Source organism: Citrobacter sp. MNAZ 1397, from assembly GCF_023613995.1.
GTDB classification, from domain to species: domain Bacteria; phylum Pseudomonadota; class Gammaproteobacteria; order Enterobacterales; family Enterobacteriaceae; genus Phytobacter; species Phytobacter ursingii.
In genome coordinates this window covers 57,672-99,084 of sequence record NZ_JAKIVH010000008.1, presented here as the reverse complement: position 1 = coordinate 99,084, position 41,413 = coordinate 57,672, and the positions used below count along the sequence as shown (strand labels likewise).

Sequence of the window (41,413 nt, the reverse complement as noted above, 5' to 3'; positions counted from 1 at the left end):
TCCGGGACACTCCCCGGCGGCGCGGCGCTTGCCGGGGCTACCAGAACGTAGCCCGAATCAGGCGTTTACGCCGCCATCCGGGACACTCCCCGGCGGCGCGGCGCTTGCCGGGGCTACCAGAACGTAGCCCGAATCAGGCGTTTACGCCGCCATCCGGGACACTCCCCGGCGGCGCGGCGCTTGCCGGAGCTACCAGAACGTAGCCCGGATCAGGCGTTTACGCCGCCATCCGGGACACTCCCCGGCGGCGCGATACTTGCCGGGGCTACCAGACCGTAGCCCGGATCAGGCGTTTACGCCGCCATCCGGGTATTCCCCTCTACGTCAAAGAAGAGCAGCTGTCCCGTTTTATGAGTTATCCCTCCCCTCACCCTTTCATCATCCATTCCCGGATGTCAAACTGAGCGATTTACAACCGCCAACCGTTTGCTTATAAGTACGCCACGCAAACGACTTGCAAGGCAGACAATAATGAAAAAAACACATAATGAAGTCAGTAAATTTCTGAGCTACGTTCTGCGCCATCAACCAGAAGCCATTGGTCTGGAACTGGATAGCGAAGGGTGGGCGAACATTGATGCACTGATCGCGGGCGCGGCAGGCCAGGGGCAATCACTGGACAAACAACTCATTGAAGCCGTCGTGGAAGGCAGTGATAAAAAGCGCTTCGCCCTCTCCGAAGACGGACTGCGTATTCGTGCCGTTCAGGGGCACTCGACGGCGAAAGTCGATATTGCCTTTACAGAAAAAAAACCGCCGGACATCTTGTACCACGGCACCGCCAGCCGTTTTCTCACCGCCATTCTTGCCGAAGGATTAACCGCGCAGTCGCGACAATATGTTCATCTCTCTGCCGATCGGGAGGTGGCTATTCAGGTCGGGCAGCGCTACGGCGCACCCGTGGTGCTGGAAATTAACGCATTAGCCATGTTCGAGCAGGGTTATCCGTTCTATCAGGCGGAGAATGGCGTCTGGCTGACCCGGCAGGTTGCGGTGGAATTTATCAGCCAGTGATCGCGGCGTAAAAAAGCCTCCGGGCGGAGGCTGGCTTTAACCGTTAGCGCTTGATCATTTCAGGAATAATTAAATCCCCGCGCACCACACAAGAACCGAGTACGCTCTGGGTTTTTTCGTTGAGCCACGCGACAATCCGCGCCGCCATCGCGTCCATGGAGTACTCAATCGCCGGGATTTTTGGCACCCCCGGCAGGTGCAACGAACCCGCCAGGCTAAAGACCATGATGTCCCCCGGTACGGATTTATTGAACGCCTGCAACTGCGGGATCACTCGCTGGGCTTCTTGTTCATCCGCCACCAAAAGCGCATTGAAATTCAAGGTCGTGGCATTGTTGAGCAATACCTGTAGCGCCACGGATGACGAGGTGTCATCCATAAACACCAGGTTGCGATTAAACGGCAGGAAATTGTTTTCCAGCGCATGCTTATAACCGAGCAACACCTGGTCGGTGTTACCGCGGGCATCCGGATGAATCAGTGCAATCTGACGTCTTCCCTGGCTTATCAGGAAGTTGCAGGCCGTTTCTGCCGCGAACGCATGATCAAACTGGATGCTGTTTAGCGTATCCGACTCCGCGCAATCCACCAGAATGACATTCTCGTCGTTAATATTCAGCGGGAAGCGGGCGCCGATAATTAATACATCATCGCACAATCCACAGGTGAGTTCTTCCAGCGCGCTCATCACTCCCGCTTTGGTATTCGCAAAGCGCAGCAACAGGTGTTTCTGACTCTGGCTGAGGTGTTTTTCCAGCGCATAAAGATACGCGGTGGTCTGGTTGATATTGTCCTGGGCGCAGATCACGCCGATGCAGCCTGTCGACTGGCTGAGTAAGGACTGTGCGATAACATTGGGCCGATAATTCAGCTCTTCGACCGCTTTCAGTACTGCGAGGCGACTGGCTTCCTTAACGCCGCGCGAACCACTCAACACCCGTGAGACTGTGGCTTTGGACACCCCAGCTAAACGTGATACATCGTTGATTGTAGACATCTTTTTCCCCTGACAGACGAATAAATTGCGCCTGAAAATTCAAAGTACAGCAATGGTTCATAATATAACCACTTGCAGTATATCCTTTTCTTTTTTTCATGGAAACCGATTTTCCATTTGGACTCACTTGCTATCAGAATCCATCCAAATTCCGTGACCTGAATCCAGAAAAAAGCGCTTATCTCACCGAGACTTTGATACCCATCACACTTCTTTTGCGCTGTGATGGAAACCGGTTTCCGTATGATATCCAATCATCCCCGCAATAACTTTTTACATTCGAGGATGGTCAAGATGTTCAGGATTATGTTGTGTTGCTCCGCCGGTATGTCCACCAGCCTGCTGGTCAGGAAAATGGTTGAGGAGGCAGAGCAGCGGAATTTGCCGGTCGAGATCGATGCGTACGGTGTGGCTGAATTTGATGTGCAGTTCCCGCGATACCAGGTCGTGCTTCTCGGACCACAAGTAAAATATATGTTAAACACGCTGTCAGAAAAGGCCGCCGCCGTCGGCATCCCCGTACAGCCCATCAATCCGATGGACTACGGGATGCAGCGTGGCGATAAAGTACTGGACTATGCACTGTCGCTGATTGAAGCGGCGCACTAAAAGGTGAACCCATGAGTTCGTTATATCAGTCTATGATTGGCGTCATTGAGCAGTCCATTACCCCGCTGGCGGGCAAACTCGGACAGCAGAAATACGTTATCGCTATCCGCGATGGCTTTACCGCCGCGCTGCCGTTCATGATCATCGGCTCGTTTATGCTGGTGTTTATTTTCCCGCCGTTCTCACCCGAAACGACCAACGGCTTTGCCCGCGCCTGGCTGGATTTTTCTACCGAATACCGCGCGCAGCTGATGTTGCCTTTCAACCTGAGCATGGGGGTCATGACCTTCTTCATCTCTGTCGGTATCGGCGCGAGCCTGGGCCGTCAGTTTAATCTTGACCCGGTGATGACCGGCCTGCTGGCGTTTATGGCCTTCCTGCTGGTAGCCGCGCCTTATCATGAAGGGCAGATTTCCACCCAGTACCTCTCCGGCCAGGGCATCTTTACCGCGCTACTGACAGCGATTTATTCCGCGCGCGTTTATGCCTGGCTCAAGCAGCACAACATCACCATTCGCCTGCCGAAAGAGGTGCCGACCGGTGTTGCCCGCTCGTTTGAAATCCTGATCCCGGTTCTGGTGATTATCGGTACGCTGCACCCGCTGAACCTGTTTATCGAAGCGCAAACCGGCATGATCCTGCCGCAGGCGATTATGCACCTGCTGGAACCGCTGGTCTCCGCATCGGATTCGCTGCCTGCGATCCTGCTTTCTGTACTGCTGTGCCAAATCTTCTGGTTTGCCGGTATCCACGGCTCGCTGATTGTCACCGGTATCATGAACCCGTTCTGGATGGCCAACCTCTCCGCCAACCAGGCTGCACTGGCCGCAGGCGCTGCATTGCCGCACGTTTATCTGCAAGGTTTCTGGGACCACTACCTCCTTATTGGCGGCGTAGGTTCAACCTTACCGCTGGCCTTCTTGCTGCTGCGTAGCCGCGTTACGCATTTGCGGACTATCGGCAAAATGGGCGTGGTGCCAAGCTTCTTCAACATCAATGAACCGATTCTGTTCGGTGCGCCGATCATCATGAACCCGATGCTGTTTATCCCGTTCGTCTGTGTGCCGTTGGTGAACGCCGTTCTGGCGTATGCCGCGACCCGCATGGGCTTACTGGCGCAAGTTGTGTCACTGACACCGTGGACAACGCCGGCACCGATTGGCGCATCCTGGGCGGCTAACTGGGCATTCAGCCCGGTGGTGATGTGCGTCATTTGTATGGTGATGTCCGCACTGATGTACCTGCCGTTCCTGCGTGCTTACGAGCGTTCATTGATGAAAACCGAAGAGCAAAAAGCGCAGAACAGCGCACCGATGGCGGAAACCGTCGGCAGTAACTGAACAAGGAGAGAAAAATGAAATACGCATTTCCCGAAAACTTCTGGTGGGGCAGCGCCAGTTCCGCGCAACAAACCGAAGGGGAAAGCTTAAAGGGCGGGAAGAGCGCCACAACATGGGATGCCTGGTACGCCAGTCAACCCTGGCGCTTTCACCAGCAGGTGGGCCCCCAGGATACGTCCACCTTTTACCAGCACTGGCGCGAAGATATCGCCCTGTTAAAAGCGCTGAACCATAACAGTTTTCGCACCTCAATAAGCTGGAGCCGCCTGATTCCTGATGGCATCGGCGAGGTGAACAGAGAAGCTGTTGCGTTTTACAGCACCATGCTCAGTGAGCTGGCAGAACAGGGTATCGAACCGTTTATCACCCTGTTCCACTTCGACATGCCGATGGTGATGCAGGAGAAAGGCGGCTGGGAAAATCGCGAAGTGGTTGAGGCGTTCTCCCGCTACGCGCAGATCTGTTTCGACCTGTTTGGTCATCAGGTGAAGCACTGGTTTACTTTCAACGAACCGATTGTGCCGGTAGAAGGGGGCTATCTGTATGACTTCCATTACCCAAACGTAGTGGATTTCAAACGGGCAGCCACAGTGGCATACAACACGGTACTGGCCCATGCCAGCGCAGTGCGGGTATTTCGCGCCGGACATCACTCCGGTGAGATCGGTATAGTGCTCAACCTGACGCCGTCGTATCCGCGTTCGCAGCATCCGGCAGATCTGAAAGCCGCGCATCATGCAGATCTGTTGTTTAACCGCAGCTTCCTCGATCCGGTACTGCGGGGCGAGTATCCGGCGGACCTGGTAGCATTACTGAAAGAGTATGATCAGCTTCCCGCTTGCCATCTGGGCGATAAAGAGCTGATTGCGGCCGGGAAAGTCGACTTACTGGGCATTAACTATTACCAGCCGCGGCGAGTGAAATGCCGGGACAGCGCCGTTAACCCTGAGTCGCCGTTTATGCCGGAATGGCTGTTTGATTACTACGAGATGCCAGGGCGTAAAATGAACCCCTGGCGCGGCTGGGAAATTTATGAGCCGGGTATTTACGATATTTTGGTTAATCTTCGTGATAATTATGGCAACCCACGCTGCTTTATTTCTGAAAATGGTATGGGTGTCGAAAATGAACAGCGTTTTATTGAAAACGGGCAAATAAACGATCAGTACCGCATTACCTTTATTACCGACCATCTAAAATGGCTACATAAAGGAATTAGCGAAGGCTGTAATTGCCTTGGCTATCATATGTGGACCTTTATTGATAATTGGTCATGGTGTAACGCGTATAAAAACCGCTACGGTTTTGTTCAGCTAGATTTAGAAACCCAGAAACGTACCATTAAGAAAAGCGGAGAATGGTTTGCCGCCACCGCGAAGAATAATGGTTTTGATTAAGAGTAAATAAATATGGTCGCATTAGAAGAAGCGGTAATGGAGATTATCGTTAACGCGGGTCAGTCGCGCAGCCTGTGCTTTGAAGCACTGCGTGCCGCCAGAGCGGGCAATTTTGAGGAAGCCCAAAAACTGCTGCGTGAAGCCGATGGCTATTCGCGCCAGGCCCATCAAATGCAAACCAAATTAATTGAACAGGATGCCGGCGAAGCCCGGCAACCCATGACATTAATTATGGTGCATGCCCAGGATCATTTAATGACGTCGTTACTGGCGCGTGAATTATCAGAGGAGATTATTCAGCTTTATCAGCGTTAAAAACTTATTGATTACGGAAAATATAACTCTGTACCTGAATTATAAAATATAAATCAACTTGTTTTGATACTGGCATGTTGTTCTGTCAAATCAGGACGGGATGGTTATTGTTTAAAAACAACCAACTACACCCTAAATATTTTGAGCTTCACGAAGGCGACAAACAAATGAATCCCGATGCGCTTACTTATATAAGTGATTCGGGTGAAGGAGTGCAGCCAACGAACATGCAGCCAGAAATATCAAGGGTATAAATTGAGATAATTATGAAATTAAACAATAAACTTCCAGTGGCACTGGCAGTTGCGGCTGCGCTTTGCTCTGGTTCGGTGATAGCTCAAGAATTTACCCAAGAACAAATTGACGCCATCGTGGCAAAAGCGGTGGATAAAGCATTAGCTGAGCGGCAGGCAAAAATGGATGCCGCTATTGATAAAAAAGCGGATGTCATTACCGAGCCGCAAAGTACCGCGCAAACGCCTGATTTAGCCATTCCTTATGGCGTGAAATTTAGCGGTTACGCCCGTTATGGCGCCCACTATCAGAGCGGCGATCAGAAATACGTTGGCGTAGACGGTTCGTATAACGGCTCGTCTGCGATTGGCCGTCTGGGTAACGAAGGCAACGGCGGCGAGTTCCAGCTTTCCAAAGCGTTTAAGAGTTCGCACGGGGCTATCTGGGACGTCAACGTGATGTTCGATCACTGGGGCGACGAAGTTAACCTGAAAAAAGCCTACGCGGGGGTGACCAACCTGCTGGAATCCAACCCGAACGCCTACTTCTGGGCGGGTCGTGACTTCCACCAGCGTCCGCAACAGGGCATCAACGACTACTTCTGGATGAACCACGATGGCCAGGGCGCCGGGGTGAAAAACTTCGACATCGGCGGCGTACAGTTTGACGTGGCCACTGTGGCTGCCGTGCAGTCCTGTAACCCGGAAGTGGAAGACAATGGCGATAACCCGTCACGCATTACTTGTACCGGTGGCTCCGGCACCGGCGACAAAGGCAACTACGCCGTCACCTCAAAAGTCCACGGCATGAAAGTCGGCCCGCTGGATCTGGAAATTTACGCTAACTACGGTTTTGACTCGAAAGCCGTTGAAAGCGACGCCCGCCTGAAAGCCTGGCAGGGCGGCGTGGTGTTAAGCCATACCAACGACAGCGGCGTGAACAAGGTTATCGCCCGTTACTCCGATAACGCAGATAACAGCGTTTACAACAAAACGGATGATCTGAAAACTATCTATGCCAGCTTCGAAGGGCTGCACAAGTTTAGTCGCCAGATGCAGGTGGAATATCTGCTCGCCTTCCACGATTACGACAACAGCGCTGACAAGTCTGACAACCGTAAGAACTACAACGCCATTGTGCGTCCGATGTACTGGTGGAACGACGTGCATTCAACCTGGCTGGAACTGGGCTGGCAGAAAGTGGCCTACGACAAAGGCGGCGATAACAACGGCTGGAAAGCGACCCTGTCGCAGAACATCTCCATTGATATGGGGCCAGAGTTCCGTCCGATGCTGCGCTTCTACGTAACCGGTGGCGAAGTTGACAACAAGCGCACCGCGCGTGTTAACGGCACGGATGACACCACGCTGGACTCTTTCAACGTCGGGGCGATGTGGGAAGCCTGGTTCTAATGTAAATCCGCGGGCGGCAGGGATGCTGCCTCCGGTTATCTATCACGCCTGTGCTATGATGCAAAACTCATCAATAAGAAAGCAGCATGGCAGGTCTGGATAGAAAATGGGTTCCACAAAAAAAGGGATGCTTTACGTACTGATTGCCGCCATTTTATGGGGCAGTTCCGGGGTTTGCGCCCAGTACATCATGGAGAAAAGCCACATCGCGGCCCCCTGGTTGACGATGGTTCGCCTGCTGTCCGGCGGCGCAGTGTTATTGATTCTGTCGTTTTTCCATGGCGATAAAATTTTCACGATCGTCAAAAACCGCAAAGACACGCTGAGTTTGCTGTTCTTTTCGCTGTTTGGCGCGCTTATCGTGCAACTCACCTTCCTGGTAACCATCGAGAAATCGAATGCCGCCACCGCCACGGTGCTGCAATTTCTCTCGCCGACGATCATCGTGACGTGGTTTGCCCTGGCGCGAAAAGCAAAACCGACGCTCGCTGTCACCGCGGCGATTGCAACATCGCTGATTGGCACCCTGTTGCTGGTGACTCACGGAAATATGACGTCGCTGTCGATTTCCAGCGAAGCGCTGGTATGGGGCATCGCTTCCGCGTTTTCTGCCGCGCTCTATTCAACCTACCCGTCGAAACTTATCGCCCGCTACGGCACGCTACCGATTGTCGGCTGGAGCATGTTTCTCGCCGGATTAATGCTGACGCCGTTCTATGGCAATAAAGGGGGCGATTTCGTTATCGACGGCAATCTGGTGATGGCGTTTATGTATCTGGTGATGGTGGGCACCGCGCTGACCTTTAGCCTGTATCTGAAAGGCGCGCAGATGATTGGCGGCTCACGCGCCAGCATTCTGAGCTGTGCCGAACCCCTGAGCAGCGCGCTGCTGTCGGTGGCCCTGCTCGGTATCGCCTTTACCCTGCCGGACTGGCTGGGCACACTGATGATTGTGTCGTCGGTGCTGCTGATTTCGCTGGATTCACGTAAACGCGTCCAGGCTGCCGCCTGACTGTTTTCCCCGGTGGCGCTACGCTTACCGGGGCTACAAACCCAATGATTACCGGCCACCCCATCCTGGACATTCCCCGGTCGCGCTGCGCTTACCGGGGCTACGGGGCGTAGCCCGGATAAGGCGTTTACGCCGCATCCGGGGCATTCCCGGATAAGGACGAGGGGAAAATCACTTCACCTTCACTTTTCCTGCCACCAGCAGCGCGGTAAGCAACATCAGCGACCCTGACAACACCAGCGGCGAAAGCAGGCCCAGATTATCCAGCGCGTAGCCGCCAATCGCCGCACCGCAGGTATTCGCCAGTTGAATAACCGCCACCTGAATCGACCCCGCTTTTTCCGCCTGATCGGCAAGAGAGCGGGTGATCCACGTCGACCAGCCCACCGGCACCAGTGCAAATGATAATCCCCAGACGATGGCAATCCCCGCCGCCACCGCTTTATTGCTGCCCCACAAAATCAGTATCAGCGCGCTCAGCGCAATGATCAGCGGCGCACAGGCCAGCGCCAGTTTTACGGAGCGTTTTAAGATATGTGATGAAAGCGAGGTGCCAACAAAACTGGCAATACCAAAACTCAATAACACCAGCGTCAGGCCATCAACATCAAAGCCCGCGAGGGTCATAAAGATCGGACGAATGTAGGTAAAAAAGGAGAACTGACCGGCAAAGGCCATAAAAATCGCCAGCATCCCGGCCAGTACGCCCGGGCGCTTCAACAGACCAAACATATTCTGATGATGTTCTGTTTGCCCCGGCATCGACGGCAACGCCATCCACACCCAGCCAATACAGACGAACCCCATCAGCGCGGCGCCGTTAAACACATGCCGCCAGCCAATGATCCCACCGAGAAAACTGCCCAAAGGTGCAGCAATCACCAGAGCAATCGAGACCGCGCCGAAAATAACCGACAGTGCCTTTGGAATGGTGCGGGCCGGTACCAGTCGCATCGTCAGGGAGGCAGACATCGCCCAAAAACCGCCCAACGCCAGCCCCAGACAAGCCCGTCCAAGCAACAGCAAGGTAAAACTATTGGCAAATGAGACCAGCAGACACGAGAGCGTCAGCAACACGGAAAAGGCAATAACCACCAGACGGCGATCCGTTTTGCCGATGATATGGGTGATAAACAGGCTGGCGAACATGGCGACAAAAGCCGTTACTGTCACCGACTGGCCAGCGACGCCTTCCGACACGCCCAAATCCTGCGCCATTGGCGTCAACAGACTCACCGGCAGAAACTCCACGGTGATCAGGCACGCCACACAAAACGCGACGGCAAATACCGCCGACCAGTTGGGGCGACTCACACCGCCTGTTGCAGGCTGCGTCCGCTGCACTTCCATCATTTTTACACCCGGCTTCATATTTTATTGTGAAAGCCGTGTAGTGTAACAAACAACCGTGTGATTCATTTAACACTTACGCAACTATTTACACCGTCGGATATTCAGGATCAGTGTAACCAGTGCACCCCTTCCTCAGGAATAAACAAGGTGTTGTAGCGCATCTGGAAGGCATTAAGCTCAGCAACGTCTGGCTCAAGTTCGCGTAAAAAGCCCAGCGCGAGACGGACTTGCGCATCGGTGATCGGCGCGGCCAGCCGGGCTTTTTGCAGGATACGATGCCAGGACTGCAAATGCTGCTCGCTACTGTCGACAATAAAGACCTGCCAGATAAACAGCATCTGGGCAGCATTTTGCAGATGAGCTTCATCCGGGCGAGCCAGATACTGGATAAACTCTCCCCCTGCTTTTTTCCCCATCTGGTCAATCATGGTTTCCACCGGTACCGGCGTTATTGCCAGCCGCTCACTCAACCGACGTATCGCGCGACGTGAATCAGACGTTAATACCCTGAAACCAATAATAAAGACCACAACCAGTGTCGTCAGTGTTAACCAAATCATGAAAGCTCCCGCCACATCTCAGGAGGCACATCATAAAGTCAAAATGCACAAAATGGACAGTCGAAGAGCGAGCTTACTGATTTTCCGTGGCGCAGAGGATCACGCAGATGGCTGATTATATTGATGAGAACGGACAAAAAAGCCCGGCGAACCGGGCTCAGATAAGGCGATCAGACAATGCCTGTGGTTACACTAAACTGGCGGGTTTGCTGCGGTGCAAGGCTTAACAAGCTGCCGCTGCGCTTCGCAGCCAGAAATCCCTCGGGCCGACAGGTTGCCGGAAGGGCAAACGCCGCAACCTGCTGGTCACCGTTATAGAGGATCCAGCGCGTAACGTAATTAAACTGCTCACTGGAAAAACGCGTCACAAAGGTAGTGCCATCCGGTGCATGCATACAAAACTCGGGCTTATCAGTGTGTCGATCAAGCCTGTCGGCAAAGAAGACGATTTCCGGGTCGTAGAATTCCGGCTCCGTCAGCGCATTCACCGTCGCTTCGCCCTGCTGTACGCGGCGGTTGAATGCCAGCCACTGTTCCGTCGGTTTCACATGCGCCGGAATGGATTCACGCAGCATGAGCGCTTCATCCGGGATATTCTGGCTGAATGTCGCCTGCGGCACGTAGGCGTAATTCATATGGCACATGTACTGCAGCGGCATCGGCACCGACGCCAGATTGGTGACCGCCATCGCGATATCAAACAGCGCACTCGCCTTGTGTAGCGTAACCGACGGTTGCGCCAGGTAGTGATCGCCAAAACCCATCACGTACTCATAGCGTCCGGCCAGACGTAGCGAGTCGCCGTCGAGCTCCAGCCACGCCTCATCCATGGTGGCACAGGCCATTTCGCCGTGCAGCGCGTGGCTATCTTCCGCCGACGGACAGCCGTTCGCCAGCAGCCCGGAGTGAAAAGCAAAACAGCCGTATGTTTCAACAATCACATTTGCCGGTTTGGGCTGGCTGAACATGTTGCGCATCGTCAGGTCGCGCCCGTCGAAATTCGCATCCCAGATCATCTGCCCAAGCCAGGGCAGAACGACCAGATGTCCACGGGCATTTTCCAGCCGCACGGCCTCCACGCCGCTCGGGTAGCGAAACGCCGTGACGGTAAAATCGTCATTTGCCAGTAAGGTGCGTGGCTGCTGGCTAAACAGCTCGCGCCACAGGGTTAATCGTGTTGCCATCGTCCTTCTCCTCAGGAAGCGGTCGCTTCGGTCAGTTCGCGACGCACTCGACTTTCGCGCCAGAAATAGACGCCAACGTAAACAAAGCACAGCATGGAAACCAGGAACGACAGTTGCAGCGAGTGGAACATATCCGCCACATAGCCCTGAATAGCCGGGACCACCGCCGCGCCAACAATCGCCATTACAATGACCGCGCCTGCCATTTCCGTATGTTCGTTATCCACAGTATCAAGAGTGCCCGCATAGATGGTCGCCCAGCACGGCCCAAACAGAATACTGACCGCTACTGCCACGTACACGGCGCTAAAGCTCGGGGCCAGCGCCACATATGCCAGGAACAGCGCGCCAATCACGGAGTAGAGAATCAACACCCTGGCCGGGTTAAACCGCGTCATCAGGATATTGGCGACAAACTTGCCAATAAAGAAACAGGCAAAGCTGTAGACCATAAAGTTTGACGCATCGCGTTCGTTGATATCACCCAGTTCCAGCGCCAGACGAATGGTGAAAGACCACACCGCCACCTGCATACCGACATACAAGAATTGCGCGACGATACCACGGCGAAAACGGGCATTCTGTGCCAGATAACGCAGTGTCTCCATGGCGGTCGGACGTTTATGGGTTTCCGTTTGCGCCACTTTGCATTTGGGGAAGCGGGTGAACATAAACAGCGCCATGACAACCACCAGCACCATAATCATGTACTTATACGGCTCAAGGGTGTTTTCGAGCATCAGCACTTTAAAGTTGTGGATCTGCTCAGGCGTCATCCCCGTCATCTGTTTTTGCAGACTCTCGCCTTCGGAGAAGACCAGATACTTACCGAGCAAAATGCCTGCCGCCGCGCCAATCGGGTAGAAGGTCTGGCTGATATTCAGGCGCAGAGTCGCATGTGATTTTGGCCCCAGCATCGAGCTGTACGTATTGGCTGCGGTTTCAAGAAAACTCAGCCCAATCGCAATCGCAAAGATTGCCGCCAGGAACATGGTATAGGTCGCCATATGCGAAGCCGGGAAGAACAGTGAACAACCGACGATATAAAGCGTCAGCCCAATTAATATGGCAATTTTATAACTGCTCTTTTTAATAACCAGAGAGGCCGGAATGGCAATTAAGAAATAACCGCCATAAAATGCGCTCTGCACTAATGCAGAGGCAAAGTTACTCAATGAGAATACGCTTTTAAATTGCGTAATGAGAATATCATTTAACGCAGCGGCGCATCCCCACAACGGGAATAAACAGGATAACAAGATAAACTGGAACAAAGGGGTTTTATTCAGATACCCATCGGGCATCTGAACGATATTTTTTTCGTTCATAGTGCTACCTTTCAATGTGCAGGGTTTATCACTGCTTTATTCCTGAGAGCAGGCAGTGATATGCCTGCTACGAAATAAACTCAGCGGTTATTATTCATGTAAAGCCAGGTACTCATTAAATTGTTCAATGCTGGGGTAAGACGATTGTGTGCCTTTGCCGGTCACGCTAAAGGCAGCGAACAGCGCGGCTTTTTTCATGGCCGCTTCGACATCGCCGCCCTGGACATAGTAGTGGGCGAAACAGCCGATAAAGGCATCGCCTGCACCGCTGGTATCAATGGCATTGACCTTGTGCGCCGGAACGTGAACTTCGCGTTCGCGGGTCATCCATAATGCGCCCTTTTCACCCATGGTCACGATAATATTGTTCAGTCCATTATCAATCAGGCTTCGTGCCGCCGTACGAATATTATCGTAGGTATCCACCGGCATACCGGTCAGAATTTCAAGTTCGGTCTCATTTGGAATAAAGAAATCGCATTTACAGGCATAGGTCATATCCAGCTCACGCAGTGCCGGTGCCGGGTTTAATAACACTTTGATGCCGTGTTTTTTACCAAATTCAATGGCGTGATAGACCGTCTCTAATTGCACTTCCAGTTGCAGGACAATTAATTGACACTTTTTCAAATCTTCCGCGGCGCGATCAATATCTTCCGGTGAGAGAAATTTATTGGCACCTTTAATAATTAGAATACTGTTGCTGGAGTTGGGGTTCACAAAAATCGGCGCAACGCCGCTACTGGTACAGGGAACTTTCTCGACATAGGTGGTGTTAATGCCCCAGGACTCCAGGTTACGAATGGTGTTGTCCGCAAAGATATCGTCACCCACCTTGGTCAACATCATCACTTTCGAATTCATTTTAGCGGCGGCCACCGCCTGATTGGCCCCTTTACCACCGCAGCCGATTTTAAAGGCAGGGGCTTCCAGGGTTTCTCCCTCTTTCGGCATCTGGTTGGTATAGGTGATGAGATCCACCATGTTGGAGCCGATGACTGCGATATCCATTTTACTACCTCTCAGAAACAATCACTTAACAATGATATTATAGTAACATTATCATGTTACTTAAGTATCATTTGTGACCATGATCGCGATTAGCGCATCATAACTCTTCGCCGTTATCCTCCCCAAATCCCCGACACTCGGTGCGCCGTCACTTTTATTTAACGACTAACAGGATTATAGTGTTGATATCATTACGTGTTCCTGCGCGATGGAAAATGTTACTTTTGAAACACACAAGTCCGAATCAGTGCGGAGAAAAGAGTGGAAACAAAGCAAAAAGAGCGCATCCGGCGTCTGGTTGAATTACTCAAGAAGACCGATCGAATCCACTTAAAAGACGCCGCGCGCATGCTGGAAGTGTCGGTGATGACCATTCGCAGAGACTTTAGCCAGGATGACGAACCGCTGCCGCTGGCGCTGCTGGGCGGCTATATCGTAATGGTGAACAAACCCACTGCCCCCGCCGCGGCTCCCCAGCCCACTGTTCGGACGCATCATCGCGATGATTTGCCTATTGCTATCCTCGCCGCAGGGTTGGTCAGCGAAAACGACCTGGTTTTTTTCGACAACGGGCCGGAAATGCCGCTGGTTATCAGCATGATCCCGGACGACATCACGTTTACTGGCATCTGTTACTCCCACCAGGTGTTTGTCGCGCTCACCGCCAAACCTAACGCAACGGCCATGTTATGCGGCGGTACCTGGCGTGCCAAAAGCGATGCCTTTTACGATCCGAACAACCCGTCGCTTTTAGATTCATTAAACCCACGCAAAGTGTTTATTTCCGCCAGCGGCGTGCATGAACACCACGGTGTGACCTGGTTTAACCTGGATGATTTACCGATGAAGCGAAAGGCGATGGCACACGGCATGCGTAAAATCCTGCTGGCACGCTACGCCTTGTTTGATGAAGTGGCCCCGGCGAGTATTGCGCCCCTTTCCGGGTTCGACGTGCTTATCAGCGATCGTCCGCTTCCGGCAGAGTACCCGGCGCACTGCCGCAACGGGTTTGTGAAAGTGATTACGCCGGACTCAGAAAACGAACAAGCCCGCTAAGCGGGCCTGTTTTCACCTTACTCGAAGAAGACCGCCAGTTTGTTGAACATCCCCGGCGACGACTGATTGCGTACGACCTGCACCACGTCTTCCAGCTTTTCAATCTGGCTTATCATCTGCTCCAGGCGCTGATCGTCATTGACCAGTAGCCAGATGCGGCTGTGCTCGCTGTCTTTAATGGGCAAGCAGAGAATGCCTTCCACGTTAAATGCGCGACGGGCAAACAGGCCACAGACGTGTGTCATCACCCCCGGATGGTTACGTACGGTAAGTTCAAGAATGACGTTATCAGAAACTGTCTGTTGCATGGCTTATTCCCCCACCATTTCAGTATTTGCCGCACCCGGCGGCACCATCGGATACACTTTTTCTTCGGCGTCGATACGCACATGGATGAGCGCCGGACCCGGACGAGCGATGATCGCCTGCAGCGCGGCATGCGGGTCAGCCTCGTTGTTAAGATCACAGGTTTGCAGGCCAAAACCGGCGGCAATCTGCATAAAGTTAATCATCCCCGGATAGGTCGCTGCGAATACGCCCTGCTTGTAAAACAGGCTCTGCTGCTGATGCACCAGGCCTAACGCTTCGTTGTTCATCAGGATGATTTTCACATCCAGATTATTTTCTGCGGCGGTGGCCATCTCCTGAATGTTCATCATCAGGCTACCGTCGCCGGAAAAGCAGATAACTTTGCGTTGCGGGTTCGCCAGTGCGGCACCGACTGCCGCTGGCAGCCCGAAACCCATGGTACCCAGCCCGCCGGAGGTCAGCCACTGACGCGGACGATTGAGCGGATAGGCCTGTGCGGTCCACATCTGGTGCTGTCCCACATCGGTGGAGATAATCGCCTCATCATCAACGCAGGCGGCAACGGCATTAATCAGCCCGTAATGGGTGAGCGGATCGCCACCCTGCGGAATGGCAGACGGGAATTCTTGCTGCAGTTGCGCCACCAGACCACGCCACGCCTCACGCGGCTGCGCATCAATTTGCGGCAGCAACTGCGCCAGCACTTCACCCACATCGCCCTGAATGGCAACGTGCGGCTGCTTGATTTTACCCAGCTCCGCCTTATCAATATCAACATGGATGATTTTCGCATTCGGGCAGAACTGCTCGGTTTTCCCAATCGCCCGGTCATCAAAACGCGCACCAAGAACCACTAATAAATCAGACTCTTGCAGAATAAAGTTGGTGCTGCGAGCGCCGTGCATGCCCAGCATCCCCAGTGACAGTGGATGTGCTTTTGGCAACATTCCCAGCGCCATTAAGGTCATGGTGGTCGGCAGATTCGCTTTTTCCGCCAGTGCGCGCACCTGTTCCGGCGCGTTAATCACCCCGCCGCCCAGATACAGCACCGGACGCTGTGCGGCATTAATCATCGCCGCCGCTTCCTGCACACTTTTCGCATCAAACGCCGGGGCAGGCGCTCTGCCGCCGGGCTCAGGCAGCTCACTCAGTTCGATGGTCGCGGTCTGGACATCTTTAGGAATATCTATCCACACCGGGCCTGGACGGCCGGATTGCGCAATACGAAACGCGTCGCTTATCACCTGGGGAAGTTCGGCGATATTACGGACCAGGTAATTGTGCTTAGTGATGGGGATAGAGATGCCGTAAGTGTCGACTTCCTGGAACGCATCGGTGCCGATCATGGAGGCAGGCACCTGTCCGGTGATACACACCAGCGGGATGGAATCGAGGCGTGCATCGGCGATAGCGGTCACCAGATTGGTGGCGCCCGGTCCGCTACAGGCCATACAGACAGCCGGTTTACCTTCGGTACGCGCCATGCCCTGGGCGATAAACCCGGCGCCCTGCTCGTGGCGTGCCAGTACGTGGCGAATTTGCGTGCTCTGACTTAAAGCGTCATACAGCGGGAGAACGGTCCCGCCAGGAATACCCGCTACCGTGGTAATGCCCTGACGTTCCAGTAAATGAACGATCAACTGTGCGCCGGTAAAGCGTGTCGTTTGTGTTGTGCCCGAACTTGCCATGCTCCAGTCCTTTTCTTCTGGGCCGACTTTCCGGGAGGGTCAGAACGAAAAACCCCGCCGGTTTGCGCCGGCGGGGTTTTGGAATCGTGTGTTGTTCCAGTCCCTACGGCGCATTGCCGACGACCACCACCACACGCACGACGACCACCGCGGCGTTATGCGCGGTTTTTAGTAGGTTCATCGTCATAGTGGAAGCGTTCATTGGGGACTCGTGTTTGAATAATTAACAGGATTTATACAAACACAGCTTGCAGAACGAAACAATTGAAAATTACTCATCAGCGCAAAAATGAGTCGAAGATCACGTTTCTATTAGCTATTCAGTTCCTGCAAAAGACGTGTATTGAGGTACAGTTTTTCACGCCCGGCAATTTTTTCTTCCAGCACGCCTATCTCAACAAGCGACTTAAGATAAATTGAGGCCGTCTGCCGCTTTGCAATTCCGTTATCGACCAGGTTTTCAATGCGACAATAGGGCTGAGCAAATAGCGTTTGGTTAAGCTCCCAGGTGTAGATTTTAGGCAGTTTTTCACGGATCCATGCTGCTGTTTCTTCTATTAATTTCCGCATGGCAGCGATTTTATCTGTCGTCCATTTTGCCGTGTCTTCCACAGCCTCCAGCATAAAGAGAACCCAGGACTCCCAATCATTCTTAGCCGTAACATTACGAAGCAAGGTGTAATAATCGCTCCGCCTTTCCAGGATAAAGCGAGACAGATAGAGAATCGGTTGCGACAACACGCCACAGTCCATCAAATAGAGGATATTCAGAATGCGTCCCGTACGACCATTTCCGTCGGAAAAGGGGTGAATGCATTCGAACTGATAATGGGACACGGCCATTTTTATCAAAGGATCTAAATCAATATCTGAATGGATGAAATGTTCCCAATTGGATAACAGGTCACGAATGAGCGTTTCGCCATCAGGTGGGGTGTATACCACGTTCTTATTTTGATCGCGAAGCACTGTGCCTGGCGTTTTTCTCACGTCAGTTTCAATGGATCTCAGTGTTGTGCAAATTTCCATAGCTGTGCCAGAACACAGTGGGTAGTCCTGTAAAAGATTAACGCCCTTATACAGCGCAGTGCGATAACGTAACGCTTCTTTTGTTGCAGGGTCAGCGTCTTCAATACGATCGGCGTATTGGAAAAGCTGATCGCTGGTCGTGACAATATTTTCTATGCGAGAGGAGTCTTTCGCTTCCAGCATTGGCAGCAAGTTGATCAATAGTCTTTGATCGGGCAGCAGTTCGCCAGATGTATTGAGTTCAGCTAAAGCAGCTCGAGCCTTAATGCAAGCTTTCAGCACCTTACGCGTCTCGACGAGCGCTGTATCAGGCGGGAGTAGCGGAAGCTGGTTATATGAGCGTTCGGGCATCCATGACATGTTCAAAAAATCCTATTTTATCGACATATATTCATAATATGTCGATAGTAACGACATGTCACGACCATATGTTTAAAAAAGTGATTTTTATAAACATATAAATGACCTGTTAAATAGCAGGGGAAGGCATGTGTTGATATGAAAAAGGAGCTATGGGAATCGCGAAGAGGTGCATGGCACAAAAAAAAACGGACAGTACAGAATACCGTCCGTTATCCCCGCCGGAGCGAGGTTTTTAGCAGGTTTTTGCGGTTGGTAGCCGCAAGCACACTGTGTTACGTCAACAGTGAAACTATACGATCAATTAACCCTGTGCGCAAATTATGCGCACACGATGAGCAGTTTGAGTATGGAACAGGGTGCAAATTTCGTCCAGAAATAACTGTATATATTTACAGTATGAATTTATAATGGTCTTGCCGACCACGGTGTGTATGAGGGACCGCAATGATACGGGCGCACATTAAGTCCTGGCTGAAACGGGTGGTGCCGTCAGTGCCTTAACCCCTTGAGAGCACACTGTGTTACGCCAACAAAACGGCTGGTTACAGGCAGCGGAAAGGTACGCCAGCCGGTCGTGCTCCTTGCCAAAGGAGAAGCGTATGGGCGAAATGGATACGGTTATCCTTATCCTGAAACTCATAGTTGCCTTGCTGCAACTGCTTGAAGCTGTCCTGAAATTACTGCGGTAACTCAGGTTCAAGTCGTACCTAAGAGGGGCGGGCAACCGCCCCTCTTTAATAATCACTGGCAGTTTCCTCATCGCACAGAATAGTCGCTCCGATCGCCGCTTTCATGGTACGTTTTTACGCCGCCCACTGACACTGCGTACTCATGACTGTTACTGTTTTTTGTATTCTGCTGTTTGCCGCCCTTCTGCATGCGAGCTGGAACGCGATTGTTAAAGCGGGCAGCGATAAACTCTATTCCGCCATCTGCGTCAGCGGCTCTGCGGCGTTAATCGCCCTGGTCATGTTGCCTTTCTCACCGCAGCCCTCGCTCGCCAGCGTGCCTTATCTCGCCGTTTCCTGCCTGTTACAGGTTGTCTATACGGTACTGGTCGCTAAAACGTATCAGGTTTCCGATATGAGTCAGACCTATCCGTTGATGCGCGGTACCGCGCCGCTACTGGTGGCCTTGATAAGCGTTCTGTTGTTGGGTGATACATTATCCACCTTTGCCTGGCTCGGTATCGCGGTCATTTGTCTCTCTATTCTTGCCATGGCCTGTAACGGTCGTCACAGCTCAACGCGCGGAATCTGGCTTGCCCTACTAAATTCCTGTTTTATTGCCGGATATACGCTGGTGGACGGCACAGGCGTACGCCTTGCGGGTAGCGCATTCGGTTACACCCTCTGGACGTTTTTCATGAACGGTTTTTGCCTGTTGGCCTGGGCGATGATCGCTCGCCGTCGTGAAGTCTCGCACTATCTGGCGAATAACTGGAAAAAAGGGCTGCCGGGCGGTATTGGCACCATGGGCTCCTACGGGCTGGCGTTATGGGCGATGACGCAGGCGCCACTGGCCGTAGTCGCCGCGCTGCGCGAAACCTCAATTCTCTTTGGCGCGCTGCTCGCCTTTTTAATGCTCAAAGAAAAGGTCGCCGGATTACGGATTGTTGCGGCCTGTGGCATCGCTGCGGGTGCGATCTTACTGCGCCTGTCCTGATCATACTGGCAATCAAAGTTGCCACAAATTGTTTACAAATCCTGCCTGACGGCGGTCGTTCTTTCTGACCCCGCATCTTGTCGTGTCACATTACTGTGGTAGATTCCTCTCGCATTTTACGGTTATGGCAGCACCATATTCTTTATTTATCTTTTTTTAAAACGTATTCAGCGAAATGAAAAGACAGCGTAACGTCAGTTTACTCTTGATGCTGGTCCTGTTGGTGGCAGTGGGACAAATGGCGCAAACCATTTATATTCCCGCCATTGCCGGAATGGCGCAGGATCTCAATGCCCGTGAAGGGGCGGTGCAGAATGTCATGGCCGCCTATCTCCTCACCTATGGCGTATCACAACTCTTTTACGGCCCGTTAGCCGACCGTTTTGGCCGTCGTCCGGCCATCCTTTGCGGGTTAACGGTGTTTATGCTGGCAACACTGGTGGCTGTCACGACCCACAGCCTGACCGTTCTGATAGTCGCCAGCGCCTTTCAGGGGATGGGAACCGGCGTCGGCGGCGTAATGGCGCGCACCCTGCCGCGCGATCTCTATTCCGGCACCGAATTACGCCACGCTAACAGTTTGCTGAATATGGGCATTCTGGTAAGCCCGTTGCTCGCCCCGCTGATTGGCGGCCTGCTGACCACCCTCTGGGGCTGGCGCGCCTGTTTTGCGTTCCTGCTGGTACTCTGTGCTGGTGTCACCTTCAGCATGGCGCGCTGGATGCCGGAAACGCGCCCGACAGGTACTGTTAAAATGGGGCTGCTTACCCGTTATAAGACTCTGTTGGGTAACGGGATGTTTAACTGCTATTTGCTGATGCTGATTGGCGGGCTGGCCGGTATTGCCGTGTTTGAGGCCTGCTCAGGCGTGCTGATGGGCGCCACGCTGGGGCTTTCCAGTATGGCGGTCAGTATTTTGTTCATCCTCCCCATTCCGGCAGCCTTTTTCGGTGCCTGGTTCGCCGGGCGGCAAAATGCGCGCTTCCCGACGCTGATGTGGCAGGCGGTCGCCAGTTGTCTGCTGGCAGGCATCATGATGTGGATCCCCGGCTGGTTTGGCGTAATGACAGTCTGGACGCTGCTGGTTCCCGCCGCGCTGTTCTTCTTCGGGGCGGGCATGCTCTTCCCACTGGCGACCAGTGGCGCAATGGAGCCGTTCCCTTTTCTGGCAGGAACGGCGGGGGCGCTGGTTGGCGGCATGCAAAATATGGGATCCGGCGCGCTGGCCTGGTTTTCTGCCGGGCTTCCCCAGACCAGCCAGTTTAGCCTTGGGATGCTGATGACGCTGGCAGGGCTTTTAATTCTGCTGAGCTGGCTGCCGCTGGCGCTGTGCCAGAAGCGCCATGAACACGAACCGGCGGCTTCCCTTCCCGGCGATCCGGCTTCGCATCCGCCTTCTCACAGTCCGGTGAAATAATCGTTTTTAGCAGCGGTTCAGTTGTTGGCCGCCATGCCCCCTCTTCGCCATCATAAAACTGCGTATCCGCATTGAGGGCGAAGGGGATCTGCGCCTTATTCAGCTCACAGGCCATAAACGCGGCGAATGCCAGTTGCGATTCACCAGGCGGACTTTTAATCGTTTCACCCACTGACCAACCGCCGACCCAGGTCGCATGACCGGTTTTTTGCTGCCAGTGGACCGCCGTATTAATACGCGCTCTGATTGCCGCCTTCTCTGCCGCCGTACCCGACGTCCACGGGTACTTTCCATTATTTTTCAGTGGCCCCCACGGGAAAATATGCCACTCCGCCAGCAAGTAGTTCTGGCTACGCCCAGGCAATTTCAAGGACGTTAAATCCTCGGGCGCGGCCCGCAGGCGCGGCGCAATAAAGATCATGCGTTGCGGGTTGATGTCGTGGATGGTCTTGATGATATTTTCATACGCGCGGTTAAGCGCTGGCATATCGTGATTAAGCTTATCCGAAGGCTCATAAATCAGGTCAAACCCGAGCGTCGGATGTTCGCTGCCAAAGTAATTTGCCACCGTTGACCACCACGCCACCAGCTGCGCTTCGTTTTTCGCACCCGGCTCCGCCTTAAAGGTATCCGCCTGGTAAGAAATAATCGGGATCACGCCATATTTTTCGCAGGCCTCCACCAGCTTACGCAGGTGAATCAGGCGGGCTTCGGTTAATGGATCGGCCACCCGGATACGCACATGGCGAATCCCTTCCGCATAGAAATCACGGACGATAAGCGGATCGAACTCACGGATACCGCGCTCGGTTCGCGCCCAGTCGACATCCATACCCACGCCCAGTTCCTGAGCGTAGCGTGTCGCCGTAAGCGGCGTATCAGCAGCAAACGCAGACGCGCTCGCCAAAAGCAGAGCCATCGCTAATAGTGGTTTTAACACAATTGACCTTGCCAAAATCGGTGGTGATTACATGTATTTAGCATGATTTCTCGCCGAATACGTAGCGCGAAAGCGTAATAAATTCTCACTGTCTCTCCACAATGGTCAGATAACACAAGCAGAGCTATCTGGTTTTACACATTCAAATGCTGTAGCCACTGGATAAATGCCTCAATTTTCGGCCATTGTCTGCCAGGTAACGTGGAAATGTAATAGTGCTGATGACATTTCAGCGCCCTGTCGCCGAAAGGCGCGATAAGCTCCCCACTGTCGAGACGCTTTTGCACCAGCCGTTTGCGCCCCATCGCTACACCGATATGGTTCATAGAGGCAATCACCGCTAAATCTGAACGATCGAAACCAATCCCCGGCGATGCAGGCAAACTTACGCCAAAATGCTGCGCCCAGCTGTGCCATTCATCGGTACCGGAGTCATTGCTCCAGGCCTGCCTGTCATGCAGCAACGTACAATGGGGCAAGTTTACCAGCGAACCGGTTAAGTCGAAGCGGCGAGCATAGTCAGGACTACATACCGGAAGAATCTCTTCATCCATCAGGAAATGGTGGGTCAACTGTGCAGAGGGCGCATCATCAAAATAGATGGCCAGATCGATGCCGGCACGCTGGAGATTGACGTTGTCGTTACCGGTTAGCACCGTTAACGAAATGGACGGGTAGCGGCGTGTAAAATCGCCCAATGCGGGCACCAGCCAGCACTGAGCGATGGAGGGCCGGGAGTATACGGTTAATGTGCCGGACAGTTCCTGATTTTTAATATCGAGGATTTCCTGATTCAGCGTATCCAGTGACGATTTCAGCGCCCAGAACACCCGCTTACCTTCTTGGGTAAGCTCCACTTTACGGTGAGAACGGACAAACAGCTGGATGCCCAATTCGTCTTCCAGTTGATTCATGCGATGGCTGACGGCGCTGGGACTCAATGACAGCTCATCTGCCGCCAGCGCAAAAGATTGATGCCTCGCAGCCACCTCAAAGGTATAGAGCTTTGATAACTGCCAGCCGTTGAGCAGGCGATTTCTGCCGTCGCGTAAGGGGTCCATAGCCACCTCTGTCACCCGAGTTCGTTTGCCCGCAGTGTAGAAAAAGACGCTGCAAAAATCAGCATAAAGATGAAGCAAAATGAACCATAGCCACTTTCATTGCCATTATTCGACGCAAATCACCCGTTTGATTCAATCTGCCTCATGTGAAGGGCAATTTATATCGTTTGTCAGCCTGGCCCGTGTTTTTGTCCAATAGAGACAGGTTAATCACAGGGCAAGGTGAGATATGCACGCTCAAATCTGGGTAGTGAGCACGCTGCTGATAAGCATCGTGTTGATTGTTCTGACCATCGTGAAGTTCAAATTCCACCCCTTTCTGGCGCTGCTGCTCGCCAGCTTCTTCGTGGGAGCGATGATGGGGATGGGGCCGCTGGACATGGTCAACGCGATTGAAAACGGAATCGGCGGAACGCTAGGGTTCCTCGCCGCGGTTATTGGTCTCGGGACGATTCTCGGCAAAATGATGGAGATCTCCGGCGCGGCGGAACGTATCGGGCTTACGCTCCAGCGCTGCCGCTGGCTCTCTGCAGATGTCATCATGGTGCTGGTGGGGCTGATTTGCGGTATTACGCTGTTTGTTGAAGTGGGCGTCGTGTTGCTGATTCCGCTGGCGTTTTCTATCGCCAAAAAGACCAATACGTCATTACTGAAACTGGCTATTCCGCTTTGTACCGCGTTGATGGCGGTTCACTGCGTCGTCCCGCCACACCCGGCGGCACTGTTTGTGGCCAATAAACTGGGCGCCGATATCGGGTCAGTCATCGTCTACGGTTTGCTGGTCGGTCTGCTGGCGTCACTGATTGGCGGCCCGCTATTCCTGAAACTCCTCGGCAATCGCCTGCCGTTTAAGCCGGTCCCCACAGAATTTGCCGATCTTAACGTTCGCGAGGAAGACACCCTGCCGTCCTTGAGCGCGACGCTTTTTACCGTACTGCTGCCCATCGGCCTGATGTTGGTAAAAACCGTCGCGGAGCTGAACGGGACAAAAAGCGGTACTCTCTATACGCTGCTGGAATTTATCGGCAACCCCATTACCGCCATGTTTATCGCCGTCTTTGCGGCCTATTACATGCTCGGCCTGCGCCAGCATATGGGCATGAGCACGCTTCTCACCCACACCGAAAACGGCTTTGGTTCCATTGCGAATATCCTGCTGATTATCGGCGCGGGCGGTGCGTTTAACGCCATTCTCAAGAGTAGCGGTCTGGCGGATACCCTGGCGGTGCTCCTCTCCGGTATGCACATGCACCCGATTCTGCTCGCCTGGCTGGTGGCGTTGATCCTGCATGCGGCAGTCGGTTCGGCGACGGTAGCCATGATGGGTGCGACGGCGATTGTCGCGCCGATGCTGCCGCTTTATCCCAACGTCAGCCCGGCGATCATCGCCATTGCTATCGGTTCCGGCGCCATTGGCTGCACCATTGTCACCGATTCGCTCTTCTGGCTGGTAAAACAGTACTGCGGCGCAACCCTTAACGAAACGTTCAAATACTATACAACGGCAACATTTATTGCGTCGGTCGTTGCGCTGGCTGGCACATTCCTGCTTTCCTTTATTATCTGAATGCAAAGAGACGTACTATGGAAAACATTCAAACACTCATCGCCCGTCATCCCTTAGTGGCGGACCTGATCGCTCTGAAAGAGACGACCTGGTTTAACCCTGGCACCACCTCTATTGTTGAAGGCCTGCCTTATGTCGGCCTCACGCAGGCGGATGTTGATGATGCGCATGCCCGCCTCACCCGTTTCGCACCGTATCTGGCGAAAGCATTCCCGGAAACGGCCGCTGCCGGGGGGATTATTGAGTCAGAGTTGATTGCCATTCCGGCCATGCAAAAGCGGCTCGAAAGCGCCTTCAGGCAGCCGATTGGTGGCGAAATGCTGCTGAAAAAAGACAGTCATCTGCCCATCTCAGGTTCCATCAAAGCCCGTGGCGGCATTTATGAAGTGCTGACTCACGCGGAAAAACTGGCGCTGGAAGCCGGTTTGCTGAGCACCGAGGATGACTACAGCGTGCTGCTCTCAGCGGAATTCAAACAGTTTTTTAGCCAGTACAGCATTGCGGTTGGCTCGACCGGCAATCTGGGGCTGTCGATTGGCATCATGAGCGCCCGCATCGGTTTTAACGTGACGGTCCATATGTCTGCCGACGCCCGCGCCTGGAAAAAAGCCAAACTGCGCAGTCACGGCGTGACGGTCGTTGAATATGAAGAAGATTACGGCGTGGCGGTGGAGCAGGGGCGCAAAGCGGCGCAGTCCGATCCGAACTGCTTTTTCATTGACGATGAAAACTCTCGTACCCTGTTTCTGGGCTATGCGGTCGCCGGGCAGCGCCTTAAAGCGCAATTTGCACAACAAGGACGCGTGGTGGATAGCGATCATCCGCTGTTCGTCTATCTCCCCTGCGGCGTAGGCGGCGGGCCTGGCGGCGTGGCTTTTGGCCTGAAACTGGCGTTTGGCGATAACGTACACTGCTTCTTTGCCGAACCGACCCACTCGCCGTGCATGCTGCTGGGGGTGTACACCGGCCTGCATGATGCGATCGCCGTTCAGGATTTGGGTATCGATAATGTCACGGCGGCAGACGGACTGGCGGTGGGCAGAGCGTCCGGGTTTGTAGGCCGCGCCATGCAACGGTTGCTGGACGGGTTCTATACACTGGATGACCAGACCATGTATAACCTGCTCGGCATTCTGGCCCAGGAAGAAGGCATACGACTGGAACCTTCCGCACTGGCAGGCATGGCAGGGCCGCTCCGTGTTTGCGCGAGTGCGGACTATTTACGTTTACAGAGTATGACCGCAGACCACCTGGATAACGCCACGCATATCGTCTGGGCGACCGGCGGCGGGATGGTGCCAGAAGAAGAGATGGCGCACTACCTGGCAAAAGCCCGGCAGGTCTGATACTGCCTCAAAGGGCGTTAAGGATATGGCGGATATGCATTAGCCCGAACAGCAGCGAAAGAGAAAGCACTGCCAGCGCGATCAGCAGCTTATCGCGGATCGCGCCCGGCGTGGCGAAATCGCTGCTTTCAACATCCATCAGGGTGCGATTGCGCGTATAGCGCCACAGCATACCGCCGACCAGTAATAGCACCACCAGCGAGATCCAGAAGGTGATCCCCGCGTGCTGCCAGTTGTGCTTTACCGCAAAGGCAAGCAGGGCAATGTAACCAAAAAAGGTACGTAGCCAGGCAAGTGAAGTGCGCTCCGGCTGTAGCCCCGGGTCTGCCTTACGCCGCGCCTTACGGTCAGCCACCATACAGCACCAGTCCCATCACCACGGCGGCCACCGTCAGCAAAACAGCACTGATCACCAGCAGGCTTCGCGTATAAGGCAGGTCTTCTTTCAGGCGCATCGCTTTTTCATTACGCAGCCAGCGCATATAGCCGTAAACCGCTAGTCCCCCGGCAAACAGACAGAGCAGCAACGCCAGCACCTGGCGAATCAGCGGCGTGGCAAATTCCGGCGCCAGTTGATCAAGCCCCACGCCCGCCGCCAGAAAGCCAAGCGCGGTGCGGATCCATGCTAAAAATGTACGCTCGTTGGCCAAAGAGAAGCGGTAATCCGGTGCTTCACCAAGCTGGGAAATTTTCATGAAGGCTCCATGTCGTGCTGCAGGCTGGCATCAGCATAGCGTAAATCGACAAGGACAAAAAACCGGCATCGGGCGATGCCGGCCAGGAAGATTAATGCAGTTCAGGCCAGTAGCCCTTGTTAGCGTCAATCAGGTCATCCAGAATCGCTTTGGCAACCGAGGCGCTTGGTACAGTTTTTGACAGCGTAATCGCCTGCCACAATTTCTGGTATGAACGCTGTTCCCACGCATCCACCACCAGTTTTTCCACCGCCACCTGCTGACTCATCAGCCCTTTCTGGAAGTGCGGAATATCGCCGACGGTGAGCGGCTCTGGTCCGTTATGGCCGACCAGGCAAGGAATTTCCACCATCGCATCAGCATCAAAGTTATGAATTGCGCCGTTATTTGGCACAATCAACAGCATGCGCTCCTGAGTATTGAAAGCAATCGCGGTCGCCAGATCGACGATATACGACGCATGTTCATCGATTTCCAGCTCCCCGGCGGAAGACTTACCGGCTTCAATAATCGCCCGGCAGGCGCTGAAAACATGTTTCTCGCGATGATCCATCACTTCATTAGCACGGGTGCGTTCTGGGTTGGAGTGCGCCACCACATAATCCGGGAAGAGGTAATATTTCAGGTACGTGTTGGGCATCGTGTCCGGATCGAGGGCCTGTACGTCTTTTGCTTTGGCAAAAGTGTCGTTCCAGCTCGCTTCGGTATGCGCATTGTCAGAGGGCGGAACATAGCCGTTTTTCGCCACATATTCCCGCAGTTTTGGCAGCAAATCGTTGCCGTTCAGATCCTCAATGGATGTCCACCAGCCGAAGTGATTCAGCCCGTAGTAACGCACGCGCATCTCTTTGCGGTTTTTCAGGCCGACAATTTGCGCCATGCGCCCTTCAATGCCAATCGGCATATCGCAGATGTTGAGGATCTTAGCGTTTGGACGCAGGCGGCGCGTGGCTTCCGCGACAATGGCCGCCGGGTTGGAGTAGTTCAGCATCCACGCATTCGGGGAGTACTGCTCCATGTAGTCCACCAGTTCAAGCACGCCGCCAATAGAGCGCATACCGTAGGAAATCCCACCCGGTCCGCAGGTTTCCTGGCCCAGCACGCCGTGGCGCAGGGGGATTTTCTCATCTTTTTCGCGCATCGGATATTTGCCCACGCGAATATGCGCCATCACGAAGTCGACATCGGTAAAGGCCGTTTTCGGATCGGTGGAGTAGCTAAATTCTATCTCCGGCGCCTGTTCCCTGAGGATGATTTTGCACGCTTCGGCGATAGTCTCCTGACGTGCGCCATCGTTGTCGTAGAATTTCAGCGCGCGCAGTGGGAAGCGATCACGGTTAGCGAGCAACATCAGGACAATACCGGGGGTAAAGGTACTACCGCCGCCTGCTATGACAACTGAGAATTTTTTCATGATACAGCCTCCGTCATGGTGGTTTGTTCGTTTGTTAAAGGGGTTTTCATCAGCGATTCAAGCTGGTCGCGCACCTGGGGGACATGCAGACCGACAATCACCTGAATGCCGTTGCCGCGTCGCACCACACCGTGTGCACCCAGGGCTTTAAAGACGTCATCGCTTTGGGTTTGCGCCATATCGACCAGCGCGATGCGTAAGCGGGTGGCGCAGTTGTTAATGCTTTCGATGTTGGCCGCGCCGCCGAGGGCCTGTAAGAATCCGGCAGCCTGGCCGATCTGTTGGCTGGCGGCGGCCGGTGCGCTGGTTTGCCCGCGCGCCGCTTTATAATCAGCCTTGCTGTAGAGTTTGATTTCGCTCTCTTCGCGGCCCGGGGTTTTGAGGTTCAGCCGTTCAATCAGCGTTTTGAAGACCACGAAATAGAGGCCGGTGAAGCAGACGCCGATACCGATTTGGGTGAAGACCGTTGAGGCGTGGTTATGGAACATCGGGATCCAGTTTTGCGGCAGAAACTGGTCAAGTAACCCGCCGCCCATGTTGCCCACAACGCCAAAGACATACATCGTTGTCGCCATAGAGGCCGCCAGGACGGCATGAATGGCAAACAACAGCGGAGAGATAAACAGAAAGGTGAATTCAAGTGGTTCAGTAATGCCCACCAGCACAGCCGTAAGCGTGGCCGGAATAAGCAGACCCGCGACCTTAACGCGGTTTTCTGCTGATGCGGTGTACCAGATAGCCAGCGCAATCCCGACCGAGCCAAACACTTTGGAGTTGCCGTGTAGTGCGAAACCGCCTTCCGGGAAGAGCGTTTTCAGCGGCAATGTGCTCTGGCTAAACTCCTGCAGGTGCTGCGCCCAGTAGACCTGAATACCGCCTTCCACTGCCGCCGGGCCGAAGATGAACGGACCGTAAACAAAGTGGTGCAATCCGGTTGGGATCAGAATACGTTCCAGGAAGGTATACACCCATACGCCCAGCGCACCGGCAGAACGCAGGAACGCCTGCAGGGACTCAATGCCCATCTGCACTTTCGGCCAGCCCAACAGGGTGAGCCAGGCGCAGGGAAGCATGACGAAAAACGCGAGGATAACGACAAACGAGGTGCCCTGGAAAATCCCCAGGAAAACCGGAAGCGGCTTGTCGAAAAAGCGGTTGTGGATAGCGGTAACGATACCCGAAATGATAATAGCGCCGATGATGCTGGTATCGAGCGTTTTGATACCTGCGATCATCGCCAGACCGCTTCCGGCAACGGGTTCGGCAGAAAAATTAACGCCAAAGAAATGCCCCCAGGTCATACCCATCGCATTGATAAAGTAGTTCCAGGTCAGGAAACTGATCAGCACCGCCAGACAGGCTCTGCCCTGCGCCTGCTTAGCAAGGCCGATCGGTAAGCCGACGGCAAAAATCAGCGGCATATTACGGAACACCGCCCAGCCGCCCTCTTCAATGATGTGAACAATTTGCGCGAACAGATTATCAGGGGCGGTTAAGGCCTCGCCGACAAACAGCGGGTTGCGAAGCATGATAGCGATTCCCACCACGATCCCGGCAAACGGAAACAGTAATACCGGGGTAAACATGGCACCGCCAAAACGTTGTATTTGACTGAGCATTTTTAAATCCTCACGTAACAACCTGTAGGGAGTAGAGGCCTTTATGGTTTTTTGCTGGCCTGGGGTGAGGATAAGAATTTACTCATACGCGAACATGGCGTGCCGTTACGATTCGTGATCGCATTCATGGTTTTAATTTGACCTGTCAGGTCTACTTTCGATAGTAAATATGGACATGTCAGAACCGCATTCCTGCACTGATAAGGACAAAGAGGTCTACTGGTGATCTACAAATCCATTGCCGACAGATTACGGCTACGGCTGAATTCGTCGGACTATACTGTCGGTAGCCCGTTGCCGGGAGAAAAAGCGCTGGCGCAAGAGTTTGGCGTGGCGCGAATGACCATTCGCAAGGCGTTAGATCTGCTGGAAGGCTGGGGGCTAGTTGAACGCCGCCATGGTAGCGGGACATTTGTCGCACGCAAGGATGTGCACCATGAAACCGCCAATCTGACCGGCCTTGTGGAAGTGCTCCGCCAGCAGGGGAAAGAGGTGCAGAGTAAAGTCCTGCAGTTCGAGGTGATGCCCGCGCCGCCTGCGATTGCCAGCCTGTTGCGGATTCAGGTGGATGAGCGCATCTACTTTTCGCGCCGGATGCGCTACGTGGAAGGGAAGCCCCTGATGCTGGAGGACAGCTTTATGCCCGTGAAGCTCTTTCGCAACCTCTCACTGGCACATCTCGAAGGGTCGAAATTTGATTACATTGAGAAGGAGTGTGGGATAACCATCAGCGGGAACTATGAGAGTCTGACACCCGTGCTGGCGGATAAATCGCTGGGAGGGTATCTGAATGTCCCGGAACAGACGCCGCTGCTGCGAATCACCTCCCTTTCTTACAGTGACAGCGGCGAGTTCCTGAATTATTCCGTTATGTTCCGTAATACCCGTGATTACCAGGTGGACTACCATCTGCGGCGTATCCACCCGGAAAATGGCTAACTGACACCCCAGAACGTGAGGAATCCCCAGTAATCTTACGTTTTACAGCGATAACGCCGCTTAATAAGAATAAAACCGTGACAGCGATGACAGGGTCCGGCTGAAAATCGATGAGGCGCTGGCGGCTGACCGGGGCCGCCAGCAGGGATGCGGGCGGAGGGGATAGCCTGCAAGGAACATAAGGTGAACGGAATGACCATCAGAGCCGCATTTCCCCCCTCACCCTGGCCCTCTCCCTCAGGGAGAGGGAACCGTTCGTGCTCGCATTTTTGTGGGGATTCCTCAGCCCCAGAACAGCACAGCCAGTAACTGCGGCGTGATGATACGCAGGAACATTACCAGCGGGTAAACCGTGGCATAAGAGAGCGCGGCGGCCCCGCTGGTGGCGTGCAGGCCATTAGCAAAAGCCAGCGCCGGGGGATCGGTCATTGAGCCGGCCAGCATGCCGCACAGGGTCAGGTAGTTCATCTTTGCAAACAACCGCGCCAGAATCCCGACAGTCAGCAATGGAATAGCGGTAATAAAAATCCCGTAGCACATCCAGTAGAACCCATCGCCGTGAGTCAGCGTCGCGATAAAATCACCGCCGGATTTCAGCCCGACCACCGCGAGAAACAGCACGATACCCAACTCACGCAGAGCAAGGTTGGCGCTGGGCGGCATGAACCAGTAGAGCTTACCCACGCTGCCGATACGCCCGAGGATCAGCGCCATGATCAGCGGCCCGCCCGCGAGCCCCAGTTTTAATGCCACCGGGAAGCCGGGAACAAAAACAGGAATCGACCCCAGCAAGACCCCCAACCCAATGCCGATAAAGACTGGCAACATCTGGACTTGCTGGAGTTTATGCTGCGCATTCCCGACCTCAGAAGCCACTGCATCAATGGCCGCCTGACGCCCGACAAGGTTCAGAATGTCGCCGAATTGCAGGCTGGAATCACTGCTGGCTACCAGTTCTACCCCGGCGCGGTTAAGACGGGAAATCACCACGTCATAGCGCTCTTTGAAGTGCAGATCGCGAATGCGCTTACCCAGGACTTTTTCGTTAGTCACCACCACACGCTCAACGCGAAGATCGGTCCCCCGCGTCGAGAGCGAGGTATCGACCTCCTGGCCCATCACCAGTTGCGCGCTATGCAAGTCTTTCGGCAGGCCAACAAGATGCAGCAGGTCACCAACCTGAATAATCGTGCCCGGAGAAGGCACCATCAGCAATTCATCTCGTTTCAGGCGCGAACAGATGATTTTATCGCTGTTCAGCATCGGCACATCCTGAATCGCCATATTGTTCAGGTTCGGGTTTTCCACGCGAATATTAATGGTCTTGATCAGCGAGTTACCCGAGCTGATGCCCGCATCATGCAGTTGCGCTTCCTGCTCAACATTGATGCGAAAACCGACACGAATCAGCCACATGGTCAGTAAAATGCCGCAGATGCCGAACGGGTAGGCCATCGCATAGCTCATCCCCATTTGATCAAGAACATTAGACGGCGTACCCAGGTCATGCAGGATCTGCTGCCCGGCCCCGAGTGCCGGGGTGTTGGTGACCGCACCGGAGAAGATACCCAGAATGACGGGCAGAGGAATATTGAAGAGTTTGTGCAGAATAGCGGTGACCAGTCCGCCCAGTATCACAATCAGAATGGCAAACAAGTTCAGGCGCAGCCCGGAAACGCGCAGCGAGGCAAAAAAGCCCGGCCCGACCTGAATACCGATGGTATAGACAAAGAGGATAAGGCCGAACTCCTGCACGAAGTGCAGCATCGGGCTGCTCAGGGTAATCCCGGCCTGATCAACAAAATGGCCAACGATAATACCGCCGAAAAGCACGCCACCAATCCCAAAACCCACGCCGCGTATTTTTACATTGCCGATCCACAAACCGACGACCGCGACCAGCGCCAGCATGCTTACGGTTAACGCTATATCACTCATGATGGCTCCCTGTGAATAACATTGTAAACACAATGGATTCTCTCAGAGCGGCACCGGGATGTATGGGCTTTGGCGCACAAAAAAGCCCCGCCGAAACGGGGCAAAGTAAACGCAAAACGGTCACCCTGAGGTGACCGTTTTTGGTGTGTGTGCATGCGCCCGTGAAAGGGGGTACAGGAGAGGGCCAAACCGCGCAATCCCTCCGGGCACAAACGACTATCAGCTATTTAATGCCGGACGCTCGCTAATGGCAATCCGCTGAGGCGCAATGACTTCCGGCACGTTACGGGTCAGGTCAATATGGAGTAAGCCGTTAGCGAATGTCGCGCCAGAGACCTCCATATTTTCCGCCAGCGTAAAGCTCAGGGTGAAAGGTTGAATTACCAGCCCCTGGTGCAGCCATTTCGGCTCGTTGGCCGGTTTTTCCGGCGAACCTTTGATAACTAAACGTGTGCCTTCCAGCTGAATATCCAGCTCTTGCTGGTTAAAACCAGCCAATGCCAGCGTAATGCGGTAATGGTTATCATCGCCCTTTTCAATGTTATAGGGCGGGAATGTCTGATGCTCGGTGGTGCTTTGCAGCGCGTTAGCCAGTTTGTCAAAACCGATCCACTGACGCAGCAGCGGGGATAAATCGTAGTTACGCATGATATTTCTCCTTCTGAGAAGCGAGTAAGTTCCTGCAAGCGTGTGGCTCGCATATGCTCCCTGACGGCAAGCATTCAGTTCAGATAATTAGTTAATCTCAATGCGACGCGGTTTCTTTGCTTCCGGAACAACGCGTTCAAGATCAACATACAACAGGCCATTCACCAGATTTGCGCCTTTAACATGGATGTTTTCGGCAAGCTGGAATTTGCGCTCAAAGTTACGTTCGGCGATGCCCTGGTAGAGGTAGGTACGTTCTTTCTGTTCGGTCGCGTGCGCGCCTTTCACGATAAGCAGGTTGTCCTGGGCGGTGATATCCAGTTCGCTTTCCGCGAACCCCGCTACCGCGATCGCGATGCGATAATGGTTTTCGTCAACTAATTCAACGTTGTACGGAGGATAACCACCGTTGCTTTGGTTTTGATTGTTTTCCAGCAGGTTGAACAGACGGTCGAAACCAATGGCTGAACGATAAAGCGGAGAAAGATCGAAGTTACGCATACATAAAGCTCCTGAAATCAGCGAGGTTGTCATTTGCCTTCCACAATGGACAGGCCGCGGTAGCCCAACACCCTTCCGGCGTGTCTTCCGGCTACATTCTTAAAATAGGGGTGACGCTTATGTTTTCAAGGGTCTTTTTCTGACTTTTTTTTGCAGTTTCTCGCGCTTTGCATAGACTGGGATCACAGCACAAAAGGTGAAAGTGCGAATGTCGCCACAGAGCGCAGCATGGAGGCTGTCTTTTTTGGTGCAGGACAGATATAACGCCAGCAGCAGTCTCCATACTGCCCATAACAATGATTAACTGATGATGAAAAATACTCTGATTGTTTCGACGCTGCTTAGTGGAATGGTGTTACTCAGTGGTTGCTCCAGCGTGATGTCGCATACCGGGGGCAAGGAAGGCGTGTATCCGGGTATGAAAGCAAGTTCCACAATGTTGTCGGATGATAATACGAATATCGGTATGAAATCTCTGGTGGTTCTGGATATGCCTTTTACAGCCGTCATGGATACAATACTGCTGCCGTGGGATATGTTCCGCACCGACAGCTCCGTTAAATCCCGCGTCGAGAAAAGCGAAAAGGCCACCATGGCGACGGACAACGTGATTCCGCCCGCCCCCATGGCTAAGCAGTAATTACATACCCGTTTCCGTCATCCAAATTTGGCGGAAACCCGCAATCTCTTCCATCCAGGCGATATAACGACCGTCCGGCGAGAACACGACCGCATCCGCAGACGGCGGATTGCCGTGATCGGTTGTCAAAAAGGTGATGTCGCCGCAAGCGGCATCGCACAGTGCGATACGATTATCCAGCACGAAGCCCAACGCCATCCCCGAAGGATGCCAGTTAAAGGCAGACTGGATACCTGTTTCCGTGTGGGTTAACTGCTGCGGTTCGCCACCCTGTGGCGAGATCAACCAAAGCTGGACAATACCCGCATCATCACGCATTAAAAACGCAATCGCCGTACCCTGCGGGTTACTGCGCACCCAGTGGCGCGGTACGTTAGCCAGCCCCGGAAAGGCACGCTGATGAGTAAAAGTCAGACGCCGTTGCGAAACGCCTGCTGGTGGTGCTGGCAGGCTTGTCGGCGTACCCTGTAGCGGCCTATCGCCTGGCTGTTTCCATCCCTGCGCCTCTTTCGGCAGGTCAACGATAAACAACTCCGGCACTTTCTCGCCTGTCAACGACAGCGTATCGCCAATAAAGGCCAGCTTATCGTTACCCACCCAACCTTCTTCGTACGCACGGTTGATCTCATCGCTACCGGGAACAGGCGCTGGCGTAGTTCGGCTTACCAGCACGCACCAGTGGCTCCCCGCATACTCGCGTGGATGGGTGAGCGGGGGTTGCACTGGGCCAAAAGGTACGGCGACACCGACATTACGCAAATCCTGCGCCGGGTCCAGTTCGTGCATCACATGATCGTTATAGGTAAAGCTGACGTTCTCGCCGTTGGGGCTAAAGACATGCACATGGCTACCGCCGCGCAACGCGCCCGGCGTAAAGGGTGCGGTGATGTCCATCGCGTCCAGACTGGTGGTTTTTCCGTGCGCGTGAATAACGCCGCGACGGTGGTGAAAATCGTAATGCCACTCAGCATCGGGGTTTTCCGGGCCGTGGATAAAGACATATTTCACTTCATAAGGATGAACGGTCACTACGCCTACATGTGCCCCCGCTTGCGCCTGATAGATCACCTCAACGGCGCCGGTATGGATATTGACGCGTTCAATGGTTTCACCGGTAAACGACGCGCCGGAAGGGCGAACATCAAACACCAGCCACTGACTGTCCGGTGTCCAGGTGTGGATATTGGTGAGTTGGTGATGACGGGGCGCGGTAGTAATTTGTTTCATGTAATGGATGACCCTGATGCCATGTTTGGCATCAGGGTATCGCAAGGCGGGGAGATTAACCTACCCGTTTTACATCGCCGACCAGCAGGATGTAAGAAAGTGCGCCGATTAATGCCACCACGGAGATATAGACCAGCGCCGGGGCAAAACCGTAGCTCTGTGCCAGATAGCCGATAACCAGCGGCACAGTAATACCGCCCAGACCGCCAACAAAGTTAAATACACCGCCCGTCAGCCCAATCAGACGCATCGGCGCAAGGGAGGAGACCAGCGACCAGGTGATGGAGGCGAAACCGTTGCCGAAAAACGCGATGGCCATCAGCGTCATGATCCATACCGGGTCATTGGTGTAGTTCGCACCCATAATGCAGGTGGATATCAGCAGACCACAGATGATGGGGGTTTTACGCGCCGCGCCAAGGGAGAAGCCTTTGCGCACCAGTCTGTCCGCCAGCCAGCCGGAGAGCAGCACGCCAAAGAAGGCGGCGAGGAACGGTACCGTGGTCATAAACCCGGCTTTCAGGGCGGTGATGCCTTTTTCCTGAGTCAGGTAGTTCGGGAACCAGGTCAGGAAGAACCACAGCGTAGAGGTGACGGCGAACTGCCCCAGGTAAACCCCGACCAGTTTACGGTGGAACACCAGTTTCCAGTCGGCTTTGGTGAGCGGCTGGCGTGCCTCTTTGGTCACAGGCGCATCACCGTCTACCAGACCACCGCCTTCGCGAATGTATTCCAGCTCTTCATGGGTGACGCTTTTGGTCAGACGCGGCGGTTGATAGACCTTGAACCAGATTAATGACCAGATGATGCCAATCCCGCCGGTAACGATAAATACCCAGTGCCAGCTCAGCAGCTCCTGAATCCAGATAAGCAGCGGGGTAAGAAATGCCAGGCCGACAAACTGACCGGAGGTGTAGAAACCGACCGCGGAAGCGCGTTCGTGTTCCGGGAACCAACTGGTCACCATACGGTTGTTGGTCGGAAAGGCGGGCGCCTCAAAAATCCCGGTAATGGCGCGCAGACCAATCAGCGACATTAACCCTGTCGCAAAGCCCTGAAACAGCGTCGCCACCGACCAGCCAAAGATGGCGATAAAATAGGTGAGGCGAGAGCCGACGCGGTCAAGGAACCAGCCGCCGGGGATCTGACACAACGTATAAAGCCAGGCGAAGGCGGAAAAGACATAGCCCATTTCCGCCTTGGTGATACCAAACTCTTGCTGAATATGCGCGGAGGCCACCGCGAGGTTGGCCCTGTCGACATAACAAATAACAACCGTAATAAAGATCATCACCAGCGTCAGATAACGCCGACGACCGACTTTTGCAGCAGTAACTGAAATATCCATCGCAATCTGTCTCCAGATTTTGGGCATAGCGAGGCCGCTCACCATGCCCGGTAAATTACAGAGGGTGTGTAGAATTTTTAATTTTTAGCTTACTTACGGATGCTCAAAATAGTTTGCGTTGCAGGAAGGCGGCAAGATTGTAAATCCCCAGGAGCTTACATTAAGTAAGTGACTGGGGTGCACAATCGCAGCCAACGCACCTGCGGCGCAAAATATGAAGAGCATTTACCATTCGGCGACGGTGCCGTCTTCATTCCGCCAAACCGGATTACGCCAGTCCGGCGCATTCTTACTCAACTCAATAACCTTCTCTTCATCAATGTCCACACCCAGCCCTGGTTTCATCAATGGTTTAAAGATGCCGCCTTCCATATTGAAATCTTCTTTATTTTTCACGAAGTCGAGCAATTCAGCGCCTTTATTGTAATGAATGCCCATACTCTGCTCCTGGAATACCGCATTGTGGGAAACGAAATCCACATGCAGACAGGCCGCCAGCGCCACCGGACCGAGCGGGCAGTGCGGAGCCAGCGCCACGTCATAGGCTTCGGCCATTCCGGCAATTTTATAGCACTCGGTAATCCCGCCAGCGTGGGATAAATCCGGCTGCAATATCGAAATGCCACCGCCTTCAAGTACACGTTTAAATTCAAAACGCGAGAACATACGTTCACCAGCGGCAATCGGAATATGCGTTTGCGCCGCCAGACGCGGATAATATTCCGCCTGCTCTGCCAGTACCGGCTCTTCAATAAATAACGGGCGATACGGCTCAAGTTCTTTAATTAATACTTTCGCCATCGGCGCGCTGACGCGCCCATGGAAATCGAGGCCAAATTCAATCTCATTGCCAAAAGCTTCCCGAATTTGTGCCACGGTATTTACGGCAGCATCTACCGCGCGGGAATTATCAATCACGCCCATCTCTTCACAACCGTTCAGCTTAAAGGTATCAAAGCCAATGTTGCGCAGAGTCTTAATGCCGTCGATCACTTCCGCCGGACGGTCGCCGCCGACCCAGCTGTACGCTTTGATTTTGTCACGCACCAGGCCGCCCATAAGTTGCCAGACCGGCGCATTGTGAACTTTGCCTTTGATATCCCACAGCGCCTGGTCAATACCGGCAATGGCGCTCATCAGAATCGGGCCGCCACGGTAAAAACCAGCACGGTACATCACCTGCCATAAATCGTTGATTCGTGCCGGATCCTGGCCAATCAGATAATCACCCAGTTCATGGACTGCCGCTTCAACCGTGCGGGCGCGTCCTTCAATGACCGGCTCTCCCCAGCCAACAACGCCTTCATCGGTTTCGATTTTCAGGAACATCCAGCGCGGGGGTAAACGGTAAGTGGTGAGTTTCGTTATTTTCATTGCACTGCCTCTCGATACGCGTTAACAAATGCGGTTGCCTGCTGTGCGGTGCGCTCCACGGACTGCCCGGCACGATACAAATCGCTGCCCAGCCCGGCGCCCACGCAGCCAGCCTTAATCCATTGCGCCAGGTTTTCTGGCGTCACGCCCCCCACGGCAAAGACCGGCACTTCCGGCGGTAAAACCGCTTTCAACGCTTTGATGTAGTCCGGGCCAAAAGCCGAAGAGGGGAAGATTTTCAGCGCCTGGGCGCCCGCATCAAGCGCGGTAAAGGCTTCGCTGGCGGTCGCGCAGCCCGGGCAGACCGTCATGCCGTAGCGCACCGCGCGGCGAATGACCTCGGGCTGAATATTGGGAGTGACGATCAATTTGCAGCCTATCTCAGCCAGTTGGTCAACCTGCTCTGGCTTGAGAACGGTGCCCGCGCCAATCAGTGCTTTGTCGCCAAAGGCCTCCACGATGGCTGGAATGCTTTTTTCCCACTGGGGCGAATTGAGCGGGATCTCTACCGCATCGAAACCAGCGTTAATCACCGCAGCGACGTGCGCCAGCACTTCGTCGGGGGTGACGCCACGTAATATTGCGATGAGCGGAAGGTTAGTTTGCCACTGCATGAACAATGCTCCTTATTCCTGTCTGAAATGCGGTGTCGCCGGAAATAACCGTAGTCTTACGGCCCATTGCCTCCAGCGCCTGCTGATAGCGGCCGGACAGTGCTTTTCCCGCAACGATGGTGACCTGATGATCGCTATAGCGCTCAGCCATGCTGGCGACTTCGGCGCCAATCAGCAGACCCGATAAAAACTCGCTAACCTGTTCATGCGGTAAATGACCGAGCACATGGGCGGCACGGACTTCGAACAGTTGCGGCAGAATTGCGGGCGTAGCGAGGCCGCGTTCAAGCCCGGACGTAAATGCCGCAGATGACACCTCCTGCTCCGGCAGACCCGCTCCCACCAGCGAATGGCGCAACAGTAAATGGTGCAATTCACCGGTCATCACGGTGCGAAAATCATGGATTTGGCGTTCATCTGCGCGCACCCATTTGCAGTGGGTGCCCGGCATGACATAAACAGAAGAAGGAGAAAGTTCGCGTGCGCCCAGCAGCTGTGTCTCCTCGCCACGCATCACGTTGTGGTTATCGTCGCGAGAAACGCACAGGCCAGGAATAATCCAGACATTGTCGCCAACGGCAGTTAACTGCTCGCCAATGGCGGAGAAACAGGCAGGAACGGGTAAGTAGGGAGCCACTTTCCAGCCGACATTGCTGCCTACCATACCTGCCATCACCACTGGCGTTTGCGCATCACGCCAGCCGTGGGTAATTTCTGCTAACACCGCTTGTGGGGATTTACCATTCAGGCGTGTAACACCTGCTTCTGATTGCCTGCTCTCCAGGCATTCCGCCCCCTGATAAAGCCAGGCGCGTAAATTGGTCGACCCCCAGTCAATTGCGATGTAGCGAGATATCATGTGATTTCCTTAAGCCTTCGGGTAGAGCTGGCGATCATGGTCAGCGCCGCCTGCTCTGCTGCATCACCGTCCTGATGCCGTATCGCATCGAACAGCGCCTTATGTTCCTGGAGCGTTTTTGGCATGTTGGCTTCATCGCCCATCCAGGTTCGTTCAAATACCGCCCGCTGAAGCGAACTTATCGCTACGGTCAATTGCTGTAGCACTGGGTTGTGTACTGACCCCAGTACCGCTTCGTGATAACGAATGTCCGCCTCATTGAACGCATCGCGATTCTGGTTATTCGCAATCATGTCGTTAAGCGCCGCCTCGATTTGCGCCAGATCGCTTGAGGTCGCGCGCTCTGCCGCCCAGCGAGCAATGGCGGGCTCGACAAGATTTCGCACCTCGCTCATCGCGCTGATGAGTCGCGGGTCATAGTCGTTTTCCAGTACCCATTGCAGTACTTCGGTATCGAGGTAATTCCACTGATTGCGCGGCGCCACAAATGCGCCGCGATAACGTTTTATCTCGATCAGTCTCTTCGCCATTAATGAGCGAAAGACTTCGCGAATGATGTTGCGCGAGGTTTCAAACTCCTCGCAGAGTTCTGCTTCTGCCGGAAGCGCTGAGCCGGGGACATATTTCCCGGCCACAATCTGGTGCCCTAATGTGATGACGATGCGGTCGGTTTTGGTGAGAGTCATGGCATGCCCTTATTCACTGTGTATGCCTGCCTACTTTACCTCGACCGGCGATTTTCGCCTCATCCTTGCACTACAAACAGCGCTTACTTCTCTTTCGTTGAATTGAAATGTAGTACAATAATTTATAGTTGTACTACAATTTAGATCGCAAAATGAACGACAGATCACAAAATTAACGCCCTTCACTTCACCGTCACTTCACCCGAGCCGCGTATCGTCCTTATCAACATGAGGAGGGGATATGCAGCATTTTGATGTGGCGATTATTGGTCTGGGGCCAGCGGGAGCCGCGCTGGCACGGCAGTTAGCGGGCAAGATGAGCGTGCTGGCATTAGACAAAAAGCAACAATGCGGGACGGGCGGATTTATGAAACCGTGTGGCGGATTGCTGGCCCCGGACGCGCAACGCTCGTTTATCCGTGCGGGTATTACGCTGCCGGTGCAGGTACTGGCCGATCCACAAATTTTCAGCGTGCAAACGCTGGATGTGCAAACGGGAATTGCACGCAACTATCAACGCAGCTATGTCAATATTGACAGACATGCCTTTGATTTATGGATGAAGTCATTAATCCCTGCTTCGGTCGCCGTTCATCACGATGCTTTGTGTAAAACGATCAGCCGCCAGGATAACCGCTGGCATCTGACGTATGCGGTTGACGGTGAAACCCATGAGGCAACGGCAGCGTATCTGGTGGGCGGCG

The 41,413-nt window shown here is 53.9% G+C and carries 40 protein-coding genes and 1 pseudogene (1 of these 41 running past the window's edge); 16 read left to right on the top strand and 25 right to left on the bottom strand.

Features of this window, described 5'->3' with window-relative positions; translation table 11 throughout:
• Positions 1-471 precede the first annotated feature (471 nt).
• Positions 472-1,014 (top strand): RNA 2'-phosphotransferase, encoded by a 543-nt coding sequence (locus L2097_RS23990; protein WP_047372506.1) that lies wholly within the window; start codon positions 472-474, stop codon positions 1,012-1,014.
• A 43-nt stretch (positions 1,015-1,057) separates the two neighbouring features.
• Here the strand turns inward: L2097_RS23990 and L2097_RS23985 are convergent, their stop codons facing one another.
• Entirely contained in the window at positions 1,058-2,011 is a 954-nt protein-coding gene (locus L2097_RS23985) for a LacI family DNA-binding transcriptional regulator (RefSeq protein WP_047372505.1), read from the bottom strand.
• A 294-nt stretch (positions 2,012-2,305) separates the two neighbouring features.
• On the opposite strand from L2097_RS23985, the gene L2097_RS23980 reads away from it, so the two are divergent.
• The 6 genes from L2097_RS23980 to L2097_RS23955 all read left to right on the top strand — a co-directional run bounded on the left by L2097_RS23980 (position 2,306) and on the right by L2097_RS23955 (position 8,330).
• Positions 2,306-2,620, top strand: a complete 315-nt coding sequence (locus tag L2097_RS23980) for a PTS sugar transporter subunit IIB (protein WP_047372504.1) — start codon at positions 2,306-2,308, stop codon at positions 2,618-2,620.
• Between the two features lie 11 nt (positions 2,621-2,631).
• Positions 2,632-3,960 carry a PTS sugar transporter subunit IIC gene (locus L2097_RS23975; RefSeq protein ID WP_047372503.1) on the top strand — a complete coding sequence of 443 codons (1,329 nt, stop codon included), beginning with the start codon at positions 2,632-2,634 and terminating at the stop codon, positions 3,958-3,960.
• A 14-nt stretch (positions 3,961-3,974) separates the two neighbouring features.
• Positions 3,975-5,357 (top strand): 6-phospho-beta-glucosidase GmuD, encoded by a 1,383-nt coding sequence (gene gmuD, locus L2097_RS23970; RefSeq protein ID WP_250353800.1) that lies wholly within the window; start codon positions 3,975-3,977, stop codon positions 5,355-5,357.
• A gap of 12 nt (positions 5,358-5,369) precedes the next feature.
• Positions 5,370-5,672 (top strand): PTS lactose/cellobiose transporter subunit IIA, encoded by a 303-nt coding sequence (locus L2097_RS23965; RefSeq protein WP_250353799.1) that lies wholly within the window; start codon positions 5,370-5,372, stop codon positions 5,670-5,672.
• Between the two features lie 266 nt (positions 5,673-5,938).
• Entirely contained in the window at positions 5,939-7,318 is a 1,380-nt protein-coding gene (locus L2097_RS23960) for a carbohydrate porin (protein ID WP_047372500.1), read from the top strand.
• 106 nt (positions 7,319-7,424) lie between these two features.
• On the top strand, positions 7,425-8,330 hold the full coding sequence (locus L2097_RS23955) for an EamA family transporter (protein WP_085005133.1): 906 nt from the start codon (positions 7,425-7,427) through the stop codon (positions 8,328-8,330).
• Positions 8,331-8,501: 171 nt separating this feature from the next.
• On the opposite strand, the gene nepI is transcribed toward L2097_RS23955, so the two are convergent.
• From nepI to rbsK, 5 genes are all read right to left on the bottom strand, one after another.
• Positions 8,502-9,683 (bottom strand): purine ribonucleoside efflux pump NepI, encoded by a 1,182-nt coding sequence (nepI, locus tag L2097_RS23950; RefSeq protein ID WP_047372498.1) that lies wholly within the window; start codon positions 9,681-9,683, stop codon positions 8,502-8,504.
• A 107-nt stretch (positions 9,684-9,790) separates the two neighbouring features.
• Complete coding sequence (locus L2097_RS23945; protein WP_047372497.1) at positions 9,791-10,243, bottom strand: DUF1198 domain-containing protein; 453 nt, start codon at positions 10,241-10,243, stop codon at positions 9,791-9,793.
• 170 nt (positions 10,244-10,413) lie between these two features.
• Entirely contained in the window at positions 10,414-11,427 is a 1,014-nt protein-coding gene (locus tag L2097_RS23940; RefSeq protein ID WP_085005136.1) for an aldose 1-epimerase family protein, read from the bottom strand.
• 11 nt (positions 11,428-11,438) lie between these two features.
• A complete protein-coding gene (gene fucP / locus L2097_RS23935; RefSeq protein WP_047372495.1) occupies positions 11,439-12,755 on the bottom strand; it encodes an L-fucose:H+ symporter permease in 1,317 nt (438 codons plus the stop codon).
• A 90-nt stretch (positions 12,756-12,845) separates the two neighbouring features.
• On the bottom strand, positions 12,846-13,766 hold the full coding sequence (gene rbsK, locus L2097_RS23930) for a ribokinase (protein ID WP_039080054.1): 921 nt from the start codon (positions 13,764-13,766) through the stop codon (positions 12,846-12,848).
• A 261-nt stretch (positions 13,767-14,027) separates the two neighbouring features.
• On the opposite strand from rbsK, the gene L2097_RS23925 reads away from it, so the two are divergent.
• On the top strand, positions 14,028-14,822 hold the full coding sequence (locus L2097_RS23925) for a DeoR family transcriptional regulator (protein WP_047372494.1): 795 nt from the start codon (positions 14,028-14,030) through the stop codon (positions 14,820-14,822).
• Positions 14,823-14,839: 17 nt separating this feature from the next.
• On the opposite strand, the gene ilvN is transcribed toward L2097_RS23925, so the two are convergent.
• From ilvN to fic, 4 genes are all read right to left on the bottom strand, one after another.
• Complete coding sequence (ilvN, locus tag L2097_RS23920; protein ID WP_047372493.1) at positions 14,840-15,130, bottom strand: acetolactate synthase small subunit; 291 nt, start codon at positions 15,128-15,130, stop codon at positions 14,840-14,842.
• Between the two features lie 3 nt (positions 15,131-15,133).
• Positions 15,134-16,819 (bottom strand): acetolactate synthase large subunit, encoded by a 1,686-nt coding sequence (gene ilvB / locus L2097_RS23915; RefSeq protein WP_047372492.1) that lies wholly within the window; start codon positions 16,817-16,819, stop codon positions 15,134-15,136.
• Positions 16,820-16,922: 103 nt separating this feature from the next.
• Positions 16,923-17,021, bottom strand: coding sequence for an ilvB operon leader peptide IvbL (gene ivbL, locus L2097_RS23910; RefSeq protein WP_103281084.1), 99 nt, complete (start codon positions 17,019-17,021; stop codon positions 16,923-16,925).
• 110 nt (positions 17,022-17,131) lie between these two features.
• On the bottom strand, positions 17,132-18,208 hold the full coding sequence (fic, locus tag L2097_RS23905) for a protein adenylyltransferase Fic (RefSeq protein ID WP_047372491.1): 1,077 nt from the start codon (positions 18,206-18,208) through the stop codon (positions 17,132-17,134).
• A 602-nt stretch (positions 18,209-18,810) separates the two neighbouring features.
• Here fic and tisB point away from each other — a divergent pair.
• The 3 genes from tisB to emrD all read left to right on the top strand — a co-directional run bounded on the left by tisB (position 18,811) and on the right by emrD (position 21,293).
• Positions 18,811-18,900, top strand: coding sequence for a type I toxin-antitoxin system toxin TisB (gene tisB, locus L2097_RS23900; RefSeq protein ID WP_250353798.1), 90 nt, complete (start codon positions 18,811-18,813; stop codon positions 18,898-18,900).
• A 142-nt stretch (positions 18,901-19,042) separates the two neighbouring features.
• Positions 19,043-19,876 (top strand): DMT family transporter, encoded by an 834-nt coding sequence (locus L2097_RS23895; protein ID WP_047372490.1) that lies wholly within the window; start codon positions 19,043-19,045, stop codon positions 19,874-19,876.
• A 175-nt stretch (positions 19,877-20,051) separates the two neighbouring features.
• On the top strand, positions 20,052-21,293 hold the full coding sequence (emrD, locus tag L2097_RS23890) for a multidrug efflux MFS transporter EmrD (protein ID WP_250353797.1): 1,242 nt from the start codon (positions 20,052-20,054) through the stop codon (positions 21,291-21,293).
• Positions 21,294-21,507: 214 nt separating this feature from the next.
• Here emrD and L2097_RS23885 read toward each other — a convergent pair.
• Together L2097_RS23885 and dsdC are read right to left on the bottom strand one after the other, a co-directional pair.
• Positions 21,508-22,125 (bottom strand): annotated as a pseudogene (locus L2097_RS23885) (cellulase family glycosylhydrolase); the annotation flags it as partial.
• 242 nt (positions 22,126-22,367) lie between these two features.
• Positions 22,368-23,294 carry a DNA-binding transcriptional regulator DsdC gene (gene dsdC / locus L2097_RS23880; protein WP_047372488.1) on the bottom strand — a complete coding sequence of 309 codons (927 nt, stop codon included), beginning with the start codon at positions 23,292-23,294 and terminating at the stop codon, positions 22,368-22,370.
• A 229-nt stretch (positions 23,295-23,523) separates the two neighbouring features.
• On the opposite strand from dsdC, the gene dsdX reads away from it, so the two are divergent.
• Both dsdX and dsdA read left to right on the top strand, forming a co-directional pair.
• The gene (gene dsdX, locus L2097_RS23875) at positions 23,524-24,861 is read left to right on the top strand and encodes a D-serine transporter DsdX (RefSeq protein WP_250353796.1); all 1,338 of its coding nucleotides are present in this window, start codon (positions 23,524-23,526) and stop codon (positions 24,859-24,861) included.
• A gap of 17 nt (positions 24,862-24,878) precedes the next feature.
• On the top strand, positions 24,879-26,207 hold the full coding sequence (gene dsdA / locus L2097_RS23870) for a D-serine ammonia-lyase (RefSeq protein WP_250353795.1): 1,329 nt from the start codon (positions 24,879-24,881) through the stop codon (positions 26,205-26,207).
• 7 nt (positions 26,208-26,214) lie between these two features.
• Here dsdA and L2097_RS23865 read toward each other — a convergent pair whose 3' ends face one another.
• From L2097_RS23865 to L2097_RS23850, 4 genes are all read right to left on the bottom strand, one after another.
• Positions 26,215-26,565, bottom strand: a complete 351-nt coding sequence (locus L2097_RS23865; RefSeq protein ID WP_085005141.1) for a DUF202 domain-containing protein — start codon at positions 26,563-26,565, stop codon at positions 26,215-26,217.
• The gene (locus tag L2097_RS23860) at positions 26,555-26,902 is read right to left on the bottom strand and encodes a YidH family protein (protein WP_047372484.1); all 348 of its coding nucleotides are present in this window, start codon (positions 26,900-26,902) and stop codon (positions 26,555-26,557) included. Before L2097_RS23860 ends, L2097_RS23865 begins: the two co-directional genes overlap by 11 nt.
• 91 nt (positions 26,903-26,993) lie before the next feature.
• Positions 26,994-28,316 (bottom strand): 6-phospho-alpha-glucosidase, encoded by a 1,323-nt coding sequence (locus L2097_RS23855; protein WP_047372483.1) that lies wholly within the window; start codon positions 28,314-28,316, stop codon positions 26,994-26,996.
• Positions 28,313-29,935 (bottom strand): alpha-glucoside-specific PTS transporter subunit IIBC, encoded by a 1,623-nt coding sequence (locus tag L2097_RS23850; RefSeq protein ID WP_047372482.1) that lies wholly within the window; start codon positions 29,933-29,935, stop codon positions 28,313-28,315. Before L2097_RS23850 ends, L2097_RS23855 begins: the two co-directional genes overlap by 4 nt.
• 222 nt (positions 29,936-30,157) lie before the next feature.
• On the opposite strand from L2097_RS23850, the gene L2097_RS23845 reads away from it, so the two are divergent.
• The gene (locus L2097_RS23845; protein ID WP_047372481.1) at positions 30,158-30,874 is read left to right on the top strand and encodes a GntR family transcriptional regulator; all 717 of its coding nucleotides are present in this window, start codon (positions 30,158-30,160) and stop codon (positions 30,872-30,874) included.
• A 282-nt stretch (positions 30,875-31,156) separates the two neighbouring features.
• On the opposite strand, the gene L2097_RS23840 is transcribed toward L2097_RS23845, so the two are convergent.
• The 3 genes from L2097_RS23840 to ibpA all read right to left on the bottom strand — a co-directional run bounded on the left by L2097_RS23840 (position 31,157) and on the right by ibpA (position 33,961).
• On the bottom strand, positions 31,157-32,812 hold the full coding sequence (locus L2097_RS23840; protein WP_250353794.1) for a putative transporter: 1,656 nt from the start codon (positions 32,810-32,812) through the stop codon (positions 31,157-31,159).
• A 219-nt stretch (positions 32,813-33,031) separates the two neighbouring features.
• Positions 33,032-33,460 carry a small heat shock chaperone IbpB gene (gene ibpB / locus L2097_RS23835; RefSeq protein WP_047372479.1) on the bottom strand — a complete coding sequence of 143 codons (429 nt, stop codon included), beginning with the start codon at positions 33,458-33,460 and terminating at the stop codon, positions 33,032-33,034.
• Positions 33,461-33,547: 87 nt separating this feature from the next.
• Positions 33,548-33,961, bottom strand: a complete 414-nt coding sequence (gene ibpA, locus L2097_RS23830; protein ID WP_047372478.1) for a small heat shock chaperone IbpA — start codon at positions 33,959-33,961, stop codon at positions 33,548-33,550.
• A gap of 307 nt (positions 33,962-34,268) precedes the next feature.
• Between ibpA and L2097_RS23825 the strand changes: the two genes are divergently transcribed.
• Positions 34,269-34,601, top strand: a complete 333-nt coding sequence (locus L2097_RS23825) for a YceK/YidQ family lipoprotein (protein ID WP_071845958.1) — start codon at positions 34,269-34,271, stop codon at positions 34,599-34,601.
• On the opposite strand, the gene L2097_RS23820 is transcribed toward L2097_RS23825, so the two are convergent.
• The 6 genes from L2097_RS23820 to dgoR form a co-directional block, all read right to left on the bottom strand.
• Positions 34,602-35,828 (bottom strand): YidR family protein, encoded by a 1,227-nt coding sequence (locus tag L2097_RS23820; protein WP_250353793.1) that lies wholly within the window; start codon positions 35,826-35,828, stop codon positions 34,602-34,604. It abuts the gene before it with no gap.
• 55 nt (positions 35,829-35,883) lie between these two features.
• A complete protein-coding gene (locus tag L2097_RS23815) occupies positions 35,884-37,221 on the bottom strand; it encodes an MFS transporter (protein WP_071845957.1) in 1,338 nt (445 codons plus the stop codon).
• A 180-nt stretch (positions 37,222-37,401) separates the two neighbouring features.
• Positions 37,402-38,550, bottom strand: coding sequence for a galactonate dehydratase (gene dgoD, locus L2097_RS23810; protein WP_250353792.1), 1,149 nt, complete (start codon positions 38,548-38,550; stop codon positions 37,402-37,404).
• On the bottom strand, positions 38,547-39,164 hold the full coding sequence (locus L2097_RS23805; RefSeq protein WP_250353791.1) for a 2-dehydro-3-deoxy-6-phosphogalactonate aldolase: 618 nt from the start codon (positions 39,162-39,164) through the stop codon (positions 38,547-38,549). Before L2097_RS23805 ends, dgoD begins: the two co-directional genes overlap by 4 nt.
• Positions 39,148-40,023 carry a 2-dehydro-3-deoxygalactonokinase gene (locus tag L2097_RS23800; RefSeq protein WP_250353790.1) on the bottom strand — a complete coding sequence of 292 codons (876 nt, stop codon included), beginning with the start codon at positions 40,021-40,023 and terminating at the stop codon, positions 39,148-39,150. Before L2097_RS23800 ends, L2097_RS23805 begins: the two co-directional genes overlap by 17 nt.
• Positions 40,020-40,709: a D-galactonate utilization transcriptional regulator DgoR gene (gene dgoR / locus L2097_RS23795; protein ID WP_047372473.1), complete on the bottom strand. Its 690-nt coding sequence runs from the start codon at positions 40,707-40,709 to the stop codon at positions 40,020-40,022. The genes L2097_RS23800 and dgoR overlap by 4 nt, the downstream gene beginning before the upstream one ends.
• Before the next feature lie 241 nt (positions 40,710-40,950).
• Here dgoR and L2097_RS23790 point away from each other — a divergent pair, with 241 nt between their 5' ends.
• Positions 40,951-41,413 carry the beginning of an FAD-binding protein gene (locus L2097_RS23790; RefSeq protein ID WP_250353789.1) on the top strand. It continues 623 nt past the right edge of the window, so only the first 463 of its 1,086 coding nucleotides appear in the window; the start codon lies at positions 40,951-40,953; its stop codon lies beyond the right edge, outside the window.

Bases quoted from the DNA above. Each gene is read 5' to 3' on its own strand.
- dsdC (WP_047372488.1), bottom strand. From the start codon at position 23,294: ATGGACCCCTTACGCGACGGCAGAAATCGCCTGCTCAACGGCTGGCAG.
- emrD (WP_250353797.1), top strand. From the start codon at position 20,052: ATGAAAAGACAGCGTAACGTCAGTTTACTCTTGATGCTGGTCCTGTTG.
- ivbL (WP_103281084.1), bottom strand. From the start codon at position 17,021: ATGAACGCTTCCACTATGACGATGAACCTACTAAAAACCGCGCATAAC.
- L2097_RS23975 (WP_047372503.1), top strand. From the start codon at position 2,632: ATGAGTTCGTTATATCAGTCTATGATTGGCGTCATTGAGCAGTCCATT.
- ibpB (WP_047372479.1), bottom strand. From the start codon at position 33,460: ATGCGTAACTACGATTTATCCCCGCTGCTGCGTCAGTGGATCGGTTTT.
- tisB (WP_250353798.1), top strand. From the start codon at position 18,811: ATGGGCGAAATGGATACGGTTATCCTTATCCTGAAACTCATAGTTGCC.
- dsdX (WP_250353796.1), top strand. From the start codon at position 23,524: ATGCACGCTCAAATCTGGGTAGTGAGCACGCTGCTGATAAGCATCGTG.
- L2097_RS23855 (WP_047372483.1), bottom strand. From the start codon at position 28,316: ATGAAAAAATTCTCAGTTGTCATAGCAGGCGGCGGTAGTACCTTTACC.
- L2097_RS23965 (WP_250353799.1), top strand. From the start codon at position 5,370: ATGGTCGCATTAGAAGAAGCGGTAATGGAGATTATCGTTAACGCGGGT.
- L2097_RS23980 (WP_047372504.1), top strand. From the start codon at position 2,306: ATGTTCAGGATTATGTTGTGTTGCTCCGCCGGTATGTCCACCAGCCTG.
- dgoD (WP_250353792.1), bottom strand. From the start codon at position 38,550: ATGAAAATAACGAAACTCACCACTTACCGTTTACCCCCGCGCTGGATG.
- L2097_RS23825 (WP_071845958.1), top strand. From the start codon at position 34,269: ATGATGAAAAATACTCTGATTGTTTCGACGCTGCTTAGTGGAATGGTG.
- L2097_RS23805 (WP_250353791.1), bottom strand. From the start codon at position 39,164: ATGCAGTGGCAAACTAACCTTCCGCTCATCGCAATATTACGTGGCGTC.
- dgoR (WP_047372473.1), bottom strand. From the start codon at position 40,709: ATGACTCTCACCAAAACCGACCGCATCGTCATCACATTAGGGCACCAG.
- gmuD (WP_250353800.1), top strand. From the start codon at position 3,975: ATGAAATACGCATTTCCCGAAAACTTCTGGTGGGGCAGCGCCAGTTCC.
- L2097_RS23800 (WP_250353790.1), bottom strand. From the start codon at position 40,023: ATGATATCTCGCTACATCGCAATTGACTGGGGGTCGACCAATTTACGC.
- L2097_RS23945 (WP_047372497.1), bottom strand. From the start codon at position 10,243: ATGATTTGGTTAACACTGACGACACTGGTTGTGGTCTTTATTATTGGT.
- L2097_RS23820 (WP_250353793.1), bottom strand. From the start codon at position 35,828: ATGAAACAAATTACTACCGCGCCCCGTCATCACCAACTCACCAATATC.
- L2097_RS23940 (WP_085005136.1), bottom strand. From the start codon at position 11,427: ATGGCAACACGATTAACCCTGTGGCGCGAGCTGTTTAGCCAGCAGCCA.
- rbsK (WP_039080054.1), bottom strand. From the start codon at position 13,766: ATGGATATCGCAGTCATCGGCTCCAACATGGTGGATCTCATCACCTAT.
- L2097_RS23985 (WP_047372505.1), bottom strand. From the start codon at position 2,011: ATGTCTACAATCAACGATGTATCACGTTTAGCTGGGGTGTCCAAAGCC.
- L2097_RS23815 (WP_071845957.1), bottom strand. From the start codon at position 37,221: ATGGTGAGCGGCCTCGCTATGCCCAAAATCTGGAGACAGATTGCGATG.
- L2097_RS23850 (WP_047372482.1), bottom strand. From the start codon at position 29,935: ATGCTCAGTCAAATACAACGTTTTGGCGGTGCCATGTTTACCCCGGTA.
- L2097_RS23865 (WP_085005141.1), bottom strand. From the start codon at position 26,565: ATGGTGGCTGACCGTAAGGCGCGGCGTAAGGCAGACCCGGGGCTACAG.
- fucP (WP_047372495.1), bottom strand. From the start codon at position 12,755: ATGAACGAAAAAAATATCGTTCAGATGCCCGATGGGTATCTGAATAAA.
- L2097_RS23955 (WP_085005133.1), top strand. From the start codon at position 7,425: ATGGGTTCCACAAAAAAAGGGATGCTTTACGTACTGATTGCCGCCATT.
- ilvB (WP_047372492.1), bottom strand. From the start codon at position 16,819: ATGGCAAGTTCGGGCACAACACAAACGACACGCTTTACCGGCGCACAG.
- L2097_RS23895 (WP_047372490.1), top strand. From the start codon at position 19,043: ATGACTGTTACTGTTTTTTGTATTCTGCTGTTTGCCGCCCTTCTGCAT.
- L2097_RS23840 (WP_250353794.1), bottom strand. From the start codon at position 32,812: ATGAGTGATATAGCGTTAACCGTAAGCATGCTGGCGCTGGTCGCGGTC.
- L2097_RS23990 (WP_047372506.1), top strand. From the start codon at position 472: ATGAAAAAAACACATAATGAAGTCAGTAAATTTCTGAGCTACGTTCTG.
- nepI (WP_047372498.1), bottom strand. From the start codon at position 9,683: ATGATGGAAGTGCAGCGGACGCAGCCTGCAACAGGCGGTGTGAGTCGC.
- dsdA (WP_250353795.1), top strand. From the start codon at position 24,879: ATGGAAAACATTCAAACACTCATCGCCCGTCATCCCTTAGTGGCGGAC.
- L2097_RS23860 (WP_047372484.1), bottom strand. From the start codon at position 26,902: ATGAAAATTTCCCAGCTTGGTGAAGCACCGGATTACCGCTTCTCTTTG.
- fic (WP_047372491.1), bottom strand. From the start codon at position 18,208: ATGTCATGGATGCCCGAACGCTCATATAACCAGCTTCCGCTACTCCCG.
- ibpA (WP_047372478.1), bottom strand. From the start codon at position 33,961: ATGCGTAACTTCGATCTTTCTCCGCTTTATCGTTCAGCCATTGGTTTC.
- ilvN (WP_047372493.1), bottom strand. From the start codon at position 15,130: ATGCAACAGACAGTTTCTGATAACGTCATTCTTGAACTTACCGTACGT.
- L2097_RS23960 (WP_047372500.1), top strand. From the start codon at position 5,939: ATGAAATTAAACAATAAACTTCCAGTGGCACTGGCAGTTGCGGCTGCG.